Raw genomic sequence first — 55,536 nt, 5'->3', positions numbered from 1 at the left:
GCGAAGGTGGCCAGCGCCGTGGCCACGGGATCGTCGCGGTCGACGTCCCAGGCGAGCGCGCGGACGAAGGCGATGGAGCGGGTCAGCTTGTAGCAGTGCGCCTCGCAGACCACGCCGGCGCGGGGCGCAGCCGGGCGCATGTAGTCGACCCTAAGGTCGAGCGTCGGCGCGCCGCCGCGCTTGATGCTGGAGATGGTCGTGGCGCAGGCGTGGTCGATCAGCGCGGTGACCACGCCGCCGGCGAGGATCTCCAGCTCGGCGTCGCCGACCAGGTCCTCGCGCCAGGGCGCTTCGAGCGTCACCGTCCCCGGCGTGATGCCGACCAGGCGCAGCCCCAGCCCCTGGCTGAGCGGCGCAGCCAGCATGACTTTGGCGACCTTCTCTACGTCGATGTCGCGGTCGATCTCGGCGTCCATGCCGCTGGGGTAGGGGGGCGGTGCGGCGGCGTCAACAGCCCCAAATTGTCATCCCGGTTTCGCGCAGCGAGGACCGGGAGCCAAGAACACGACGCCGCCGGCGCAGGCGCGCGCCTTGCCGCGCCGTGTTCTTGGGTCCCGGACAACCGCTGCGCGGTTTCCGGGACGACAGGGGTTATGGCGGCGGAGCCTCGCACATCCCACATCGCAGTGATGATCCGCCCGCAGGACCTGCTGTGCCCGAAGCCCGAGGGGCTCTACTGCGCGCCGGGGGACTTCTACATCGATCCGGTGCGGCCGGTGGCGCGGGCGGTGATCACCCATGGCCACTCCGACCACGCCCGCGCCGGCCACGGCGCGGTGCTGGCGACCCGGGCGACGCTGGACATCATGGCCGAGCGCTGCGGCCCGGACTTCGCCGGCGCGGCGCAGGCGGCGGCCTATGGCGAGGTCGTGCCGCGCGACACCGTCGAGGTGACGCTGGTCCCGGCCGGCCACGTGCTGGGCTCGGCCCAGGCGGTGGTGCGCTGGCGCGGACTGACGATGGTGGTCTCCGGCGACTACAAGCGCCGCCGGGATCCGACCTGCCAGGCCTTCACCCCGGTCCCCTGCGACGTCTTCATCTCCGAGGCGACCTTCGGCCTGCCGGTGTTCCGTCACCCGGAGCCCGGCGACGAGATCGCCCGGCTGCTGCGCTCGGTGGCGCAGTTTCCGGAGCGCGCGCACCTGGTCGGGGCCTATGCGCTCGGCAAGGCGCAGCGGATCATCCGGCTGCTGCGCGAGGCCGGCTGGGCGCGACCGATCTACGTCCATGGCGCGATGGAGCGGCTGAACGCGCTCTACGAGGCGCACGGCGTCGAGCTCGGCCCGCTGCGGCCGGCGACGACCGCGGCGAAGAAGGACTTCGCCGGCGAGATCGTCATCGCCCCGCCCTCGGCCCTGCAGGACCGCTGGAGCCGCCGCTTCCCCGATCCGGTTTCGGCCTTCGCCTCGGGATGGATGCAGGTCCGCGCCCGCGCCCGCCAGCGCGGCGTCGAGCTGCCGCTGGTGATCTCCGACCACGCCGACTGGGACGAGCTGACCGGCACCGTCGACGAGCTGCGGCCCGGCGAGCTGTGGATCACCCATGGCCGTGAAGAGGCGCTGGCGCGCTGGGCCGAACTGCATGGCGTGCCGGCCCGCGCGTTGGCGCTGGTCGGCTACGAGGAGGAGCTGGAGGACTAGCCGCGCCGGGCTGGCCGGCCGCGCGTCAGTGCTTGGTCGGCGCTTCGTCGCGCTTGACCTGGGCCTTCAGCAGGTCGCGGATCTCGGCCAGCAAGGCCTCCTGCGGCGGCGGCGCGGCCTTCTCGCCGACCGACTTCAAGGCATCGCGACGGCGGATCACGTTCACGCCCTTGACCAGCAGGAACACCACCCAGGCGACGATGGTGAAGCGGATCAGGGTGTTCAGGAACGCCCCGTACTGGATCGCCACCAGCTCGTTGACCTTGGCCGTGGCCGGGTTGTCGTAGCGCAGCACCCACTGCAGGTGCGAGAAGTCGACGCCGGAGAGCAGCAGGCCGACCGGCGGCATGACGATCTGGTCGACCAGGCTTTTGACGATGTCGTTGAACGCCGCGCCGATGATCACGCCGACGGCGAGGTCGATGACGTTGCCGCGGGCGATGAACTCGCGGAACTCGCCGAGAATCGGGGCGCGCCGCTCGAGTTCCTGCGGCAGCTGCAACACGTCCTTGGGAACGCGGACCATGTCCGGGGCGGCCTACTCGTCGGTCGCGTTGAGCCGCTCGCGCAGCTCCTTGCCGCTCTTGAAGAACGGCACGTGCTTGGCTTGCACGTCGACCGGCTCGCCGGTGCGCGGATTGCGTCCGGCGCGGGCGTCGCGCGAGCGCACCGACAGCGCGCCGAAGCCGCGCAGCTCGACGCGGCCGCCGTCTTCCAGCGCCTCGATCATGCGCTCCAGGATCACACCGACCACGCGTTCGATGTCGCGCTGGGTCAGGTGCGGGTTTTCTTCGGCGAGTTTGGCGATCAGTTCGGACTTGATCATGCGGGCCCTTCGGTCCTCAAGCGGCGCGACCATGGGCGACTCCGCGTGCAAATTCAAGGCGAAAGCGGCGGTTTTGATGCATCCCAGCGCGTCGCGAGCGGGCTTCGTGGCGCAACCTTGGGACGCAAGCTGGGCTGAGCCGGGGGCCGGCCACGAAAAAGCCCCGCCCGGCGAACCGGACGGGGCTCTGTCGTTACAGCGTCAGCCGGACGGACCGGCCGCAGCGCTTAGTCCTTCTGGGCCTTCTCGCGGAGAGCCGCGCCCAGGATGTCGCCCAGCGAAGCGCCGGAGTCCGACGAGCCGAACTGCTCGATGGCTTCCTTTTCTTCGGCCATCTCGAGCGCCTTCACCGACAGCGAGACGCGGCGCGCGGCCTTGTCCAGGTTGGTGATCTGCGCGTCGACGCGGTCGCCCACGGCGAAGCGCTCGGGGCGCTGGTCGGCACGGTCGCGCGACAGGTCCGACTTGCGGATGAAGGCGCCCATCGGCGCTTCGTCCTCGCCGAACTTCACCTCGATGCCGCCCGAGGTGATCTCGGTGACGGTGCAGGTGACGGTCTGGCCCTTGCGGTAGCTGTCGCCGGCCATCGGGTCGCCCGACAGCTGCTTGATGCCGAGCGAGATGCGCTCCTTGTCGACGTCGACGTCGAGGACCTTGGCCTTGACCAGCTCGCCCTTGGTGTAGCGGGCGATGGCTTCTTCACCCGGCGCCGACCAGTCGAGGTCGGACAGGTGCACCATGCCGTCGATGTCGCTGTCCAGGCCGATGAACAGGCCGAACTCGGTGGCGTTCTTGACTTCGCCTTCGACGGTCGAGCCGATCGGGTGAGCCTCCAGGAAGGCCTCCCACGGATTGGCCATGGCTTGCTTCAGGCCGAGGCTGACGCGGCGCTTGGACGGATCGACGTCCAGGACGACCACTTCCACTTCTTGGCTGGTGGAGACGATCTTGCCCGGGTGGACGTTCTTCTTGGTCCAGGACATTTCCGACACGTGCACCAGGCCTTCCACGCCCGGCTCCAGCTCCACGAAGGCGCCGTAGTCGGTGATGTTGGTGATGCGACCGGTGAACTTGGCGCCGACCGGGTACTTGGCTTCCACGCCGTCCCACGGGTCCGACTGCAGCTGCTTCATGCCGAGCGAGATGCGCTGGGTGTCCGGGTTGATCTTGACGATCTGCACCTTGACGGTGTCGCCCACCGCCAGCACCTGGCTCGGGTGGTTGACGCGCTTCCAGCTCATGTCGGTGACGTGCAGCAGGCCGTCGATGCCGCCGAGGTCCACGAACGCGCCGTAGTCGGTGATGTTCTTGACCACGCCTTCGCGGACTTCACCCTCGACCAGCTGGCTGACCAGCTCGGTGCGCTGTTCGGCGCGGGCTTCTTCCAGGATGGCGCGACGCGACACGACGATGTTGCCGCGCGGACGGTCCATCTTGAGGATGGCGAACGGCTGCTCGCGACCCATCAGCGGGCCGACGTCGCGCACCGGACGGATGTCGACTTGGCTGCCCGGCAGGAAGGCCGAGGCGCCGCCCAGGTCGACGGTGAAGCCGCCCTTCACGCGGCCGACGATGGCGCCCATCACCGGCTCGTTGCGCGCGTAGACCGCTTCCAGGCGGGTCCAGGCTTCTTCACGACGGGCCTTGTCGCGGCTGATGACCGCTTCGCCCATGGCGTTTTCGACGCGCTCGAGGAAGACCTCGACGGTGTCGCCGGTCTTGATCGTCGACTTGCCGTCTTCGCCGAGGCCGAATTCCTTCAGCTGGACGCGACCTTCGGTCTTCAGACCGACGTCGATGATGGCGAAGTCCTTCTCGATGGCCACGACCTTCCCTTGGACCACTTGGCCTTCCATGAAGTCGCGTCCGCCGAGGGACTCGTCGAGCAGCGCGGAGAAGTCGTCGCGCGTCGGGTTCAGGCTCATATCGTCAGCCATGTTCTCTTTCGTCTTCGAATGACGGAGGGGCCGCGTCCGACAATGCGGCAGCGCGGGAGTCCTCGCGTCGGTTGGAGGTTGAACCGAAGGCGCAGGGGATACCCCGCGCGGTGTGAGATTGCCCGCGGTGGCGAGGGAAAGGCGCGGTTGGATTTGCCCAGCTGGACCGGCTTCTAGGAAGCTTCCCAGCGGGCGCGCGCCGCCTCGACGATACGGCGGGCCGCATCGGCGGCTTCGTCTATAGACATTTGCGAGGTGTCCAGCAAGACGGCGTCCGGGGCGCGGGCCAGCGGAGCCGAGTCGCGGCCGCTGTCGCGGGCGTCGCGGATCCGGATGTCGGCCAGCACGTCCTCGAAAGCGACCGGCTCGCCCTGGCCGGCCAGCTGCTTCCAGCGGCGCTCGGCGCGCACCTCGGCCGCGGCGGTGACGAACAGCTTGGCCGGCGCGGCCGGGGCGATCACCGTGCCGATGTCGCGCCCGTCGAGCACCGCGCCGCCGGGCTGGCCGGCGAAGTCGCGCTGGAAGGCGAGCAACGCCTGGCGCACCTGCGGATGCACCGCCACCCGGCTCGCCGCCTCGCCGGCCGCGCGGGTGCGGAAGGCCGGGTCGTCGAGCAGGCCGGCCGAGAGGCCCGAAGCGGTGGTTGCGGCCGCCGCGGCGTCGTCCAGGTCGCGCCCGGCGCGCTGGGTCAGCACGCCGACCGCCCGGTAGAGCAGGCCGGTGTCGAGCACCGGCAGGCCGTAGGCCTTGCCCAGCCCGGTCGCGACCGTGCCCTTGCCCGAGGCCGCCGGCCCGTCGACGGCGATGATGAAGCCGCTGCTCATCCTTCCCCGCTCTTCCCCGCGAAAGCGGGGATCCAGGTTTTTTTGTCGGTGAGCTCCAGCCAGGCTCCGGCGCTGAGACGGAAAACGCCTGGGTCCCCGCTTTCGCGGGGATGAGCGGAAGTGGAGGGCTTCAGGCTCACGCCGCCGCCGGCTGCTCTTCGGCGATGTCGCCGCCGAGGCCGCGCATCAGCGCCACGAAGCCCGGGAAGCTGGTGGCGATCATGCCGGGCTCGTCGACTGTGACCGGCTGTTCGGCGGCCAGGCCCAGCACCAGGTGCGACATGGCGATCCGATGGTCGCCGTGGGTCGTCACCCGTGCGCCGCCGCGGACCGCCGCCGCGCCGGTGACGATCATGAAGTCCGGGCCGTCCTCGACCTCGACGCCGCAGGACTTGAGCCCCTCGACCATCAGGGCGATGCGGTCGCTTTCCTTGACCCGCAGTTCGCCGATGCCGCGCATCACCGTGCGGCCCTTGGCGAAGGCCGCGGCCACGGCGAGGATCGGATACTCGTCGATCATCGCCGGCGCGCGCTCCGGCGGCACCTCGACGCCTTCCAGCTGCGAGTAGCGGGCGGTGACGTCGGCGACGGTCTCGCCGCCCTCGTCGCGGACGTTGGTCACCGCCAGGTCCGCGCCCATCTCGCCCAGGGTGTCGAGCAGGCCGATGCGCAGGGCGTTCAGCAGCACGCCCTCGACCGTCACCTCCGAACCCGGGGTGATCAGCGCCGCCACCAGCGGGAAGGCGGCGGAGGAGGGGTCGCCCGGCACCCGCACGCGAGTCCCGGTCAGCTTCTGGCCGCCGGCCAGCACGATGCGCCGGCCGCTTCCCTCTTCGGTGACGTCGACCTGCGCCCCGAAGGCGCGGAGCATCCGCTCGGTATGGTCGCGGGTGGGTTCCGGCTCGATCACCTCGGCGCCGCCCGCGGCGCTCAGCCCGGCCAGCAGCACCGCCGACTTCACCTGGGCCGAGGGCTCGGGCAGGCGATAGGCCAGCGGCTTCAAGTTGCCGCCCTTCAGCGTCAGCGGCAGGCGGCCGTTCGAGCGGGCGATCCAGGTCGCGCCCATCTCGCCGAGCGGCTTCAGCACCCGGTTCATCGGCCGGCCGCGCAGCGAGTTGTCGCCAGTAAAGGTGACCGCCAGGTCGAAGCCGGCGGCCGCGCCCATGATCAACCGCACGCCGGTCCCGGCGTTGCCGCAGTCGACCACGTCGACCGGCTCGGCGAAGCCGCCGCGGCCTTCGACGCGCCAGCGACCCCCACCTGTTTCGCTGGGGCCCAGCCGCTCGACGCCGGCGCCGAAGCTGGCCATGGCCGCCGCGGTGCGTTTCACGTCCTCGCCTTCCAGGAGCCCCTCGACCTCGGTCACGCCGGTGGCCAGGGCGCCGAGGATCAGCGCCCGGTGGGAAATGGACTTGTCGCCGGGAGCCCGCACGCGGCCCGAAAGGGAGCCTGCGCGCCTGGCGGTCAAGGCGGCCGCCGTCATCGTCAAAACCAAGCCTCCACGGGCGTCTGGAACTAAGAGGGGGATTGCTTTGACAGCGGTCTTCACGCGTGGCAAGGGAGCGCGCTTCTTAAGAACCACCGCCGTTATGAGGGTCGCCGCCTTTGGCCAATCCTGAACTGGGCACCAAGCAACTTTGCCCGCAATGCCAAGCGAAATTCTACGACCTCAACAAGCGCCCGGCGCATTGCCCGAAGTGCGCCGCCGAATTCGATCCTGACGAGGCGGTCCGCAACCGCCGCGTCCGGGCGCGGGCCATCGTGCCCGACACCGAAGCCGACGACGAACGTCCGGACCAGGTCCGTGGCAAGACCGCGGACGCCGAGGACGAGGAAGAGGAAGTCACTACGCCCGAACTGGACGAAGTGGCCGACGAACCCCTGGTCGCCGACGACGAGGACGAGGATGGCGTCGCCCCGGTTGCGGGCGCCGACGATCTCGGCGAGTTCACCGACGACGAGGAAGTCGAAGAAGCCGACGACGTTCCGTTCCTGGAAGAGGACGAGGACGACTTCGACGACGCCGAAATCGAGGGCCTTCCGGGCGAGGGCGACGAGGACTAATTCCGGCTCCGGCGAGGGGATGAAAAAAAACCTCTCGCCGGGCTTGATCACGCGGAACGGTTTGAATAGGTTCCGCGCCTCGCCCGAAGCGGTCACGCTCCGGCGAGAAACACCGAGAAGAACACCTCGGGGCTATAGCTCAGTTGGTAGAGCGCTTGAATGGCATTCAAGAGGTCAGCGGTTCGACTCCGCTTAGCTCCACCATGAAAGCCCGCCGGTAACCCCGGCGGGCTTTCGCCTTTCTGGAACACCTCCATCACGGCGCGTCGGACCTGGGTTTCGCCGAACGGCGGAAACTCTTCGCGACGCCGGAACGCGACCGCCTCGGCGGCATTCAGCGGCCATCCCGCCCATGATCGCGAGGAGGCCCCGATGCACGTCCAGCAGATGATCTCCAGCCACCCTCAGCGCGGCCACGCCAACGAGGCGCTGATCCGCTGCATCGAGGAGTGCTACGACTGCGCGCAGACCTGCACCGCCTGCGCCGACGCCTGCCTCGGCGAGCCCACGGTGCAGGAGATGACCCAGTGCATCCGCACCTGCCTGGACTGCGCTGACGTCTGCCTCACCACCGGCGCCCTGGCGACCCGGCGCACCGGGTCGAACGTCGAGCTGCTCGGCCGCATGCTGCAGCTGTGCGAGGACGCCTGCCGGGTCTGCGCCCGCGAATGCGGTCGCCACGCCGAGATGATCACCCACTGCCGCATCTGCGCCGACGCCTGCCTGCGCTGCGAGGTCGCCTGCCGCGAGGCGGCCGCCTCGATGAGCCCGACCCTGCAGTAGCCGGCAGCGGCCGCGAAGCCGCTGGGGGCCGGCGCGACGGACGGCCGATGCGGCGCATGCGCCGCCGCATTGCGAAGCCCTGGGCGGCTTCCCACATAGGTTAAGTCCGGTCGAGCCGCGCCGCTACCGGGCGGCCCGGCCGGAGAGTCGCTTCAGTTAAGGACTCTGCGCGCATGACCCGGTCGATCGTTTTCGACAGCCCGTTCCTGCTTGGCTTCGAGCACACCCGCAGCCTCATCGAGCGCGCGGCCAAGGCCGCGGCCGAGAGCTACCCGCCCTACAACGTCGAGGATCGCGGCGACGGCGGCCTTCGGATCACCCTGGCGGTGGCGGGCTTCACGCCCGACCAGCTCAGCGTGACCGTCGAGGACCGCCAGCTGACCGTCCAGGGCAAGCGGGACGGCGACCCGGCCAAGCGCGACGACGCCTTTCTGCACCGCGGCATCGCCGCCCGCGGGTTCATCCGCAGCTTCGTGCTGGCGGACGGGATGGTGGTGGAAGGCGCGACCCTCGGGCACGGCCTGCTGCACATCGATCTCGCCCGGCCGGAACCGGAAAAGCGCGTCACCACCGTGCCGATCCGCACGGTCGGCTGAGCATAGAGGCGACGAACTTCAGGACGTGCGGGGATCTCCCGCCGTCTTCCAGGAACGGTCGGCTGAACCCGGCGTCCGTTCGAAGCGTTGAGTTTTTGGAGGTGGTCTTATGACACCCATCTTGACAACAGAAGCATTTGCCGCTCTCGGCGCGCCGCACCTGGTTTATGTCCGCCCCGTCAAGGCCGCGGAGATCATCGCCAGCGTTCCATCCGCTCAAGTCGAGGGCTTCGATCTGGATCCCGACCAAACGCTGTACGCGGTGCACCGCGCCGACGGCGAGCGGTTGGCGGTGCTGACCGATCGCGATGCTGCGGTCGCCGCCGCCCTCGCGCACGAACTGGCCCCGGTCTCGGTGCACTGACCCACCGCGCCGGCCCCGTTCGGCCAAGACAAGAAAAGAGCCGGTCGCCGCGAGGCGGACCGGCTTTTTCTTTGCGGATCCGTCATCACCCAGCTGGTCCGGGTGATCCATCCCACAGCCGTTCGGCCTCAGTGGCGGCTGGGGTCTTGGGCCGAGTGGCCAGGACAAGCCGGGCCATGACGGTTCGATAAGAGCCTAAGCCGCCGGCCGGGCGACCCCGTCCTGCACCAGCAGGGCGTGGACGGCGTCGGCTGTGCGCGCCTGGCGCAGCTGCTGGCGCAGGTCGGCGTGGCGCAGCAGGCGCGAGACCTTGGCCAGCGCCCGCAGGTGCTCGGCCCCGGCGTCGACCGGCGCGAACAGGGCGAAGATCAGGTCGACCGGCTGGTCATCGACGGATTCGAACTCGACCGGCTGCTCCAGCCGCACGAAGACGCCGCGCATCCGCTGCAGCCCCTCCAGCCGGGCGTGCGGCGCGGCCACGCCGTGGCCGACGCCGGTGGATCCCGCCTGCTCTCGTTCGGCGAGGGCGTCGAGGATGTGCGGCGCGTCGATGCCGAGACTGCGGGCCGCGATTTCGGCGACCAGGGCCAGGGCCTGACGCTTGTTGGCCGCGCTCACGCGCAGGGCGATCGCATTGCGATCGAGAAGCTCGCCGATCTGCATAGGTCCCAAGTACTCGTTTGACGGCGCCGCTCTACTAGCGGTGCACCGTGACGGAACGCCAAGCGCAACTAGGCCTCTGCGATTCCGTCGGTTCCCTCTCCGTTGGAATTCGTCCGTTCCGGATCTATCCAGCCGATGTTGCCATCGCCGCGGCGGTATACCACGGACAAGCCGCCGTGCGCGGCGTTTCGAAACATAATTGCCTGCGCTTCGGTCAGGTCGAGCTGCATCACGGCCATCGACACGGTCATCGTCCGCACCGGGGTCTCGGTCTCGGCGATGATCATCGGCTCCGGGAAGGCGGCGAGCGAGTCGGCGCCGTTGATCAGCTCGGGCTCTTCTTCTTCCTCCTCGAAATCGGTCGGCTGCAGCACGAAATAGGCCGCCACCTCCTGCTGCTTGGCGAGCGCCTGCAGATGGTGGTCCTTGAGCCGGCGCTTGTAGCGTCGAACCCGCCTTTCCATCTTCGACACCGCGGCGCCGACGGCCATGTGGGCGTCGCCGCCCAGGCCGTGCGTCGTCAGCTGTTGGCCGGACGCCAGGGTGACGGAGCAGTCGACCTTGAAGGAGTGCCCTTCACGGCTGACCACCACGTCGGCCCCGCCGCCGCGGTCGAAGTACTTGCCGATGCTGTTGGTAAGTTCGTCAGCGACCCGCGTCCGCAGAGCATCGCCGACATCGACGTGTTTGCCAGTGACTTGGACTTGCATGCCGTGATCAACGCGCCTGCGGCCCGAAGGTGTCAAGTTAGGGAAAGCGCTGAGAGACCCGTCCTGAGCATGGCGCCGATCAAGTTGGCGGCGAGCACCAGCGCGCCGATGCTGGCGGCGGCGAAGGCGTAGCCGGCCATGGCGATCACCCCGTCGCGCTGGATCATCGCCAGCGAGAAGACGCTCACCGTCGCCGCCGGCAGCATGTTGCCGAGCGGGATCGGCAGGATCAGCACCAGGGCGCACAGGGTGCAGATCAGCCCCATCAGCCGCCGCCCCGGGCCGTCGACCACGAAGCCGAGCCGGGGCCGCGAGACCGCCTCCATCCGCTGCAGCCAGGGGATCATGCGGGCGAACGGCCGCCTGAGCGCGGCGGTGGCGATCGGCCGCTCGCGCAGCCGGCGCGGCAACCAGGGGCCGGGGGAGTCCAGCAAGAGCTGCGGCGCCAGCAGCACCAGCGGCAGGCCGAACACGGTGGTCGAGCCGGGCGGCAGCGGCAGGGTGCAGGCCAGGCCGAACACCAGCAGCAGCCCGGCCAGCGCGCTGGCCCCGAGGGACTCGATCAGCTCGCCCAGGGTGATCGTCGGCGCCTGACTCTCGGATAGCTCGCGGACCAGTTCCGAAAGCGGTCGGTCATGCTGATCATGGGGGGCCATCGCCCGTTGAAAATGGGCCGTAGCGAAGCCGCCGCCAAGCCCTAGTTAGACGGCGTCCTTCAGAAGACGCCGGCGCTCCACGGACGACGGGATCCGCATCGCCTCGCGATACTTGGCGACGGTCCGCCGGGCGATGTCGACGCCGGCTTCCTTGAGCAGTTCGACGATCCGGTCGTCGGAGTGGACGTCGCGCTCGTTGCCCTCGGCGTCGATCAGCTGGCGGATGCGGTGGCGCACGCTCTCGGCCGAGTGCGCCGCGCCGCCTTCGCTCGATTGAATCGCCGAGGTGAAGAAGAACTTCATCTCGAACACCCCGCGGGGCGTGCCGATGTACTTGTTCGAGGTCACCCGGCTGACCGTCGACTCGTGCATGCCGATGGCGTCGGCGACGGTTTTCAGGTTCAGCGGCCGCAGGTGCTCGACCCCATAGGCGAGGAAGGCGTCCTGCTGGCGGACGATCTCCGAGGAGACCTTGAGGATGGTCTTCGCCCGCTGGTCGAGGCTCTTCACCAGCCAGCTGGCCTGGGCCATGCAGTCGGAGACGAAGGTCTTCTCCTGGTCGGAGCGGGCCGCGGCGCTGACCCGGGCGTGGTAGCGCTGGTCGACCAGCAGCCGCGGCAGGGTCTCGCTGTTCAATTCCACGTGCCACAGGCCGGCGGCGCCTTCGCGCACGAAGACGTCGGGGGTGACCGGATGGGCCGGCTCGCCGCCGAACGCCGCGCCGGGCCGCGGCGTCAGCGCCTTCAGCTCGGCGATCATCTCGCGCAGATCCTCGTCGTCGACGCCGCAGGCCTTCTTCAGGGCGGCGAAGTCGCGGCGGGCGAGCAGCGGCAGGTTGTCGAGCAGCGCGTCCATCGCCGGGTCGAAGCGGTTGTGCTCCTTCAGCTGCAGCATCAGGCACTCGCGCAGGTCGCGGGCGCCGACGCCGGTGGGCTCGAAGCCCTGCACCGTCTGCAGCACCCGCTCGACGAGCTCGGTGGTGCAGCCGAGCTGTTCGGCGGCCTCGACCAGGTCGAGCCGCAGGTAGCCGCCCTCGTCGATCCCGTCGATCAGCACGCTGGCGACCGCGCTCTCGGCCGGGCCCAGGCCGCAGACTGCGAGCTGGTCGTGCAGGTGCTCGGCGAGCGTCTGCTCGCGGGTCAGCGCGCTTTCCAGGTCTTCCGGCAAGCCGTCGAAGCTGCCGCCGGAGCCGGCGCGGGACCAGTCGATGGAGCCGCCGGCGTCGGCGGCGGGTTGTTCGGAGTCGCCGGTGGCGCGTTCGCCCGGCGAGGCTTCGTCATGGGCGGCGTCGAGATCGGCGCGGGCTTCGGCGTCGGCCGCGGCCTCCGGCGGCGCCTCCTCGGCGGCGCGCGGCTCGGCCTCGGCCTCGGGCTCGTCGCGGGCCAGCAGCGGATTACGCTCCAGCTCGCCCTCGACGAACGCCTCGAGCTCGAGATTCGACAGCTGCAGCAGCTTGATGGCCTGCTGCAGCTGCGGCGTGATGACCAGTCCCTGGCCCTGCCGAAGCTCTAATCGTGCGCCCAGCGCCAAAACCGCCCCCTCTGGCCTGTTTCTTGCTGGGAGGCTAAGCGGGCGTTTCCCACTGTTTGGTTAATGCCGGCGGTAACTCACCGCCAAGCTGTGGGTGAATGGGATTTGTTTCCGACCTCGCCTGTGCCACGGGGGAGGGGGACCGCCCGCCAGAGCGGGTGGTGGAGGGGGCGAGCCGCGCGTACTGCGCCCCTGAGAACATGAATTCAGCGGTTTCGAAGAGGAGGGGCGGCGCTCGCGGCTCCCCCGCGGTGCGGGGGAGGTAGAGCGGGCTAGCTGGCGTTGAAGCGGTCGCCGAGATAGACGCGGCGGACTTCCGGGTCGTCGACGATCTCGTCGGGACGGCCCTCGAACAGCACCTCGCCGGCGTGGATGATCGAGGCGCGGTCGATGATGTCGAGCGTCTCGCGCACGTTGTGGTCGGTGATCAGGATGCCGATGTCGCGGGTCTTCAGATAGGTGATGACCTCGCGGATGTCGGCGATCGCCAGCGGGTCGATGCCGGCGAAGGGTTCGTCGAGCAGCATGAACGAGGGCTCGGACGCCAGCGCCCGGGCGATTTCGACCCGCCGCCGCTCGCCGCCCGACAGCGAGATCGCCGGCGCGTTGCGCAGGTGCTCGATGTGCAGCTCTTCGAGCAGCTGGGTGACGGTCTCGCGGGCCTTCTTGCGGTCCTTCTGGCGCAGCTCGACCACGGCCATCACGTTCTCGCCGACGGTCATGCCGCGGAAGATCGAGGTCTCCTGCGGCAGGTAGCCGACGCCCATGCGGGCGCGCTGGTACATCGGCTGCGAGGTGATGTCCTCGCCGTCGAGAAAGATCGACCCGTAGTCGGCCGGCACCAGGCCGGTGATCATGTAGAAGCAGGTCGTCTTGCCGGCGCCGTTGGGGCCGAGCAGACCCGCCACCTCGCCGCGCGCCAGGCGCAGCGAGACGCCTTTGACCACCGGCCGGGCGCGGAACGACTTGCCGATGTTGTCGACCACGAGGCCTTCGCCAACGAGGCCGGGCAGGGAGGGGAAACGCTCCTGCTTCAAGGGAACTCCTTGCTGGTCGCGCTTAGCGCCGCTGACCGGCGGACGCGGTGTTGGTCTGCTTCGGATAGAAGACGCCTCGCGGCCGTTCGGCCTTGTTGCGGCCCCTGGCGGCGCCTTCCATGTGACCCTGGCCCGTGGAGACGTTGAACACCATCCGCGAACCGCGAAGCACGTTTTGGCCCTGAGTCGCCACCACGTCGCCGGTGACGGTCAGGGTGTCGGTCTTCGCGTCATAGACGGCCGCGTCGCCGCGCACCTTGTTGGTCGGGGTTACATAGTAGACCGAACCGTCCGCGCGAAGCCGCACCAGGTCGCCGCAGCCGCCGGTCTTGCCGCCGTCCTTCAGCGCGAACTCGGCCGTCAGGGTGTCGGCGCGCAGCCGCGCGGTGTCCTGCAGCGCCTCGGCGTGGCCGCGCCAGATCGAGGTGCAGGCGCTGTTGGTGGTCTCCAGTTCGTCGGCGGTGATGTCCACCGGCGCGTTCGAGTTGGTCGCCAGCTGGGCGGCCGCGGGGCTCGCCAGCAGGGCAGCCGCCACCACCGCGCTCAGGGAAAGACTAGTCCGTCGCATCACGTCGCCTGCTCACTTTCCGTCAAGGCGGGTGTGCACGCCGCCCTTGAAGATCATCCGCTCGCCTTTGCCGTATACCGCATAGGACTTCGCGTTGATTTCTCCAAGAGACCCTGAGCCCTGAATAGGACCTGAACCAACAACTTCGCCGGTCTTTGTGTCGAATAGCGTGGTGGCCGTGTCGAAGGCCGCCTTCGAGCTGACGAGCCGCACGCCGCCGTGCAGGTCCAGCTTGAACGTGCCTTCGTGATAGACGCCGGCGTTCGCCACCAGGCGGATCGCGTCGGGGCCCTGCTCGTCGACCATCAGCGCCGGCCGGTCGAGCATCACGCGCTGATAGTCCTTCGGATCGCGGGTCGCGCTCTCGGCGGTGATCACGAAGGCGCGGCCCTTCTCGTCGCGGCCGACGAACCGCGGGTTCACCAGCCGAATCGGTCCGGCGCTCTCGCGCGGCTGGATCGGCTCGGCGGTCAGGGCGTTGTAGGCCACCGCCGCGGCGAGGCCGGCCAGAATCAGGCCGATCATGCCGGGCAGGGCGAGGCGCAGGGCGCGAATCAGCCGCGAGCGCCGCCGCCAGCGCAGCACCTGCTCCCGCCGGTCGGGCGGGGCGGCGATCGCGAAGTCTGCGGCGGACACCGGGTCGATCCTCAAGCGTGGGCGAAAATGTCGACGTCTTCCCAGCCGGCGACGTCGAGGACGGCGCGGTGCGGCAGGAAGTCGAAACAGGCGGTGGCCAGGCCGGCGCGGCCTTCGCGCGCCAGCATTGCGTCGAGCCGGGCGCGCAGCACGTGCAGGTGCAGCACGTCGGAGGCGGCGTAGGCCACCTGGTCGTCCGACAGGCTCGCCGCGCCCCAGTCCGAGCTCTGCTGAGCCTTCGACAGGTCCACCCCGGTCAGCTCCTTGGTCAGGTCCTTCAGGCCATGGCGGTCGGTGTAGGTGCGCGCCAGCTTGGACGCGATCTTCGTGCAGTAGACCGGCGCCGTGATCACCCCAAGATGGAGGTAGAACATGGCGATATCGAAACGGCCGAAGTGAAAGATCTTGGTGACCGCCGGGTCGGTCAGCAATCGCTTCAGGTTGGGCGCGTCGTAGGTCGAGCGGTCGAGCTGCACGACGTGGGCGTCGCCCTGGCCATCCGAGAGCTGGACCACGCAGAGCGGGTCGCGCCCGAGCCGCAGGCCCAGGGTCTCCGAATCGATGGCGACGGCGGCGGCGCCGGTCAGCGCGTCCGCGGGCAGGTCGCCTTTGTGCAGGAAGTTGGTCACGTCGCCTCAGGACTCCGACGGCCGTCCCCGCGCCTCGACGCGCGGGCGGCCTCTCAATTGAAGGGCGCGGGCCGGGCAGGAGACCGGTCTCGGCGAGGCTCGCCCACGTGCCGGCCGGAAGCATCCTGCTGATAGCCAAGCCGAACTCGTAACGCGCTATCTAGGGTGTCGGGGCAATGTGAACAAGCGATCCTTGGGCCAAGCTTGGGCGGCTCAGCTGTCCCGCGCCTGCGACTCCGCCAGCGCCGCCCGGGTCAGGGCGGCGAGCGCCCATTGCTTGATCTTTCGCGTATCGGCGTCGTCGAGCAGCAGCACGTCCTTGGCGACGAACTGGGCCTCGGCGCCGACCAGCAGTGCGGCCGCGCGGCTGAGCAGCGCCAACTGCTCGGGCGCGAGGCGCGGGGCGGCGGGGGCCAGCGCCGCGGCGATCAGGCCGGCGCGGCGGTTCTGCCGGGCCGGCGGGTCTTGAGCGTCGCGGCCGGCGCTCTGCTCCAGCATGCTGGCCAGCATCAGCCGCATCGGCGTCTCGTTGGCCAGCACCATCTCGTGCAGCGCCTGGTCGACGCGCTGCAGGCGGGCCGCCGGATCGTCGCTGGCGAGGCCGTCGAACAGGCCGTCCGGCTCGGGCACGGCGATGTGCACCGCCGCCTCGAGCATCAGCGCCTCGGGGCTCGGGAAGTAGCGGTAGGCGGTGGCGCGCGAGACCATCGCCTCCTGCGCCACCTCCTCGAGCGTCGGCCGGCCGCCGCGCTGCATCAGCCGGGCGGCGGCGTCGAGCAGGTCCTTGCGGGTGCGCAGCCGCTGGTTGGCGCGGCCGGCGGGCTCGGCCCCTGCCGGGCTTCGGGCGCTCATCCCGCGGCGAGCTGCTGCTGGATCGCCGCCAGATCGACCCAGACGTTCTCGCGGCGGATCGCTCCGTCGTCGGCGAATTCGACGACGTGCAGCAGGCGAAAGCTCAGCGGCCGGCCGCCGCCGGCCAGGCCGAACGGCGTGCCCGGAGCGCGGCCGCTCCAGAGGCTGTCGTCGACCATGAAGTTGTCGCCGTAGAGCCGCCGCAGCCGCTCGACCTTGCCGTCGGCGAGGTCGGCGAACAGCTGCTCGTAGAACGGCCGCGCGCCGTCGCGGCCGTGGGTCGGTCCGGTCGGCCAGCCGACGATGTCGTGTTCGACGTCGGCGGCGAGGGTGGCGAGCACGCCGCCGACGTCGTCGCGCGCTTCGAAGCCGAAGTGCGCGTCCATCCTGGCGTCCATTTCGGTGGGGGAAAGCGGCATGGCCTGGCTCCGCAATCGGGCCGCACGCGGCGGCGCATTAGAGATGTTCGTCTATACATGAGACTGAAATCTCATTTCAAGCCGATCAGCGCCCCGGGCGGGTCACAAGGTCGCGCGTCCGGCGCCGGCTTGCCTCGACGGCGCGGGCCGGGCCACTCTGTCCGCGTAAAAGAGAGTTTCGGGGGAATCGTGCGGGTCATTCTCGACGTTGGAGCGAACGACGGCTCCTGGGGCCTGGGCATGGCCCAGAAATACCCCGACGTGCCGGTCTACGCCTTCGAGCCGACGCCGCAGCTCTGCGCCAAGATCCGCGAGAAGGTGAGCCAGCTCGGCCTGCGCAACTACGAACTCGTGCCGGTGGCGGTCTCCGACGAGCCCGGCCGCGCGCGCTTCAACATCGCCGGCCAGTCCGACTGGGGCTGCAGTTCGCTGCTCCCGTTCGCCGGCGAGCTGGAGAAGACTTGGCCGGGCCGCGAGGACCTCAAGGTCACCGAGGTGATCGAGGTCGACTGCATCCGTCTCGACAGCTTCGTCGCCGAGCGCGGGATCACGGGGATCGCCTTCCTGCACACCGACGCCCAGGGCATGGACTTGCGGGTCATCTCGTCGCTGGGCGAGCACGTCGGCAAGGTGGAGCGCGGCCGTCTGGAGACCGCGCGCAACGCCAAGGCCGCGCTCTACGACGGCCAGCACACCCTCGACGAGGTGCTGGGCTTCCTGTGGGTCCGGGGCTTCGACATCGAGGCGCTGACCCCGAACGACAAGTTCATGAACGAAGTGAACGTCACCTACCGGCGCGCGCCGGGCGGCGTGGTGCGGATCCGCTGATCCGCTGACCGCCCGAGCGACGCGGCGCGCCGCGTCGCCGAAGTTCCGATCTCAAATTTTCAGCTTGAGTTTTGTGAGGCTTAGCGCCTCAAGCACCACCGTAAAACGGTGGTGCCCAGGAGAGGACTCGAACCTCCACGACCTTTCGGCCACTGGCACCTGAAGCCAGCGCGTCTACCAATTCCGCCACCTGGGCCCGTTCCGTTCCGAACGGAGGCGGCTACATATGGCGCCCTCCGGCGGTGGTCAACGGCGATGTTGCACTTCCTGCAACTCGCATTGCGACCGGCCGGCGCATCGTCTATCGGCAAGCGGTCAGACACTCCTAGGCAGCCGGCGCAAATCCCTATGCAAAACCTCGTCACGGTCTTCGGCGGCTCGGGCTTCGTCGGCGCTCAGGCGGTTCGGCAGCTCGCCAAGGCCGGCTGGCGCATCCGCGTGGCGGTGCGCAATCCGAACCTCGCCTACCGCATGCGGCTGCAGGGCGACGTCGGCCAGATCGATCTGGTGCAGGCCAACATCCGCAACCCTGATTCGGTGCTGCGCGCGCTCGACGGCGCGTCGGCGGCGGTGAACCTGGTCGGCGTGCTGCACGAGGCCGGCCGCCAGGGCTTCCAGGCGGTCCACGCGATGGGCGCGAAGAACGTCGCCGAAGCCGCCCGCGCCCAGGGCGTCACCCGGCTGGTGCAGATGTCGGCGCTGGGGGCCGATGCGGAGTCCGGCGCGAAGTACGCCCGCACCAAGGCCGCCGGCGAGGCCGCGGCGCGCGAGATCTTCCCCGACGCGGTGATCGTGCGGCCGTCGATCGTGTTCGGCCAGGACGATCACTTCTTCAATCGCTTCGCCGCGATGGCGACGATGAGCCCGGTGCTGCCGCTGATCGGCGGCGGCGGAACCCGCTTCCAGCCGGTGTTCGTCGGCGACGTCGGCAAGGCGCTGGCGCTGGCGACGACCCGCGACGACGCGGCCGGCCACACCTACGAGCTGGGCGGGCCGGCGGTGTTCACCTTCCGCCAGCTGATGGAACTGATGCTGGCCGAGATCGATCGGCGTCGGCTGCTGCTGCCGGTGCCGTTCCCGGTGGCGCGCCTGCTCGGCATGGCCGGCGACCTGGTCGCCGGCGTCGTCCCGCCGCCGGTCACCACCGACCAGGTCGAGCTCTTGAAGACTGACAACGTCGCCAGCGGCGCCTATCCGGGCCTGGCCGAGCTCGGCATCACCCCGACCACCCTCGAAGCGGTGCTGCCGGGCTATCTCTACCGCTACCGTAAGGGCGGGCAGTACGCCGACCAGGAAGACCGCGAGCTGGTGCGGATCTAGGTCCGCCAAAACACCGCTCATCCCCGCGAAAGCGGGGACGTGCGGCTGAGGCGTGCGCTCAGATCAGGCCGCTGGTCAGCGCCGCGATGCCGATGGCGCCGATGACGATGCGGAGCCAACCGAACGGGGCCAGCCCGCGGCGGGTGACGATCGCCAGCATGGCGCGGATCACCACCATCGCGACCACGAACGAGGTCACGAAGCCGATCGCCAGCAGCTCCAGGTTCGCCGCGGCCAACTGGTCGCGGCTCTCCCAGGCGTCGAGCACGAAGGCCCCGACCATGGTCGGGATCGCCAGGAAGAACGAGAACTCGGCCGCGGCGCGCTTGTCGACGCCCATCAGCATCGAGCCGACGATCGTCGAGCCGGAGCGGGAGGTGCCGGGGACGATCGCGAAGCACTGGGCCACGCCGATCCCCAGGGCGGTGAGAATCGGCAGCTTCATCGGATCGTTGCGCCGCGGCGGCGGCGCCACCTTGTCGATGAACAGCAGGACGATCCCGCCGACGATCAGCGAAACGCACTGCACCATCGGCGTGTCGAACAGCACCTGCTTGATGAAGTCGTGCAGCAGCAGGCCGACCAGCGCCGACGGCAGGAAGGCGACGATGATGCTCAGCGCAAAGCGCCGGGCCTGCGGGTCGCTCGGCAGGCGGACTACCGCCCCCCACAGCTTCTGGAAGTAGAGCACCACCACGGCCAGGATCGCGCCGAGCTGGATCAGCACCGCGAAGGTGTTCCAGAACGGGTCGGTCAGCCCGAGCGCCTTCTTGGTCAGCAGCAGCATGCCCGTCGAAGAGACCGGGATGAACTCGGTAAGGCCCTCAACGACGCCGAGGATGACGGCGTGGATCCAATCCGGCACGCGGAACTCCACTCAAGCTTAGGGGTGAGGCCTCTTACAGCGGCCGATCATGGCGAAGAAGTGGTTTCGCTCCGTGACGCGCGAGTGAAGGCGTGGCCGCTCAATTTCCGAGCGTGCGGAAGATGCTCCCCTTCAGGGGCGCAAAGACATTCCGTCATCCCGGCCGAAGCGCAGCGGAGAGCCGGGACCCAGGGGCGGCGCGGCCCTTCAGGCCGTCCGGGATGACGGACTTAGTTCGGTCGGCAGCAGGCCGTGACCGGCCAGGAAGGTCGAGAGGTCGCCGCCGTGGAACCGGAGCGCGCGCACGCCGGCGCGGTCGGCGGCTTCGATGTCCGAGGACTTGTCGCCGACCAGCAGCGAGCGCTCGCGGTCGATCGGCCAGTCGGCCAGCGCCCGCAGGATCATCCCGGGGTTGGGCTTGCGGTCCGGCGGGTCGGGGTGGCGGTAGACGGCCTCGGCGGCGTCCGGATGCTGCGGGCAGAAGTAGAAGGCGTCGATCTTCGCGCCGGCTTCGGCCAACTCCTCGGACATCCGCGCGTGCAGCGAGTGCATGTCGGCCTCGGTGTAGTAGCCGCGGCCGACCCCCGACTGGTTGGTCACCACGATCACCAGCCAGCCGGCGCGGTTGAAGGCGGCGACCACCGCGCGCGCGCCGGGGATCCAGCGGAAGTTCTCCCAACGGTGCACATAGCCCTCGTCCTCGTTGAGGACGCCGTCGCGGTCGAGGAACAGGGCGGGCTTGAGCGCGGGAGAGGGGGCAGGGTCGGGCACGACGGTGACTATAGTGATCGCGCGGCGGAGTGCGATTTCAAAAACGCGCCCAGGCCGTCTAGGCTCGCCGCAGGCTCCATCAACGCGAGCGCCGCGTGACCGACACCCCGCCCGTCCTCGAGCTCGACGACCTCACGGTCGACTTCGACACGCCTGACGGCGCGGTCCGCGCGGTCCGCGGGGTCAGCCTGACGATCGGCCGCGGCGAAACGGTGGGGGTGGTCGGCGAGAGCGGCTCGGGCAAGAGCCAGACCTTCATGGCGGCCATGGGCCTGTTGGCGGCGAACGGCCGGGTCGGCGGCGCGGCCCGTTTCCACGGTAAGCAGCTGCTGGGGCTGAAGCCGGCGGCGCTGAACCGGGTGCGCGGCTCGAAGATCACCATGATCTTTCAGGATCCGCTGACGGCGCTGACCCCGCACGTGCGGATCGGCGAGCAGATCGCCGAGCCGCTGCGGCTGCACCTCGGGCTGTCGCGCCGGGACGCCCAGGCCCGCGCCCGCGACTGGCTGGAGAAGGTCCGCATCCCCGACCCGGGTCGGCGGCTGCGGCAGTATCCGCACGAGCTGTCCGGCGGCATGCGCCAGCGGGTGATGATCGCCGCCGCCCTGGCGGTCGGGCCCGAGCTGCTGATCGCCGACGAGCCGACCACCGCGCTCGACGTCACGGTCCAGGCGGAAATCCTCGACCTGATGGCCGAGCTCACCCGCGAAACCGGCACGGCGCTCGCCCTGATCACCCACGACATGGGGGTGATCGCCCGGCTGGCCGACCGGGTCTGCGTGATGAAGGCCGGGGCCTACGTCGAGGAGGGGCCGGTCGAGCAGGTGTTCCGCGAGCCCCGCACCGACTACACCCGCGCGCTGCTGGCGGCGATCCCGCGCCTCGACCGGGCCGATCGCGGCGGCCGCCCGACCCGGACGGCGCTGGCGCCCGCCGCGCCGGTGGTGGTCGAGGCGCGCGACGTGAAGGTCTGGTTCCCGCTGCGCCCGGCGCTGCTGGAGCCGCCGCGCACCCTGCGCGCGGTGGACGGGGTCAGCCTCGCGGTCCGCCAGGGCGAGACCTTGGGCGTGGTCGGCGAGAGCGGCTCGGGCAAGTCGACCCTGGCGCGGGCGGTGCTGAACCTGATCCCGCCGACCGACGGCGCAGTGCTGGTGATGGGCCGCGACATCAGCCACATCGCGCGCGCACAGATGCGCGCCGCGCGCCGCGACCTGCAGATCGTCTTCCAGGATCCGCTGGCCAGCCTCGATCCGCGGATGACCATCGGCGACTCGATCGCCGAGCCGCTGCGGGTCCATCGGCCCGAGCTCGACCGCGCCTTGCGGGACCGGGAGGTCGCCGCGATGATGGCCCGCGTCGAGCTCGACCCGGGGCTGATCAACCGCTACCCGCACGAGCTGTCCGGCGGCCAGAACCAGCGGGTCGGCATCGCCCGGGCCATGATCCTGAAGCCGAAGCTGGCGATCTGCGACGAGGCGGTCTCGGCGCTCGACGTGTCGATTCGCGCCCAGATCATCGACCTGCTGATCACCCTGCAGCAGGACATCGGCCTGGCGATGATGTTCATCAGCCACGACCTGGCGGTGGTGCGCGAGATCAGCCACCGGGTGCTGGTGCTCTATCTGGGCCGGGTGGTGGAGACCGCCGACGCCGAAGCGCTCTACGGCGCGCCCCGGCACCCCTATACCAAAGCGCTGCTGTCGGCGGCGCCGATCCCCGACCCGGCGGTCGAGCGCCGCCGCGCCCGTCTCAAGCTCGAGGGCGAGCCGCCCAGCCCGTTCGACCCGCGCGCCGCCTTCCGCTTCGCCCCCTCGCGCCTGCCGGCCGACCCGCGCGCCCCCCTGCCGCCGCCGCCGGCGCTGGTGGAGATCGCCCCGGGGCACTGGGTGGCGGAGTTCGACGCATAACCTCCGCTCATCCCGGCGAAGGCTGGGATCCAGACCGGCCGCCGGGCGGGGCGAGGTGAAGCGCGGTGTTCCTGGAGCCCGCCTGAGCGTCCGTCATCTGGGTCCCGGCCTTCGCCGGGATGAGCGGGTGGTCGGCCTCCATTGCGATAACCGGCCCGAGCCCCTAGGTTGCCGGCCTTCTTTACCCCCGGCTTTTCCCACTATGAATCTTACCTTCGACGACATCCTCGCCGCCCAAGCGCGGTTGAAGGGTCATATCGAGCGCACGCCCTGTCGCCCGTCGAGGACGCTGTCGGAGATTACCGGCGCGGAAGTCTGGGTGAAGTTCGAGAATTTGCAGTTCACCGCCGCCTACAAGGAGCGCGGCGCGCTGAACAAGCTGCTGCAGCTGACCGACGCGGAGAAGAAGCGCGGCGTCATCGCCGCCTCGGCCGGCAACCACAGCCAGGGGCTGGCCTATCACGCCGCCCGTCTCGGCATCCCGGTGACCATCGTCATGCCGCGCAGCACCCCGTTCGTGAAGGTGCAGCAGACCCGCAACCACGGCGCCGAGGTGGTGCTGGACGGCGACGGCTACGACGAGGCCTCGGCCTTCGCCCGCAAGCTGTGCGACGAGCGCGACCTGGTGTTCGTCCATCCGTTCAACGACATCGACGTGATGGCCGGCCAGGGCACGGTGGCGCTGGAGATGCTGGAGGACGTGCCGGATCTCGAGGTGTTGCCGGTGCCGATCGGCGGCGGCGGGCTGATCGCCGGCATGGCGACGGCGGCCAAGCACGTGAAGCCGGACATCCGCATCGTCGGCCTGGAGCCGGCGATGTACCCCTCGTTCACCGCCAAGATGCGCGGCGTCAACGCCGGCGTCGGCACCGGCGGGGCGACCATCGCCGAGGGCATCGCGGTCAAGCAGGTCGGCGATTTGACCTACGCCATCGCCCGGCCGCTGATCGACGACGTGCTGCTGGTCGAGGAGCCGTTCTTCGAGCGCGCGATCGCCCTCTACTGCAACGTCGAGAAGACCGTCGCCGAGGGCGCCGGGGCCGGCGCGCTGGCCGCGCTGCTGGCCTATCCGGAGCGGTTCCGCGGCAAGAAGTGCGGCCTGGTGATCACCGGCGGCAACATCGACACCCGGCTGCTGGCCTCGGTGCTGACCCGCGAGCTGGTCCGCGACCAGCGGCTCGTCAGCCTACGGATAATCGGCGACGACCGGCCGGGCCTGCTGGCCACCGTTTCGGCGATCATCGGCGGCCACGGGGCCAATATCGTCGAGGTGGCGCACAACCGCCTCGCGCTCGACGTGCCGGCGAAGGGCGCGGAGTTCGACATCATGATCGAGACCCGCGACGCCCAGCACACCCAGGAAATCATGGATGCGCTGCGTCAGCAGGGCTATCCGCCGCGCGCGGTGTAGGAAATGATCCGTAAGCTGATTATCTGCGCCGTCGCGGCGCTGGCGCTGGCCGGCTGCCACAAGAACTTGCCCGACCAGAGCGGCGCGGCGCAGGTCTTCCTGGCGCAGAACGCCAAGCAGGCCGGGGTCCAGACCCTGCCGAGCGGCCTGCAGTACAAGGTGGTCCGCTCCGGCCCGGCCGACGGCATCAAGCCGCGGCTCGGCGACGAGGTGAAGGTCCACTACGAAGGCAAGCTGATCGACGGCACGGTCTTCGACTCCTCCTACGAGCGCGGCCAGCCGGCGGCGATGCCGCTCAACGGCCTGATCAAGGGCTGGCAGGAGGCGCTGCAGCTGATGCGCCCGGGCGACGAGTGGATCCTCTACGTGCCGCCGAACCTCGGCTACGGCGCGGAAGGCGCCGGCGGCACGATCCCGCCCGGCGCGGCGCTGGTCTTCCGCATCGAACTGATCGGCGTGCTGCCCGGCGAAGGCCGCGTCCAGCAGGGGTAGGACCCCCGTGTCCGCTCGTCCCGGCGAACGCCGGTAGCCGGGACGAGCGGGTGGGCGCCTCGTCAGCGGGCAACCTGCGTCTTTCACGCCCCTTTCCTTTGTCCCTCGGCCCGCAGCGGTTTAATCCTTGGCCATGGCTAAGGATCTGACGCCCGCCGCGCTTTCCATCCTCGAGCGGCTGATCGCCTTCGACACCACCTCGCGGGGGTCGAACCTGGCGCTGATCGAATGGGTCGAGGCCTATCTCGACAGCCATGGCGTGGCGCACCGGCGGGTGCCGAACGCCGACGGAACGAAGTCCAACCTGATCGCCAGCGTCGGCCCCCCGGTCGAGGGCGGCGTGGTGCTGTCGGGCCACACCGACGTGGTGCCGGTCGACGGCCAGGCGTGGAGCTCCGACCCGTTCGCCATGACCCTGCGCGACGGCCGCTACTACGGGCGCGGGACCTGCGACATGAAGGGCTTCCTGGCGCTGTCGCTGGCCGCCATCCCCGAGCTGGCCGCCGGCGCCCCGCACAAGCCGGTGCACCTGGCCTTCTCCTACGACGAGGAGATCGGCTGTCTCGGCGCGCCGTCGATGATCGAGGTGATCGCCCGCGAACTGCCGAAACCGGCCCTGGTGGTGGTCGGCGAGCCGACCGAGATGGTCGCGGTCAACGGCCACAAGGGCATCGCCACCTTCACCGTGACGGTGCACGGCCGCGAGGCCCACTCCAGCCAGACCCAGCAGGGCGTCTCGGCGATCATGGAGGCGGTGCCGCTGATGGCCAGCCTGAAGGCGCTGGGCGACAAGCTGGAGCGCGAGGCTGATCCGGCGTCGCCGTTCACCCCGAAGGGCGCGACCCTGACCATCGGCGTGATCCACGGCGGCACCGCCGGCAATATCCTGGCCCGCGAGTGCCATTTCCTGTTCGACCTGCGCTGCCCGCCGGGCCTCGATCCGATGCCGCTCTTGCAGCCGTTCTACGCCGAGGTCGCGGCGCTCGACGCCCGCCTGAAGACCCGCGCGCCGGAGGCCGGGGCGACGATCCATCGCCGCTCGCTGACCCCGGCGCTGGCGCCGGAGCCGAACGGCGTAGCCGAGGCCTTTGCCCGCCGGCTGGCCGGCGACAACGGACCGCCGCGCGCGGTATCCTTCGCCGCCGAGGGCGGCCAGTTCCAGGAGGCCGGCTTCTCCACCGTGATGTGCGGCCCGGGCTCGATCGCCCAGGCCCACCAGCCCGACGAGTTCGTCGAGGCCGCTCAGATGGAGCGCGGCGCGACCTTCATGCGCCGCCTTATCGAGTGGGCGCAGCCCTAGCCGGCTTCACCACCACCGCCCGGCGCAGCAGCGCGCGGGGATCCCAGGCCAGCTCGCGGGCCAGTCCCCACGAGCCGACCCTGCGCTGACGCTGCGATTCGCGCCGCGCCTGCAGCGCCAGGGGCAGCCCTTTCAGCGCCGCGACGAAGCCGCGCCACGGCGCGGCCAGCTCGCCGCGGGCGTGGTGGCGGCTGAACAGCACCGCCGTGGCCAGCAGGTGCAGCGGCAGGGTCAGCCACAGCAACAGCGGCGGGGTGTTCTTCAGATAGATCCACAGCCGGTTGCGGGTGCCATGGAAGGTGGCGAAGTCCGAGCGCGGCCCGCCGCTGGAGGCCGAGCCGACGTGGCGCACGACCGCCGCCGGCACCAGCAGGGTGCGCCGGCCCTGCAACTGCAGCCGGTAGCCGAGGTCGACGTCCTCGCAGTAGCAGAACAGCCGCTCGTCGAAGCCGCCCATGCCCAGGAACAGCTCGCGGTCGATCATCATCGCCCCGCCGCAGGCCGAGAACACCCAGGCCGGACCGGCGAGACCAGGATCCGGCTGGCCGTAGCCGCCGCGGAAGCCGAAGCCGGCGGCCGACATCACGTCGCCGAGGCCGTCGAGCCGGCCGGGATCCTCGGCCATCAGCTGGCGCGAGGCGAAGCACTGCACCTCGGGATAGGTCGCGGCCGCCGCCAGCAGCGCTTCCAGCCAGTTGGCTTGCGGGAAGGCGTCGGGGTTGAGCAGCGCCAGCCAGCGCCCGCGCGCCAGGCGCGCGCCCTGGTTGACCGCCGCGGCGAACCCCAGGTTCTCGGCGTTGGCGATGAAGGTGACGTCGGGCGCGCCGCGCGCGGCGGCCTCGGCCGCCCCGTCGCGGGAGGCGTTGTCGATCAGGATGATCTCGAGGTCGCGCGTCGTCTGGGCGCGCAGCGCCGAAAGGCAGTCGCCCAGCAGCGGACCGCTCTCGTAGGCCACCACAACGACGCTGACTCGCGGCGATGGAGGCTTGTCATTCGCGCCGTCCCGCGCCATCCGAGGCTCGTCTCTCCGTAAAACGCTTAGCTTGGACGACCATGACGACGATCACGCCGCTGGCCATCCCTGAAGTCCTGCTTATCACGCCGAAGCGCCATGGCGATGCGCGCGGCTGGTTCGCCGAGACCTGGAGCCGCAAGTCCCTGGCCGATGCCGGCGTCGACGCCGACTTCGTGCAGGACAACCAGGCCTTCAACGCCCGCAAGGGCACGGTGCGCGGCCTGCACTTCCAACAGGCCCCGCACCCGCAGGCGAAACTGGTCCGTGTGCTGAGGGGCGCGATCCTCGACGTCGCCGTCGACGTGCGCCCTGGCTCGCCGACCTACGGCCAGTGGGTCTCGGCCGAGCTCACCGCCGAGGGCGGCGAGCAGCTGTTCGTGCCGCGCGGCTTCGCCCACGGCTACTGCACCCTGACCGACGACTGCGAGCTGTTCTACAAGGTCGACGGCCTCTACGCGCCGCAGACCGAGGGCGGGGTGATCTGGAACGACCCCGACCTGGCGATCCCCTGGCCGATCGACGGCGAGGCGGTGCTGTCGGAGAAGGACAAGATCCTGCCGCGGCTGAAGGACCTGGGCGCGGTGGCGTTCTGAACTTTTCCTACCTCCCCCGCGGAGCGGGGGAGGGGGACCGCGGGCCGAGCGCAGCGAAGAGCGCGTGGTGGAGGGGCAGGCCGCAAGCATGGCGGCGCCGCTTCCTAGACTCCGCTGCTTTCGAAGCTCAAGCGCTCTGCCCACCGCTTGCCCCCACCCCCACGCGCTCTTCGCTACGCTCGGCGCGCGGGTCCTCTCCCCCGCCTTGCGGGGGAGCTAGGTAGGTCCATTCGGCTCGCACGCTTTCATCGCCCTCGACGCCCAGCCGCGCATCCCGCAGCGCCGCGAACGCCGCCGCTTCCATCAGCTGTCCCAGCGCCCAGACCGCCGCCCCGCGCACCAGCGGCGCAGGATCCTCCAGCAGCCGCTCCGCCTCGGCCGCCAGCGCCGGGTCGCCGGAATTGCCGATCGCGTAGAGCACGTTGCGGACGAAGCGGTCGCGGCCGAGGCGCTTGACCGGGCTTTTCGAGAACAGCGCGCGGAAACTCGGATCGTCCAGTCGGGCGAGCTCGGCCAGCGAGGGCGCGCGCAGCGCGTCGCGCGCCGCCAGCTTCTGCTCGTGGCCGGCCTGGGCGAACTTGTTCCACGGACAGACCGCCAGGCAGTCGTCGCAGCCGTAGATGCGGTTGCCGAGCAGGCTGCGGAACTCGCGCGGGATCGGCCCCTTCAGCTCGATGGTCAGGTAGGAGATGCAGCGCCGCGCATCGAGCTGGAACGGCGCCGGGAAGGCGTTGGTCGGGCAGACCTCGAGGCAGGCGCGGCAGCTGCCGCAGTTCATCGGCTCGGGGGCGTCGGGGGCCAGCTCGAGCGTGGTCAGGATCGAGCCAAGGAACAGCCAGGAGCCGAACTCGCGGCTGACCAGATTGGTGTGGCGGCCCTGCCAACCGAGGCCGGCGCGCTCGGCCAGCGGCTTCTCCATCAACGGCGCGGTGTCGACGAACACCTTCAGCTGGCCGCCGAAGCGGGCCTGCAGCCACCCGCCCAGCTGCTTCAGCCGGCCCTTGATCAGGTCGTGGTAGTCGTCGCCGCGGGCGTAGACGCTGATCGATCCGCGGGTCCGATCCTCCAGCAGCGCCAGGGGATTTTCGTCCGGGCCATAATTGACGCCCAGGACGATCGCCGAGCGGGCCTCGGCCCACATGCCGCGCGGGTGCGCCCGGCGCTCGGCGGTGTCGGCCATCCAGCCCATCTCGCCGTGCCGGCCAGCATCCAGGAACTCGCCCAGGCGGGCGGCGGCCGGCCACTGGTCATCCAGATCGGTGAAACGGCAGAGGTCGAAGCCGAGCCGGCGGGCCTCGGCGCGGATCAGGTCTTTGGCGGCGTCAGAAGTCGAGGTCGTCATAATGCCGCGCCGGCGTCAGCCCCGGCCAGCGGTCCATAAGCAGAGGCCGGAAGGCCGGCCGGGATTTCAGCTTCATGTACCAGGTCTTCACCGAGGCGAAGTCCTTCCAGGGCACGTCGCCGAAATAGTCGATGACCGACAGATGGGCGGCCGCGGCGAAATCCGCCAGGGAGAGCCGGCGCCCGGCCAGCCATTCGCGGCCCTGCAGCAGGTCTTCCATGTAGTGAAGGTGCAGCTTCAGCCCGTCGCGCCCCTGGCGCAGGTTGGCCAGCTCCGGCGCGCCCATGCCGAGCAGCCGCTTCTCCATCTTCTCGTGCAGGATGAAGCCGCCGGCTTCGAACTCGAACTTGCGGTCGAACCATTGCAGCAGCCGCCGGGTCTCGGCCCGCTCGGCGACGTCGGCGCTGAGCAGGGCGGGATCGGGATAGGCTTCTTCCAGGTGGTCGAGGATCGCCCGGCTTTCGCACAAGACCAGCGTCTGGCCGTCGCTCACCTCGACCAGCACCGGCGTCAGCCCCGAGGGGTTGAGCTGGGTCAGCGACTTCGGCCGCTCCCAGTAGCGCACCGGCGTGTCGGTGAAGGCCAGCCGCTTCTCGCCCAGCGCCAGACGCACCTGGCGCGAGGCGGGATCGAGCGGGAAATGTTGCAGAGTGCGTTCGACGCTCATGATCCGGGACGGGCGGGGGTGGCGGCCGATTCGAGAACCGAATCCCTAAAACCCCAAAAAGCGCCGGACCTCTTAAGGCGTCGTTAGCTTTAGGCGTTGGTCCGCGCGGTTTCGGCGAATGCCCCGCCGTGAGGCTCGGCTTTGCCGCGTGGATCGGCATGCATGATGATGTCGGCCGAGGGGAAGGCCTCCAGCACCCGCTTCTCGGCGGCGACCAGCACCTCGTGCGCCGCCTCGAGGCTGAGCTGCGGGTCGAGGTCGACGTGCATCTGCATGTGCACGTACGGGCCGGAGGCGCGGGTGCGCAACTGGTGGACGCCGATCACCAGCGGGTCGCGGGTTATCAGCTCGATGATCTGCCGGCGCGCCTCGGGGCTGAGCTCGCGGTCGAGCAGTTGCCCGGAGGCCTCGCGGAAGATGCCGATCGCGCCCCACAGCAGCAGGGCGGCGACGATCAGCGCGGCGGCGGCGTCGAAGCCGCTCGCGCCCAGCCAGGCGCTGGCGGCGATGCCGATCAGCGCCACCAGGTTGGAGCCGAGGTCCGAGAGGTAGTGGGCCCGGTCGCCGGACACCGCCACCGACCCGGTGCGGCGCAGCACCCGGGTCTGGGCGGCGACCAGGCCGAGGGTCAGAACCGTCGACGCCAGCATCACGGCGATCGCCCAGCCGCCCTGCTGCAGCGGCCGCGGATCGATCAGGTTGGCGACCGCCTCGCGGCCGATCAGGGCGGCGGAGGCGAACACCAGACCGGCCTGCAGCAGGCTGGCGAAGGCCTCGGCCTTGCCGTGGCCGAAGCGGTGCTCGGCGTCCGGCGGGACGACGGCGTAGCGGACCGCGAAAAAGGTCGCCAGCGAGGCCACCAGGTCGAGCGCCGAGTCGGCCGCCGAGGCCAGGAGCGCGACCGAGCCCGACATCGTCCAGACGACGGCCTTCAGCGTGACCAGCACCGCTGCCGTGGCCACCGACAGCAGGGTGATCCGGCGGGTCAGGGCCGCGGTTTCTTGCACGGTCGGGGCGGGCGGGGTGCTCATAGGTCGCGGAACTTAGCTCCCTCGCGCCGCGGCGCCAGCGCTAACGACTCGCACGGGGAGGGCGAAGGCCCCCTCAGTCAGCTGCGCTGACAGCTCCCCCGCAGGCGGGGGAGCAGCGACCCGCTCCTCCCCTGCGAAGCGGGGGAGGTGGATCGCACCGCAGGCGCGAGACGGAGGGGGCGTTCGGCTACAACCCGAGCGCCTTTTTCACCTCGGCCCAGTCGACCAGCTTGAAATTCTGCCGCTCGCCTTGCGCGCCCTGGTCGATGTCGTCCTGCATCACCACCAGCCCGGCGGCGAAGGCTCCGGCCGGGCCGCCGATCGCGGCGACGCCGTCGGTGCCGGTGACCGCGTCGACGCCGTTCGCGGCGACGACGCTGAAGCGCCCGCGATAGGCGACCTCGTCGGTCTCCACCCGGAAGACGGCGAAGGCCGAATCGTCCTGGCTGGAGGCGATCAGCCAAGTCGCCGGCCCCTCGCGCAGCAGGGTCAGGCCCTCGACGTCCGGCTGCAGCATGGCCGAGGGCGCCTCGGCGATCAGCACGCCCGGCGTCGCGGTCTCGCCGAGGTCGAAGCGCCAGATCCCCCGCCCTTCCTCGCCCAGGTAGAGCCGCCCGCGGACGTCGTCGACGACGCAGCCTTCCGGCTGGGTGGCGACCGCGAAGCGCCGCTCGACCACGGTCTGCGGCTGGCCGTCCGGTCCGACGGTCACCCGCAGCTGGCGCACCTGGCCGTCGGTGCCGTTGACGATCATCAGGAAGGCGTCGCCGCGGCGGCCCAGGCATAGGCCGTAGGGCTCGGCGAGGTCGAGCTTCACCAGGCCCCAGTAGTCGAGCTTCAGGGTCGCCGGATCGAGCAGGTAGAGCGCCGCCCCGCCACGGCCGCGGTCGGAGGCGGCGACCAGCACCCGCTCGCCGGCGGGGGCGGCGAAGCCCGGCCGCAGGTCGACATTGTTCGGCAGGCCCCCGGCCAGGAACTGCAGCTGCTGGCCGGCCAGGTCGTAGACGTAGAGGCCGCCCTTCTTGTCGGTGCCGAGAATGACGCCGCGCGCCGGGTTGGTGGGATCGACCCAGATCTCCGGATCGTCGGCCGCGTCGAGCTTCGAGGAGCCGACCGGCGGGGTCTCCGCCGCCGCCGGCACCGGCGTCCCGGCGCCGAGCGTGGCGCCGCGGGAGTCGGAGTAGGTCTCCGGGTCGAATGCTGCGCAAGACGCGGCAAGTAGTGACGCCGCCGTGACTGACGCAAAACTGTAATAGAACTGCCGCGAAAACATCACTGGCTCCCCAACCGGCCCGATCTTAAGCACCGCCGCGATTAAGCGTGGCCTTAGACCTAGGTCAACTGGCCAATTCCGGGGGTAATCAGATGAACAAGGCGATGCTTTTCGCCGTGACGGCGCTCGCGTCCATGACGGTCGCGACTCAAGTCCTGGCCGCCGACGCGGCCGCCGATGTGGCCGCTATCGAGGCCGCGGCTGCCGAGGGCAAGCCGGTCGAAGAGCTGGTGGTCACCGGGCCGATCGGCTTCCGCAACCGCGTGGACGGGGCCGAGCCGGTGCTCTCTTACGACTTGGAGTATTTCCAGCGCTTCGAACCGCTGACCGTCGGCGACGCGCTGAAACGCGTGCCGAGCGTGACCTTCCTGTCGGACATCCTGGAGGCGGACGGCGCGCGGCTGCGCGGCCTGGCGCCCGGCTACACGCAGATCCTGATCAACGGCGAGCGCGTGCCGGGCTCGGGCCTCGACCGCTCGTTCTTCGTCGACCGCATCCCCGCCGAGCTGATCGAGCGGGTGGAGATCGTCCGCGCCTCCTCCGCCAACCGTTCGGGCGACGCGGTGGCCGGGGCGATCAACATCGTCATGCGTGATGCGCTCAGCATCGACGGCGGCTATGTCCGCGCCGGCGGCATCATGACCGACGACGGCCGGGTCAAAGGCACGCTCGGCGGCGTCTGGGGCGGCCAGGTCGGGCCGGGCCAGCTGCTGCTCGGGGCCAGCGTCCAGGGCCGGCGCAATCCGAAGGAGAAGCTGAGCCAGCGCTTCGACGAGCCGGGCGGCGAGCTCGACAACGTCGAGGTGCAGACCGACGTCCGCGACGGCACCGACTACTCGTTCAACGCCGACTACAGCGTGGACCTGGCCGGCGGCGCGTTCGACCTGAACGGCTATTTCGTCCGCACCGACCGGACGCAGATGGAGAACTCCATCGAGTACGCCGAGGGCGTGCGGACCAACGCGGCGCTGCAGACGACCAACCTCAATCCGCTCGACATCCGCACCGACAACTGGGCGATCAACGGCAGCTTCAAGCGCGAGATGTTTGGCGGCGAGACCAAGCTGAAGCTCGGCTATGCGGCGATCGACGACGACCAGTTCGAGTTCGAGGACGAGACCACCTTCGACGACGACGACCTGCCGTTCCCGGACGACGACGTGTTCGAGAGCACCCGCACCAAGACGCGGATCAAGGACAAGGAGCTGTACGCCGGCCTGTCGCACAGCCTCGATTTCACCGGCGCCAAGCTGGAATTCGGCCTGCAGTACGCCGACAAGAACCGCGACGCCTCGGTGCTGCAGACTGAGACCGAGGTCGAGATCGACGACCCGCCGGCGCCGCGGCCGGCGATCCCCGGCGCCTACCCCGACTTCGAACCGGTCGCCGGCGGCCTCAGCAAGATCGAGGAGCGGCGGATCGACCCTTACGTGATGCTGTCCGGCAAGGGCGAGGCGCTCGCCTGGGAGGCCGGCTTCCGCTACGAGACGACCGAGACCAAGATCACCGACGAGACCGTGGATCCTGACCTGCGGGTGTCGAAGAACGACTATTCGATCCCGTTGCCCTCGGCGAACCTGCGCTACAGCCTGACCGAGGCCGACCGGATCACCGCCTCGGCCGGCCGCACGGTGCGCCGGCCGAACTTCGACTTCCTGACCCCGGCGGTGCTGGAGGGCGAGTTCGGCGACAACGACTTCATCGGCAATCCCGACCTGAAGCCGGAGACCGCCTGGGGCGCGGACCTCGGCTACGAGCGGCGCATCGGTCGCCGCGGCGTGGCCGGCGTGAACTTCTTCTACCGCAAGGTGAAGGACCTGCAGGAGGTGGTGAACACCGGCGCCTATTCCGAGGAGGCGCTCGACAACTACGAGGACGCGCTCGACGACGGGGCGACGCCGGAGGAGGCCGCCGAGGAGCTGAACTCCTTCCTGCTGACCGCCGGCAATGTCGGCTCCGGCGCGGTCTGGGGCGTGGAGGTCGACCTCTCGACGCCGCTCGACTTCGTCGGCCTGCCGAACACCGGGGTGTTCCTCAACTACTCGTTCCTCGACTCCGGCGTCCGCGACCAGTTCGGCTCGCGGCGGTTCAACGACCAGTCGAAGTACGTGTTCAACCTCGGCTTCATCCAGGACCTGCCGGAGTACGGCGCGGCGTTCGGCGCCACCTATCGCAAGCAGGGCAAATCGTTCGGTCGGATCATCGGCGAGGAGGTCACCACCACCTACGGCGGCGACCTGGAGGTCTTCCTCGAGAAGCGCTTCAACGACCGCTTCGTGGTGCGCCTGACCGGCTCCAACCTGCTGGACGCGAAGAAGAAGGAAGCCTTCAGCAAGTTCAACACCATCGAGGACCAGGTGAACCGCGACTACGACGAATACGAGCTGGAGTCCGAGAAGGCCGGCCCGGTGTTCCAGCTGGTCGGACGGATGACCTTCTAAACTCGACAGCCGGGCGCTACTTGGCCGGCGCGGGCGTCACCGCGCCCGGCCGGGAAGCGCCCGGCGGTTCGGTGATCAGGCGGGCGCGTCGGGCGAAGGTGACGTAGTCCCAGGCCCAGCTGAACGCCACGCCGAGCCGGTTTCTCAGCCCGATCAGGAAATAGATGTGGGCTAGGCTCCAGAAGACCCAGGCGACGAAGCCCGTCAGGGTCAGCCTGTCCAGCTTCACGATCGCCGCCTTGCGGCCGAGAGTCGCCAGATCGCCCTGATGCCGGTAGACAAATTCGGGCGCGGGACGGCGGCCGGCCGCGAGCGCTGCGATCCGCAGGCCGACATAGCGGCCCATCTGCTTGGCCGCCGGGGCGATGCCGGGAACGCCGCGCCCGTGCGCCACCTTCATCGCGGCGGTGTCGCCAACGGCGTAGATCTCCGGCCGTCCGGGCACGCTGAGGTCAGGGTTGACGATCAACCGCCCGGCGCGATCTTGCTCCGCGCCCAGCCATTGCGCGGCGGGCGACGCCTGCACCCCCGCGGCCCAGATCACCACGCCGACGCGGATCATTTCCTCGCCGACCCAGACCGCGTCGGTCTCGATGCGGGTGACCGGCGCGCGGGTGCGGACCTCCACGCCCATCCGCGCGAGCTCGCGCGCCGCATAGCCGCTCAGCTTTTCCGGAAAGGTCGGCAGGATCCGGGGGCCCGCCTCGACCAGCAGCACGCGCGCCTTGGCGGGATCGACGCGCCGGAAGTCGCGCGGCAGCGCCTGACGCGCGATGTCGGCGATGGCGCCGGCCATCTCGACGCCGGTGGGGCCGCCGCCCACGACGACGAAGGTGGTCAGGTCGCCGCGATGCGCCGGGTCTTCGGCGATCTCAGCCCGCTCGAAGGCGCAGAGGATCCGTCGGCGGATCTCGGTCGCGTCCTCGATCCGTTTCAGGCCGGGCGCGTACGGCCTCCATTCGTCGTGGCCGAAATAGGCGTGGGTCGCGCCGGTCGCCAGAACCAGGAAATCGTAGGGGTAGTCGCCGGCGGTGGTGCGCAACCGCCGCTGCTCGGCGTCGACGCCGACCGCCTCGGCCATCAGCACCCGCGCGTTGCGCTGCCGGCTCAGGATGCTGCGGATCGGCCAGGCGACATCCGCCGGCGACAGGGCGGCGGTGGCCACCTGGTAGAGCAGCGGCTGGAAGCTGTGGTGGTTCGACCTGTCGATCAGCGTCACGTCCACCGGCGCGTGCGCCAAGGCCTTGGCGGCGTCCAGCCCGCCGAAGCCGCCGCCGACGATCACCACCTGCGGACGCTCTTCGGCTGCGGCTGGCGCCTCGATGGTCACGGCGTCTTCAATGCCTGCCCTGCGCGGCTGGCCGGGTCAGCTCGCCGAGGCGCGGCTGCAGCTTCTTCTCGAAGAACTCGATGAAGTCCGCCTGTTCGGGACCGGCGCCCAGCAGCGTGAGGTGGTCGAACCCGGCGTCGATGTACCTGCGGATCGTCTTCAGATGGCTTTCCGGATCCGGGCCGAGGCCGGCGTTGCCCTTCATGTCCTCTGGCCGGACATAGCGCGAGGCGGCTTCGAAGCCCTCGACGGTCGGCAGTTCGCTCAGCACGCTCCAGCCGAAGGCGCCGAAGCGGAACCGCTCGTGCAGGGTCTTCAGCGCGGCCTCTTCGGAGTCCGCATAGGCCAGCACCACCTCGGCGTAGCGCGGTCCCGGCTCCTCCGCCTGGGACATGTAGCGCTGCACCAGCGTCGGGTCGGCCTCGGTGGCCATGATGCCGTCGGCCTTCTCCGCCGCCAGCTTGACCGAGGACGGACCGCTGACGCCGACGGTGATCGGGATCGCCCGCTCCGGCAGGTCGTAGACCTGGGCGTGATCGATGATGAAATGCTGCAGATTGAGCGTGTGCATCCCGCCGCTCCACAGCGCGCGGAAGATGTCGATCGCCTCGGCCAGCATGGCGTGGCGCTCCGGCGTCGAGGGCCAGCGCACGCCGGTGACGTGCTCGTTCAGCCGCTCGCCGGCGCCGATCGCCAGTCCGAACCGCCCGTCGCTCATCACCGCGATGGTCGCCGCCGCCTGGGCGATGATCACCGGATGGTAGCGCAGGATCGGGCAGGTCAGCCCGGTGGTGATGCCGACGGTCGAGGTGGCGTGTGCGATGGCGCCCAGCACGCTCCAGGCGAACGAGGCGTGCCCGTGGCTCTCCAGCCAGGGATGGAAGTGGTCGGAGATCGAGACGAAGTCGAACCCCGCGTCTTCCGCCCGCATGGCGTTTTCGACCAGCGCCGAGGGGCCGTGCTCCTCGGTCATCAGCTTGTATCCGTACCTGACCATCGCGCCGCTCCGTCTGTTCGAGGCGTCAAACCGGTGAGCGGCGCATTTGATCCGCGCCTCCCTCGCGCGCTCCTACCGCCCCCGCGTCAGCGGGGGAGGGGGACCATGCGCCGAAGAGCGCACGGTGGAGGGGGCGAGCGGCGGGCAGGGGACTTGCAGCTTCGAAAATGGATTGTGGCGGGCGCGGCGCGCGTGGCTTGCCCCCTCCACCACCCGCTCTTTGGCGGGCGGTCCCCTTCCCGCCACTTCGTGGGGGAGGTAGGCTACCGCCCTTCCATCTGCGCCAGCAGCCGCTCCAGCGTCGCCAGCTCGTCCGCCTCGCCCGGCGGCTTGTCCCAGCGCAGGCGGCTGATCCGCGGGAAGCGCATGGCGACGCCGGACTTGTGCCGGGTCGAGCGCTGCAGCCCTTCGAAGGCGACCTCGAACACCAGGCCGGCGTGCGGCTCGGCGCGCACCGAACGGACCGGGCCGAAGCGCTCGATCGTGTGGTCGCGGACGTATTTGTCGATCTGCTTCAGCTCTTCGTCGGTGAAGCCGAAGTAGGCCTTGCCGACCGGGGTCAGCGCCCGCTGGCCGGCGGCGTCCTCGGTCCAGACCCCGAAGGTGTAGTCGGAATAGAAGCTCGAGCGTTTGCCGTGGCCGCGCTGGGCGTACATCAGCACCGCGTCGATCAGGAACGGGTCGCGCTTCCACTTGAACCACGGCCCTTTCGGCCGGCCGGCCTCGTAGAGCGAATCCCAGCGCTTCAGCATCAGCCCCTCGGCGATCTGCGGATCCCCCGGCGGGGGCTGGCTGCGCAGCGCGGCGAGCTGCGGCCAGCCTTCGAACGGCTGCAGCGGCGACAGATCGATCCGGTCGGAGTTCTGCCGGGCGACGAACGCTTCGAGCCGGCGCCGCCGCTCGGCGAACGGCAGGGGGCGCAGGTCCTCGGGGCCCTCGGCCAAGAGGTCGTAGGCGCGGATCGCCGCCGGGTAGGCGGCGGTCAGCTTGGCGTCGACGGTCTTGCGGTTCAGCCGCTGCTGCAGGTCGGCGAAGCTGGCCACCTGGCCGTCGCGGATCACGAGGAGCTCGCCGTCGATCACGCCCTCGTCGTGCAGCGCGCCCAGCACGTCGGGGAAGGTGCGCGAGATCTCGTCGCCGGTGCGGGTGTACAGCCGCCGCTCGCCGCCTTCGTGCGCCGCCTGGACGCGGATGCCGTCCCACTTCCATTCGGCGGCGTAGTCGGCCGGATCGAGCCGGGCGAAATCCACCGCCTCGTCGATCGCCTGGGCCAGCATCGCCGGGCGGAAGCGGGCCGGGTGCTCGGCGCTCGGCTTCTCGGAGCGGCCCTCCAGCCAGGCGAACAGGTCCTCGTAGGGCGGGCGCAGCGCGTGCCACAGCTCCTCGACCTCGGCGACCGCGACGCCGCCGAGATCCGCCGTCGCCTGCTTGGCCAGCCGCGCCGAGAGGCCGACGCGTAAGGCCCCGGTGACCAGCTTCAGCAACGCCCAGCGCTCGCGCGGCTCGCGCATGGCGTCGAGCCAGCTCTCGAGCAGCCCCTGCACCTCGGCGCGGCCGGCGATGCGCAGGCCCTCGACCACCTCGCTCAGTTCCGGCTCGCGGTTGGCGCCGGGTTTGGCCGGCCAGACCAGCGCCACCGTCTCGGCCAGGTCGCCGACGTAGTCGTAGGACCACCAGAACAGCTGCGGGTCCATCCGCGCCTCCACCGCCTTGCGGATGAAGGCCGGCTTGGCGGAGTTGAAGCTCAGCTCGCCGGTCAGGGCCGCCAGCGCCCAGCCGCGGTCCGGGTCGGGGGTGGCGCGCAGGTAGTCGCGCACCAGGGTCAGCTTGGCGTTGCGCGAAGCGGTCAGCGACAACCGGTCGAGCAACTCGGCGAAGGCGCGCATGCCTGAGAAGGTAGGGACGCGACCAAGCGGCGCCAAATCCGGGGAGATAACCGGGAGGGCCGGAGGGGGTTTCCACTCAGATGCTTCCGTATCCGCTCATCCCGGCGAAGGCCGGGACCCAGATGGCGGGCGCGGCGTGCGCCGCAAACGCCCTAGTCCTCCCTGCCGTCTGTTCCTGAATCTGGGTCCCGGCCTTCGCCGGGATGAGCGGGGGAGGGCTGGAAAGGCCTGAGCGGAAACCCCCTCAGTCGCTTCGCGACAGCTTCCCCTGAGGGGGAGCATCTGGCGTCGCGCTTGCGTCAGACGCCCTGAACCCCCTAATCCGCCCTCATGACGCTCAAGGCGAAGATCTGCGGGGTTTCGACTCCCGAGGCGGTGCGTGCGGCGCTGGACGGCAAGGCTGGCTGGCTGGGGTTCGTGTTCTTTCCGAAGAGCCCGCGCAACCTCAGCGTCGAGGCCGCCGTCCGGCTGGCCGAGCCGGCGCGCCAGCGCGCCAAGGTGGTCGCCCTGGTGGTCGATCCGTCGGACGCCCAGGTGGACGAGATCGCCCGGGCCTTCCGTCCCGACCTGATTCAGCTGCATGGCCGGGAGAGCCCGTCGCGGACGCGTGAGATCGCGGTCCGCGCCGGCTGCGGCATCATCAAGGCCCTGCCGGTGGCCGAGGCCTCGGACCTTGCCGCCGCCGCCGCCTATGAAGGGTTGGTCGAGCATCTGATGTTCGACGCCAAGCCGCCGAAGGACGCCGCGTTGCCGGGCGGCGCGGGCCGCGCCTTCGACTGGAGCCTGATGGCCGGCCAGCGCTTCCAGCGGCCGTGGTTCCTGGCCGGCGGGCTCGATCCGTGGAACGTCGCCGAGGCGGCGAGCGTCTCCGGCGCGCCGCTGGTGGACGTTTCCTCTGGCGTGGAGCGCGGTCCCGGCTTAAAGGACCCGGCCTTGATTACGGCGTTCCTGGACGCCGTTCGTCGCGCCTGAAGAGCTGTCCTCTAAGTGAACGCCCCCGCTCGACCCAACGACTACTCAGCCTTCCCCGACGCCCAGGGCCGCTTCGGCGACTACGGCGGCCGCTACGTGCCGGAAACGCTGATGCCGCTGGTCCATGACCTGGACGCGGCCTATCGCGCCGCCAAGGCGGACCCGAGCTTCCAGGCGGAGCTGGACTCCTTCCTGCAGTACTACGTCGGGCGCGAGAGCCCGCTGTACTTCGCCGAGCGGCTGACCGCGCACTTCGGCGGGGCGAAGATCTATCTGAAGCGCGAGGACCTGAACCACACGGGCGCGCACAAGATCAACAACTGCATGGGCCAGATCCTGCTGGCCCGGCGGATGGGCAAGACCCGCATCATCGCCGAGACCGGCGCCGGCCAGCACGGGGTGGCGACCGCCACCGTCTGCGCCCGCTTCGGCCTGCCCGGCGTGGTCTACATGGGCGCCGTCGACGTCGAGCGGCAGAAGCCCAACGTATTCCGCATGAACCTGCTGGGCGCGGAAGTCCGGCCGGTGACCTCGGGCTCGGCGACCCTGAAGGACGCCATGAACGAGGCGCTCCGCGACTGGGTGACCAACGTCCACGACACCTACTACCTGATCGGCACCGCCGCGGGGCCCGCGCCCTATCCGGAGATGGTCCGCGACTTCCAGTCGGTGATCGGCAATGAAGCGCGCCGCCAGATCCTGGAGCAGGAAGGCCGGCTTCCCGATGCGGTTGTGGCCTGCGTCGGCGGCGGCTCGAACGCCACCGGCCTGTTTTATCCGTTCCTCAACGACGAGACGGTGAAGATCATCGGCGTCGAAGCGGCCGGCCACGGCATGGACACCAACCAGCACGCCGCGGCGATCAACGGCGGCCGCCCGGGCGTGCTGCACGGCAACAAGACCTATCTGCTGCAGGACGACGACGGCCAGATCCTCGAGGCCCACTCGATCTCCGCCGGCCTCGACTATCCCGGCATCGGCCCGGAGCTGTCCTGGCTGCACGACGTCGGCCGGGCGAGCTTCCTGACCACCACCGACCAGGAGGCGCTCGACGCCTTCCAGCTCTGCGCCGAACTCGAAGGCATCATTCCGGCCCTGGAATCCGCCCACGCCATCGCCCGCATCGGCGACGTGGCCAAGCAGGTCGGCAAGGGCGGGATCGTGGTGATGAACCTCTCCGGCCGGGGCGACAAGGACGTGGCGACCGTCGCCAAGTCGCTCGGCCGCGAGATCTAGGGGACTTCCAGGTTTGACCACTGCTCGCATCGACGCGCGCTTCGCCGAGCTGAAGGCGGAAGGCCGCGCGGCCTTCGTCACCTACACCATGGGCGGCGACCCGGATCTCGCCACCGCGCTGAAGATCCTGCAGGGGCTGCCTGCGGCCGGCGCCGACGTGATCGAGCTCGGCTTCCCCTTCTCCGACCCGATCGGCGAGGGCCCGACCATCCAGCGCGCCGCCCAGCGGTCGCTGGCGGCCGGCACCAAGCTGGACGACGTGCTGGGCCTGGCCCGCGAGTTCCGCAAGGCCGACCAGACCACGCCGCTGATCCTGATGGGCTACCTCAACGTGGTGACCAACCGCGGCGAGGCGGCCTTCGCCCGCGCCATCGCAGACGTCGGCGTCGACGGGGTGATCATCGTCGACTGCCCGCCCGAGGAGGCCGGCCCGCTGGCCGACGCGCTCGACGCGGTGCAGATCTCGCTGCTCAACCTGTTCACCCCAACCAGCGACGACGCCCGGGCGCGGACCATCGCCCAGCGCACCTCCGGCTTCGCCTACTACGTCTCGGTCGCCGGGGTGACCGGGGTGAAGGAAGCCGACGAGCAGGTGGTCGCGCCCGCCGTCGAGCGGGTGCGCAAGGCCTCGGGCCTGCCGGTCTGCGTCGGTTTCGGCATCAAGACCCCCGAACGGGCCGCGGCGATCGCCCGGGTCGCCGACGGCGTGGTGGTCGGCTCGGCCCTGGTCGAGGAGATCGCCGACGGCGCCGAGCGGAACGAAGACGTGACCGCCCGCGTGCTTTCCAAAGTGGAGGCCCTGGCTAAGGCTGTGCGCGGCGCGCGAATCGCCCAGCCCGCCGCCTAGAGAAATTTACCGGATGGCTGATTCCAAGACCGACAAGACCGCCCGTCATGCGCGCGAGCGCAAGGGCTGGCTGACCCGCCTGCGCCCCGGCGTGCGCCGCGACAACGGCCAGAAGGGCGGCGAGACGCCCGAGAACCTCTGGGTCAAGTGCCCGGAGACCGGCGAGATGATCTACCGCCCGGACCTCGAGGCGGCGCTGTGGGTGACGCCGTCCGGCCACCACATGCGGATCGGCGCGGCCGCGCGCCTGCGGATCACCTTCGACGGCGGCCAGTTCGAGAAGATCGCCTCGCCGGTGGTGGTCGAGGACCCGCTCGGCTTCCCTGACGAGCGCCCCTACAAGGAACGCCTCGCCGCCGCCCGCCGCGCGACCGGCGAGCAGGATTCCATGGCGATCGGCTTCGGCAAGATCGCCGGCCAGCCGACGGTGGTGATCGTCCAGGATTTCGCCTTCATGGGCGGCTCGCTCGGCATGGGCGCCGGCGAGACCTTCGTGAAGGCCGCGCAGGAGGCCGTCGCCCGCCAGGCGCCGCTGGTCATCTTCACCGCCTCGGGCGGCGCGCGGATGCAGGAAGGCACCCTGTCGCTGATGCAGATGGCCCGCTCCACCCTGGCGGTGAACGAGGTCAAGGCCGCCGGCCTGCCCTACGTCGTGGTGCTGACCGACCCGACCACCGGCGGCGTGCTCGCCTCCTACGCCATGCTGGGCGACATCCACCTCGCCGAGCCGAAGGCGACGATCGGCTTCTCCGGCCGTCGGGTGATCGAGCAGACCATCCGCGAGACCCTGCCGGCCGCCTTCCAGAAGTCCGAGTTCCTGGTCGAACGCGGGATGATCGACCGGGTCGCCACCCGCGCCGAAATTCCGGCCGTGCTCGGCAACATCCTCGAGACCCTGATGATGGGGCGCGCGCGCCGCGCGGCGTAAAGCTCCGTCATCCCGGCCGGAGCGTCAGCGGAGAGCCGGGACCCAGGGCCGCCGCACTGCAAAACCCCCTGGGTCCCGGATCCGCCTTGCAGGCGGTCCGGGATGACGGTCTTTAGGGTGGGTTTCAGGAAAGGAGGCGACATCGATGTATGATCCGATCCGCGCCTCCGACCTGGCGATCCAGCGGCTGCGGGCCAACCATCCGAGCCTGATCGACCTGTCGACCGGCCGCGTGCAGCGGTTGCTGGCGGCGCTGGGCCATCCCGAGCGGCGGCTGCCGCCGGTGATCCATGTCGCCGGCACCAACGGCAAGGGCTCGACCGTCGCCTACCTGCGGGCGATCGCCGAGGCGGCCGGGCTGAAGGTGCATGCGCTGACCTCGCCGCATCTGGTGCGGTTTGCCGAGCGCATCCGGGTCGCCGGCGAGCTGATCTCCGACCAACGACTCGCCGAGCTGATCGAGGTGCTGGAGACCGCCAACGCCGGCGAGCCGATCAGCTTCTTCGAGATCACCACGGTGCTGGCCTTCGAGGCCTTCGCCCGCACCCCGGCGGACCTCTGCCTGATCGAGGTGGGCCTGGGCGGCCGGTTCGACGCCACCAACGTCTTCGACGCCCCGGCGGTCAGCGTGATCACCCCGGTCGACTACGACCACCTGGAACTGCTCGGGCCCGAGCTGGCGAAGATCGCCTGGGAGAAGGCCGGGATCATCAAGCGCGGCCGGCCGGTGGTGGTCGCCCGGCAGATGGACGAGGCGCTGGAGGCGATCGAGCGCGAGGCCGAGGCGCTGGCCGCGCCGATGCTGCTGATGGGCCGCGACTTCGACGCCTGGGAGGAGCGCGGCCGGCTGCTGGTGCAGATGCCCGAGCGCCTGCTGGACCTGCCGCCGCCGGCGCTGTTCGGCGGCCACCAGTTCGCCAACGCCGGGTTGGCGGCCGCCGCGGCCCTGACCTTCGATCACGCGCTCAGCGAGGACGCGGTCGGCCGCGGGGTGGCCCAGGCGGCCTGGCCGGCCCGCTTCCAGCGGCTGACCAAAGGACCGCTGGCGGCGCTGGCGCGGGCCCGCGGCTCGGACCTCTGGCTCGACGGCGGCCACAATCCGCATGCCGGCCGGGCGCTGGCGGAATCCGCCTCGCGGCTGGTCGACCGCGATCCGCGGCCGCTGGCGCTGGTGGTCGGCATGTTCGCCCGCAAGGACGCCCGCGGCTTCTTCCTGCCGTTCGCCGAGATGCGGCCGAAGATCTTCACCACCACTTTCGACTCGCCGAACGCGGCGAGCGCCGAGGAGCTGGTCCAGGCCGCCCAGGCGGCCGGGCTGAAGGCCGAGACCCGGCCCGACGTCACCGCCGCGCTCGAGGCGGCGCTTTCGGTGGACGGGCCTGCGCCCCACGTGCTGGTCTGCGGCGGGCTGCATTTCGCCGGCGAGGTGCTGGCGATGAGCCCGGAGACCTGGCCCACCTGACGGGCCGCTTGAGGAGCAAGTGACGGCGTGAAGTGGAAGCTGGTGCTGCCGTGGCGCTACCTGGTGATGCTGCTCGTCGGCCTGGCGGTGCTGTGGGGCCTGATCGCCGCCTTCGGCCGCACCGACACCGTGCTGATCGGCTGGGTGATCGGCTGGCTCGCCGTCAGCCGCGGCATCGACTACCTGATCCGCCGCAACCGCCGCCGCCCGCGCTTCGACGACGAGGAGTAGGCGGACCCCAACCCACCGCTCTTCCCCGCGAAAGCGGGGATCCAGGTGTTTGAGCGCCGCTTCACGCACGCAGTCGGAACGAAAGAAGCCTGGGTCCCCGCTTTCGTGGGGATGACCGGGGGAGTGGGGCGAGGCTGCGCTTCCCCCCCCCAACTGTCATCCCGGTCTTCGCTGCGCGCCTTGCGGGATGACAGCGGTTGGGGCGCAAAAGAAAAGCGCCCGCCGCGGGGGCGAGCGCTTCTCCGGAACTCAGCTCTCGAGGCGGCTTACGCCGGAACGACGCCGGCGTCGCTCAGCCACTCGAGGATCTTCTGCTTGGGCATGGCGCCGACCTTCATCGAGGCCATCTGGCCGCCCTTGAACAGCATCATGGTCGGGATGCCGCGCACGCCGTAGCGCGACGGGGTGGTCGGGCTTTCCTCGATGTTCAGCTTGGCGATGGTCACCTGGCCGACCAGTTCGTCGGAGATCTGCTCCAGGGCGGGTGCGATCTGCTTGCACGGGCCGCACCATTCGGCCCAGAAGTCGACCAGCACGGGACGCTCGGCCTGCAGGACGTCCTTTTCGAAGGATTCGTCGGTGACCTTCACGGTGCTCATTTAAGGCTCCTTACCCCGGACGCTCGGTGGAGCGCCCGGTTCCTTGTCTCTATCCGGCCGATGTAGGCGGGCGGCCGAGCAACATCAACTCCCGCGGCCAAGGTCGGCGAGACTCTGGGCCATCAGCTTTTCTGGGACCGGCATCAGCTTCGGCCCATCCGTCCAGATCAGGGCCGCTTCGATGCGTCGCCCGGGGAAAATCTCGGCCAGCACCGCGGCGTACAGGCTCATTTGTCGCAAGTAGGCGGGATCGGCGGCCTCGATCGCCGCCGGCGAGGGCCGGTTGGTCTTGAAGTCGGCGACCAGCACTCGGTCGGGCAGCACCACCAGCCGGTCGATTCGGCCGGAGATCTTCAGGCCGGCCGGCAGGGTGGCGGCGGTCCCGGCGATCGCCACCTCGGCCCGCGAGCCTTCGCCGAACACCTCGGCGAAGCGGGCGTCGTTCAGCACCGCCAGCGCGGCCTCGGCCATCTCCCCACGCTGCGGGTCGGTCAGGTCGCGCTGGCGGGCCAGCAGCGCCTGGGCGCCGGCCGCGCGGTCGGCCGCCGGCAGGTCCGGCAGGATCTGCAGCAGCCGGTGGATCAGGTCGCCGCGGCGGAAGCGGCCGAGGCCGGCGGTCTCGGCCAGCGGCGAGGGGGCCTGGGCCTTGGCCGCCTCGCCCAGGTCCGACGGCGAGGCGTAGCGGGCGAAGGCCTCGGCCCGGGGCAACTCGGCGACCCAGGCCGGCAGGGCGTGGCGGGTCGCGACCGTCTGTTCGGCGCAGCCCAGCGGCTCCGGATCGGGGCCGTAGCGCTGGATGTCGATCCCGCCGGCGGCGGCCGGCCGCACGTGCGGCGCGATCCCGGCATGGGCGAAGCCGTCGCGGATCGCCGCCCACCAACCCTTGAGGTTCTCTTCCTTGCGGTTGGCCGGACGCTTGCCGCAGATCACCAGCCGCTCGCGGGCGCGGGTCAGGGCGACGTAGAGCAGCCGCTGGGCCTCCTCCTCCTCGCGCTGGGCGCGCAGCTCGCGGGCCGCCGCGGAGGCCGCGCAGTCGCCCTTGGCCGCGGCGCACCACAGGAAGCCGCCGTCGACGGTCTCCATCAGCGGGGAGCCGCGCGGGCTCTGCTGGCTGGTGGTCTCCGGCAGGAAGACGATCGGCGCCTCCAGGCCCTTGGAGCCGTGGGCGGTCATAACCCGCACCTCGTCGCGGCCGCCCTCCAACTCGCGCTTCACGACGATGTCGAGGCGGGCGAAGTCGGCGGCCAGGGATTCCAGGTCGTGGACGCTGCGGCCCTCGGCGGCGATCACCTGGGCCAGGAACTCCTCCAGCGCGTCCTCGGCCTCCGCCCCCAACCGGCGCAGCAGCCGCGCGCGCATCGAGCGGCCGGCCGCGTCGCGACGCGCCAGCGCCTGAGCGTAGAACTCGAACGGCCGTGACGCGGGGCCTTCGGCCAGCGCCCAGCCGAGCAGCTCGGCCGCCGCGGTCCAGGCCGGGTCCTCCGCCGCCCGCGCGGTCAAGGTCGCCCACAGCGTCGTCGCCTTGCGGCCGTGCGCCAGCCGATAGAGGCCATCGTCGTCGAGGTCGCAGAACGGGCTGCGCAGCAGCGCCGCCAGGGTCAGCTCGTCGTCCGGGAACAGGGCGAAGCGGGCGAGCGCCAAGAGGTCGTCGAAGATGATGTGCTGCGACAGCGCCAGCCGGTCGGCGCCGGCGACCGGCACCTCGGCCTGCTTCAGCGCCCGCAGGATCTCCTCGAACAGCGGGCCGCGCTTGCGCACCAGGATCAGCACGTCGCCGTAGGTCGCGGGCCGGCGTCCGGCGGCGGCGGCGCGGTCGAACACCGCGTCGCCCCGGCCGATCGATTCGCGGATCTCGACGGCGATGGCGCGGGCCAACTGCTTGTTGGCGCTGGCCTCGCCCTCCAGGTCGAGCGGCGCGGTCCAGGCGGTGCGTTCCTCGGCCTGCGGCTCCTCGACCAGCGGCCACAGGTCGACGCAGCCGCGCTCGCCGACGCGCATCGCCGGGTGCAACGACGGCTCCGGCAGTGGCGGGACGCCGGCGGCGAACACCGCGTCGACGAAGCTCAGCACCTCGCCGGTCGAGCGCCACGACGCTTGCAGCGGCACCGGCTCGGCGCGGCGGCCGGTGGCGCGGATCTCGTCGACATAGCGGGTGGTCTCGCTGACCAGCCGGGCCGGGTCGGCGCCCTGGAAGGAGTAGATCGACTGCTTCTCGTCGCCGACGACGAACAGGCTGCGGTCGAGGCCGCCCCTGTTGGAGGATTTGGGGCGCGGCCGGCCCTCGCCGGCGAAGAACTCGCCGGTCAGGGCGCGGACGATGTCCCACTGGTCGGGCGCGGTGTCCTGCGCCTCGTCGACCAGGATGTGGTCGATCCCGCCGTCGAGCTTGTAGAGCACCCAGGCGGCGGCCTGCTCGCGGGTCAGCAGCGCCTTGGTCTTCTCGATCAGGTCGGCGAAGTCGAGGCCGCCGAAGGCCTGCTTCTCCATCGCATAGGCGGTCAGATAGGCGTGGGCCAGGCACAGCGCGTCGATGGTGCTGACCGCCACCCGCGCCCCGCGCAGCCGCTCGCGGGCGGTCTCCAGCCGGTCTTGTTCGTCGAGCAGGCCGGCACGCACCCCTTCGTGCGAGGCGAACGCCTTGCTGGTCGCGCACCACTTGGCGGGCGTGCCCTCGCCGCCCTCGGTGAACAGGGCGGCCAGCATGTCGGCCAGGCCGGGCTCGGCGGCGCTGGCCACCGCGGCCAGCAGCCCGGCGTTCTTCTGGTCCTGCTTGCCGCCGGCGTTGAGCGCCTCGGCGGCCGCGCGCCAGAGCCCGCGGTCGAAGCCGACGCGGGCCTCGGCCTCGATCGCGTCGGGGGTCTCGCCGGGGGCGACCCCGGCGGCGGCCCAGGCCCAGGCGATCGCGCCGGCGAGCCCGCCGTCGTCGGCGTTCAGGAAGTCCTGCAGCTTTCCGCGGCGGCCTTCGAAGTCGAAGAACATCTGCTGGAACGAGCCGTAGTCCAGCTCGACCGACATCCGCGCATAGGCCTCGGCGACCGCGCCGGCGGTGTGCAGGGCGTGGTCGGCGACCCGGGCGCGGGCGGCGGCGGCCACCGCGGCGCTGGCGGCGTCGTCCATCACCCGGAATCCCGGCGACACCCCGGCTTCAAGCGGGAAGCGCCGCAGCAGCTTCTCGCAGAAGGCGTGGATGGTCTGGATCTTCAGCCCGCCGGGCGTCTCCAGCGCCTGGGCGAACAGGGCGCGGGCCTCGGACAGACGGATCGCGTCATAGGCGTCGGCGCGGCGGCCCTCGAGCTCGGCCAGCTCTGCGGTCAGCCGTGCGTCGGCCATCACCGACCAATCGCCGAGCCGGCGATAGAGCCTGCGCTGCATCTCGGCGGCCGCGGCCTTGGTGTAGGTGACGCAGAGGATGGTCTCGGGCTTGGCGCCGTCCAGCAGGAGCCGCGCCACGCGGTCGATCAGGGTCTTGGTCTTGCCCGAGCCGGCGTTGGCGCGGACGAAGGCCGAGACCTGCGGGTCGGCGGCGGTGCGCTGCGGGTCGGGGGCCTCGGCGATCAGATGCACGCTCATGGCTCGCCCTCCTCGCCGCTGGTCGACCACTCGAACACCCGCGCCAGGTGGTCGTAGTCGCCGTGGTGCTGGCGGACGAACTGCGGCGCGGTGCGCGAGGCGTAGGCCTGGTCCGGATCGGTGTAGCGGCGCAGCAACTCGACCATGCCGGCCAGCGCATCATTGGCGGCCTGGGCGCTGTCGGGGATCTTGTCGCCGCGGCCGCCGGGGACCGCGCGGGCCTCGACCCGGCCGGCGGGCTTGCGGCCGGTGACCTCCAGGTAGGTCAGCTCGCCGGGCTCGCGTCGGCCGATGGTCGGGAAACCGCCGGCGGCCAAAATGGCGGCGGTCAGCGTCAGCTGCGGCGAGAAGCCGGCGTCGACCATCTTCTGCGACGGGGCGCGGCCGGTCTTGTAGTCGAGGATGTGGCCGAAGCCCTGTGGGTCGGCCTCGATCCGGTCGGCCTTGGCGGTGACGGTGAAGGCGTGGCCGTCGACCTTCAGCTCCAGCCGGCCCTCCTGCTCGACGTGTAGGACGCGACCGTCGGCGCGGCGCTCGGCCTCCAGCTCGGCGACCCAGGCGGCGGCCTCGCGGGCCAGGGCGGCCTCGCGGGCCAGGCCTTCGCGCGGCATGCCGGCGTTTCGCAGCTCCTCCAGATAATACCCGGAGAAAATTTCCGCGGCCTCGGCGGGCAGCTCGCGCGGGAAGGCGAGGGCGAAGCGCTCGAAGGCGGCGTGGATCGCGGTGCCGCGGGCCCGGGCCTCGACCGGCTCGTCCGGCCGCTCCAGCGGGAACAGCTTGAGGATGTCGCGCGCCCAGACCGAATAGGGATCGCGGGTCAGCGCCTCGACCCGGGTGACCGCCAGCCGCTTCGGCCGGTGCTCCAGCGGCGGGCAGGGCGCGGGGCGCTTGGCTGGCGCGTAGACGTCCGGCGCGTCGAGCCCGCGGGCCCAGGCGATCAACTCAGGCCGGCCGGGAATGGCGACGCCGGCGCCCCGCGCCAGAGTCTCCAGCCGCCACAGCCAGCGCGACTTCACCGCCGGCTGCGCCTCGCGGCGCTCGGCGTGCAGCAGCACCACTTCGGGCGCGCAGGCCGCCTGGGCGAAGTCATGGGCCGACAGCCCGATGCGTCGCTCAGGCGAGGGCAGGCCGAGCCGCTCGCGCATCGGCCGCGACAGGAACGGATCGACTGGCGCGCCGCGCGGCCAGACGCCTTCCTCCAACCCGGCCAGCACCAGCCGGTCGGCGCGCACCAGCCGGGCCTCGATGGCGCCGAGGATCCGCAGACGCGGCTGGGTCGCGCCGCCGACCCGGACGGTCTCGCCCTGCATCAGCTGCTGCAGCAGTTCGGCGTAGCCGCGCGCGGTCACCGGCGGCAGGCCGTCGCCCTCGCCGATCAGCCCGGCGAGCAGCCGGCTGGTCGCCTCGCCGCCGTGGCCGCTCCACAGCTCGCCGGCTTGGCCCTCGGCGTCGGCGGCGAGCGCTTCGAGGGTCTGGGCGAGCAGGCGGGTGACCTCAGAGGGTGGGACCGAACGGCGGCCAAGCTGCTCCCCCGCAGGGGGAGCTGTCGCGGAGCGACTGAGGGGGTTGAGGGCCGCGGCGTCGGTGGACTGCAACCCCCTCCGGCCTTCGGCCACCTCCTCCTGAGGGGGAGGATCGAAAGCCCCCGCCAGAGGCGTCAGCGCCTGCCGGACGCGCGCCAGCAGCGCCACGGCGTCGTCGACCTCCGCGGCGCGAGCCGGCGATTTCTTTGCCGCCGTGACGAGCTTGGCGGCCAGCGCCGCCCAGTCGTCGGTGCGGGCGCCGCGCAGGCCGTGGCGCTCCAGCGCCGCGCGCTGGCGGGCGTAGTCCTCGGACGGCAGGCCCAGGCGCACCAGCGGGTTCTTCAGCACCGCCAGCAGCGCCACCGGGTCGGTCGGATCGATCGCCAGCCGGGCGACCGTGGCGGCCAGCGCGCCGGCGCGGCTGCCGGCCAGCAGGTCGCCGGCCGAGGAGTCCGGGACCACGCCCCAGCGCGCCAGCTTGGCGGTCACCCGGCGGGCCAGCGCCTGGTCGGGAGTGACCAGGGCGGCGGTGCGCTCCGGCGTCTCCAGCGCCTCGCGCAGCAAGAGGGCGGCGACGGTGGCAGCCTCCTCCTCGTTGCGCGCGCTGACCAGCGACAGGCCGGACAGGCCGGCTTCGATCGGATCGACGCCGTCGCCGGCCGCCTCGTGGCGCAGTTGCTCGATGGCGTGCAGCCAGTCCGCGGTGGCCTCGGCCGGGCGCAGCGCCTCGTTGACCACCCGCCGGCGCCAGCGGGCCTGGGCGGCGAAGCCCTGGGACGCCGGCCAGGTGGCGACCTCGGCGCGGTCGACCCCGGCGCGGGTCAGCAGCCGGCGCATCGCGCCCTGCGGATGCTGTTCGCCGACCTGCAGCCAGGCGGCCTCGGCCAGGCTGTCGTCGAGCCCGGGCAGCACGACGCAGCCCTGCGGCGCCGCGGCGATCACCCGCAAGAGGTCGGCGGTGGCCGGCGCGGTGCCGGTCGAGCCGGCGGCCACCAGCACGCCCTGCGGCGGCTTCAGCGTCCAGGCCTCGGCCAGCTTGCGCAGCAGCCGCACGCGCCGTTCGGAGACGTCGATCACCCCCAGCGCCGCCAGCCGCTTGGGCCATTCGCGCAGCGCGGTTTCGAGGAAGTCGCGCGACACGCGCCAGTGTTCGGCGAGGTCGGCTTCGACCAGGTCGGCGAGGCGGTCGCCGGCCTCGACCTCCTCGATCTGCAGGCTGTCGAGGAAGCCGCCGAGCGCGTCGGCCAGCTCCAGCGCCGAGGCGGCGGTGAGCGTGCGGCCGGGCAGCAGGGCCTCGTGGTCGGCGACCAGCCGGGTCAGCTCGAACCTGCGACGCAGCGGTTCGATCGCCACCGGCAGGTCGAGCGCCAGGTCGCCCGGCTCGAACGGCGGCTCGCCTTCCTCCAGGTCGCCCAGCGGCCGCATCTGTGGCGGCAGCACGGCGCGGCCGTCGGTGGCGGCGATGAAGGCGTCGGCCAGCGCCCGCGAGCCGCGGCGGGTGGGAGTAAGCACGGTCGCCTGCGACAGCGCCTCGGGCCCGAGCGGGCTCAAGGCCTCGTGCAGGCCGCGCGCGAGATCTTCGGCGAAGGGCCGGTGCGCCGGAATGCTGAACCAGCGCGGCGCCGCCTTGCCGAACAGCTCGCTCATCGCAGGCGCGCCTCGGCCGCCTCCCGCGCTGCGGGATCGCCGACGTGCATCCAGAACGCCTCCATCGGCACGCCGAACAGCCGGCCCTCGGCCTGCAGCCGATGCCAGACCGGCACGATCGAGAAGGCGCCGCTCTTGGGCGACTGGTCGAGGATCTGCGGCTTCATCACGCCGAAGCCGACGTTGGCGAACGGCGTGACGACCTCGGTCGACGACGAGTGGGTCAGCCGGCCGGCGTCGTCGCGCAGGAAGCCCTGGGGCCCCTCGAAGCCGATGCCGCGCCCGCGGGCGACCAGCAGCAGCAGCAGGTCCATCGCCGCGGGGTCCCAGGCGCGGGTCAGCGTCTCCAGCGGCGGGGTGTGGGCGTCGGTCCACAGCGAGTCGATGTTGGCGACGAAGAAGGCATCCTCGCCGAGCAGCGGCCGAGCCTTCTGGATGCCGCCGCCGGAATCCAGCAGCAGTTCGCGCTCGTCGGAGATCAGGATCTCCAGGTCGCGGCGCGCCGCCAGGTGCGCCTCCATCTGGTCGGCGAAGTAGTGGACGTTGACCACGGCGCGCTCGACGCCGGCGGCGACCAGCTCGTCGAGCACCCGGTCGATCAGGCTGCGGCCGGCCACCGGCACCAGCGCCTTGGGCATGGCGTCGGTCAGCGGACGCATGCGGGTGCCGAGCCCGGCGGCCAGCACCATCGCTGTCTTCGGGGCGGTCGAGGCTCCGGTCATGCGCGCGCCTCGGCGGGCACGTGGCGGTCGAACCAGCGCTTCAGGCCGGCGAGCTGCGGATCAGCCAGGTTGCGCTCCAGGTAGCGCCAGGTGCGGGGCATGTAGGCGCGGTACTGCGCCCGGCCGAGCAGCGCCTGGCGGGCGAACACCCGGCCGAGGATGCGCGCGGCGTTGGCCGCCGCCAGCGCCCGGTAGTCGGCGAGGAAGGCCTCGCGCTCCAGCGTCGGGCGTTGGCTGAGGAACCGGTCGAGCATCGCCGTCTCCAGCTCCGGGGCGACGTCGCGGCGCGCGTCCTGCAGCAGGTGGGTCAGGTCCCAGGCCGGGTGGGCGCGCAGGGCGTCCTGGAAGTCGAGCAGGCCGACCCGCGCCGGGCCCGTCCGCTCCGGCAGCCACAGCAGGTTCTGGGCGTGGAAGTCGCGGTGGGTGAAGACGCTCGCGTCGGCCTCGCCGCGCACCCACACCGGGGCCCACAGGGCGTCCCATTCTGCGACCGCGTCGGCGGAGAAGGGGGCCAGCTCGGCGAACTGCGGCCACCATTCGAGGAAGGTGTCCGTGCCGATCTTGAGCGCCAGGGTGTCGTAGCTGAGCAGCGGCCAGCTCGCCTCGCCGGCGCTCAGCACCGCCGGCGGCGGGCTCTGCTGCAGCGCCGCCTGCAGGTCGACGGCGGCTTCGTAGAGCGGCTGCTCCGGCTCGCCGTGCTCGATCAGGCTGGCGAACAGGCCGTCGCCGAGGTCCTCCAGCACCGCCAGGCCGGCGTCCAGGTCATAGGCCAGGATCTGCGGCGCCGAGAGGCCGCGCTCGCGCAGGAAGGCGGCGACCGTGACGAAGGCAGCGACCGAGCCGGCGGCCAGCCGCGAGGCGGCGTTGTAGCCCAGCGCGATGCGCTCCTCCGGAGTGGCCTCGGGCGGGCAGACCGAGCTTTCCAGCGCTGGCGGCTGGTCCATGAAGATCAGCCGCTCGCCGTTTGGCGTGTAGAGGCGCTCGTAAGCGCGCGTCGAGGCGTCGCCGCTCAATGGCTCGCGGCGCGCGCGGCCGAAGCCGTGCTTGGCCAGGAAGTCGGATTTCAGCGCCTCACGATCCGAACTCAAGTCCACGTCCTTCCCACGCCCCATGCGGCGTCAGCCGCGCCGTGCGGCTCTCGCCCTCGCCCATGCCCGAAAGCGCGATCTCTACATCGAGTCGGTCGCGCGGCAGGTCGCCTTCAAGGCGTTCGGGCCATTCGATCACCGCCGCGCCCGTATCGAGCGCCTCGTCCAGACCGATTTCATAAGCCTCCTCGGCCGAGGTGAGGCGATAGAGATCGAAGTGGGCGACGTTCAGCCGCGCCCCCTCGTAGAACTGCACCAGGGTGAAGGTCGGCGAGGGCACTTCCTCGGTGGGCGTGGTCAGCGCCCGTACCAGGGCCCTCGCCAGCGTCGACTTGCCGGCCCCCAGCGGCCCCGCCAGGCACAGCGCCTCGCCCGGCCGCAGCGCCGCGGCCAGCGCGCGGCCCAGCGCCTGGGTGGCCGCCTCGTCGGGGAGGGGAAGCGTGGCGGGAAGGTTCATGGGCAGCGCTTTAGCCCTCTCCCCATGGCGTGGGGAAGCGGCGGAGGGGGCAGCGCCGCGCCGCTCATGCGAACGGCCGGTCGGGATCGGCGGGCAGGGTCTGCTCGACATAGGCCTTCAGCCGCACGGTCACCGCGCCGGCGTCGCCGGCCAGGGCCTCGGGCGGAATCGGCGGGCCGACGATCAGGCGGAACTCGCGGCCGCGCTTGTTGAGCAGCTCGTGGAACAGGGTGATGTCGCGCAGTTCGCTGGAGACCCGGTGGAACAGGTGGAACAGCGTCGACCAGGGGCCGGCGACGTGGATCGGCAGCACCGGGGCGCGATGCCGGCGGGCGACCGCCACCGCCGTCGGCGCCCACGGCGGGTCCTCGAGGCGGCCGTCGGGCTGGCGGCGCGCCAGCCGGCCGGAGGGGAAGACCACCAGGCAACGCTCGGCCTCCATCGCCGCGCGGGTCTGCTCCAGGGTGCGGCGCGCCGACTCCCGGGTGCGCTTGGCCTCGACCCACTCGACCGGGATCAGCACCTCGCTGAACCGCGGCGAGACGCGGTGGGCGTCGGCGTTGGCGTAGAAGCAGAGATCCGGCCGCAGGCGCTTCAGCGCGTCGTACACCGCCAGCCCGTCGGCGATGCCGGTCGGATGGTTGCAGATCGCCACCAGCCGGCCGTCGCTCGGCGTGCGCGCCAGGCCGTGGGCCTCGACTTTCAGCGCCAGCAGGTCGGCGACGTGCTCCAGCGCCGCGCGGCCCGGCAGCGGGGCGATGGCGTCGGCCATCCGCCGCGCCTTGTCGTAGTCGAGCAGCCGGTAGAGCAATGGCCGGGCGAGCGGCCAGAACGGCCCGCCCGCCAGCTTCGGCGCGCGCTCGGCGATCAGCACGTCGACGATGTGCGGCGCGGGCCGGGCGTGCGGCAGGGACTGGGCGGGGGAAGCGAGGCTCATGCGTGCACGGAAGATGCGCCGCGCCGGCGGGCCGGAGCAAGCCGGCGCCCTTGCGCAACGGCCAAGGCCTTCCCAGATGAGGCCCCGCTCGATCCTGGCACGATGTTTTCGCGGTCAACAAGCGGGACGGTTCCCGCCTTGCGGCCACGGAATTCTACGGCTGGGTTCAAACTTTCTTGCATCGCCGGCCGCGGCCGGCGCCGGTACAAACCCACCTGTCCTGTGGAGCCGAGAGGGGCCCATGCTGCGATGTCGATCTTCTGACCGCCGAATGCGGCTCTGACGCAGTTTCGCTGCGCAGGCGTCATCAAGGCGTCGCGCAACGACCCTACACCGCTCCCGCAACACGCGGGGCAGTCTCTCGCTAAAGTACAGGAGCTCAGTATGGCTCTGAAGATATCCGTGATCCCCTTGGGGGAAGGTTGGGCGGTGCGTTCGTCCAGCTTCGAAAATGAAATGCTGTTCGCCGCCGGGGCCAAGGCCGAGGCGGCGGCGCGCGACCTCGCCCTGCGCTACGCCGCGCGCGGCCAAAGCGCTGAGGTCGCCATCTTCCTGCGCGACGGCGCGCTCGCCGGCCGCTTCCTGCATCCGGCGTCCGCCGGCTGGCTGGACCAGATTCCAGCCTGATCCCCCGCAGGCGGCCGCCGCGCGGCCTGTCCCTTGCACCCCAAGCGCCAGCCCCTAACCTCCGCCGGTCTTCGGCGGGGAGGGGGCTGCGCGATGCGTAAATTTCGGCTGTGGGGCGCGGCCCTGCTGGGCGTGACGCTGGTCGTCGCTGGCGGCTGGGCGCTGTGGAACTTCGAGCTGCGCTGGCGGCCGAAGACCATCACCCGCCACCAGGCCGAGATCGCCCAGCTGCTGCAGGCGGCCGGCTGGGCCTCGCCCGGATTGCCAAAGGGGCCGCTCTACATGGTCTCGTTCCGCACCTGCCCGGACTGCCTGCGGTTCGAGGCCGAGGCGTTTCCCGGGCTGCAGGCGGCCGGAGTCGACACCCGGGTGATCATGATCGCCCGGCGCGACGTGAACGGCATGGCGAAGTCGACGGCGGTCGAGCGGGCCACCGTCGCCCAGCTGTGGCTGACCCGCGACTGGCGGCTGATGGAGGCCTGGGGCG

General features: G+C 70.9%; 54 protein-coding genes and 2 tRNA genes (2 of these 56 running past the window's edge). 22 read left to right on the top strand and 34 right to left on the bottom strand.

Features of this window, described 5'->3' with window-relative positions; genetic code table 11:
* Positions 1–416 carry the 5' portion of a PaaI family thioesterase gene (locus ACSQ14_RS17980; RefSeq protein WP_436015255.1) on the bottom strand. It extends 22 nt beyond the left edge of the window, so 416 of the gene's 438 nt are visible here — the first part of the coding sequence; its start codon is at positions 414–416; its stop codon lies off the left edge, out of view.
* A 213-nt stretch (positions 417–629) separates the two neighbouring features.
* Here ACSQ14_RS17980 and ACSQ14_RS17975 point away from each other — a divergent pair, with 213 nt between their 5' ends.
* Positions 630–1,640 carry a ligase-associated DNA damage response exonuclease gene (locus ACSQ14_RS17975; protein WP_436015472.1) on the top strand — a complete coding sequence of 337 codons (1,011 nt, stop codon included), beginning with the start codon at positions 630–632 and terminating at the stop codon, positions 1,638–1,640.
* Between the two features lie 25 nt (positions 1,641–1,665).
* Here the strand turns inward: ACSQ14_RS17975 and mscL are convergent, their stop codons facing one another.
* From mscL to aroA, 5 genes are all read right to left on the bottom strand, one after another.
* The gene (mscL, locus tag ACSQ14_RS17970) at positions 1,666–2,166 is read right to left on the bottom strand and encodes a large-conductance mechanosensitive channel protein MscL (protein ID WP_436015253.1); all 501 of its coding nucleotides are present in this window, start codon (positions 2,164–2,166) and stop codon (positions 1,666–1,668) included.
* Positions 2,167–2,178: 12 nt separating this feature from the next.
* Positions 2,179–2,466, bottom strand: coding sequence for an integration host factor subunit beta (locus ACSQ14_RS17965; protein WP_436015251.1), 288 nt, complete (start codon positions 2,464–2,466; stop codon positions 2,179–2,181).
* A gap of 227 nt (positions 2,467–2,693) precedes the next feature.
* Entirely contained in the window at positions 2,694–4,403 is a 1,710-nt protein-coding gene (rpsA, locus tag ACSQ14_RS17960) for a 30S ribosomal protein S1 (RefSeq protein ID WP_436015249.1), read from the bottom strand.
* 173 nt (positions 4,404–4,576) lie between these two features.
* Positions 4,577–5,227: a (d)CMP kinase gene (cmk, locus tag ACSQ14_RS17955; RefSeq protein ID WP_436015247.1), complete on the bottom strand. Its 651-nt coding sequence runs from the start codon at positions 5,225–5,227 to the stop codon at positions 4,577–4,579.
* Positions 5,228–5,363: 136 nt separating this feature from the next.
* Positions 5,364–6,710, bottom strand: coding sequence for a 3-phosphoshikimate 1-carboxyvinyltransferase (aroA, locus tag ACSQ14_RS17950; RefSeq protein WP_436015470.1), 1,347 nt, complete (start codon positions 6,708–6,710; stop codon positions 5,364–5,366).
* Positions 6,711–6,832: 122 nt separating this feature from the next.
* Here aroA and ACSQ14_RS17945 point away from each other — a divergent pair, with 122 nt between their 5' ends.
* From ACSQ14_RS17945 to ACSQ14_RS17925, 5 genes are all read left to right on the top strand, one after another.
* Positions 6,833–7,291, top strand: coding sequence for a TIGR02300 family protein (locus ACSQ14_RS17945; protein ID WP_436015245.1), 459 nt, complete (start codon positions 6,833–6,835; stop codon positions 7,289–7,291).
* 128 nt (positions 7,292–7,419) lie between these two features.
* Positions 7,420–7,495, top strand: a tRNA-Ala gene (locus tag ACSQ14_RS17940).
* Between the two features lie 168 nt (positions 7,496–7,663).
* Complete coding sequence (locus tag ACSQ14_RS17935) at positions 7,664–8,074, top strand: four-helix bundle copper-binding protein (protein ID WP_436015243.1); 411 nt, start codon at positions 7,664–7,666, stop codon at positions 8,072–8,074.
* A gap of 173 nt (positions 8,075–8,247) precedes the next feature.
* A complete protein-coding gene (locus ACSQ14_RS17930; RefSeq protein ID WP_436015241.1) occupies positions 8,248–8,670 on the top strand; it encodes an Hsp20 family protein in 423 nt (140 codons plus the stop codon).
* 109 nt (positions 8,671–8,779) lie between these two features.
* Positions 8,780–9,034 (top strand): DUF1150 family protein, encoded by a 255-nt coding sequence (locus tag ACSQ14_RS17925; protein WP_436015239.1) that lies wholly within the window; start codon positions 8,780–8,782, stop codon positions 9,032–9,034.
* 195 nt (positions 9,035–9,229) lie between these two features.
* Here the strand turns inward: ACSQ14_RS17925 and ptsN are convergent, their stop codons facing one another.
* From ptsN to ACSQ14_RS17875, 10 genes are all read right to left on the bottom strand, one after another.
* Positions 9,230–9,697: a PTS IIA-like nitrogen regulatory protein PtsN gene (gene ptsN / locus ACSQ14_RS17920; protein ID WP_436015237.1), complete on the bottom strand. Its 468-nt coding sequence runs from the start codon at positions 9,695–9,697 to the stop codon at positions 9,230–9,232.
* Between the two features lie 68 nt (positions 9,698–9,765).
* Positions 9,766–10,407 (bottom strand): ribosome hibernation-promoting factor, HPF/YfiA family, encoded by a 642-nt coding sequence (gene hpf / locus ACSQ14_RS17915; protein ID WP_436015235.1) that lies wholly within the window; start codon positions 10,405–10,407, stop codon positions 9,766–9,768.
* Positions 10,408–10,439: 32 nt separating this feature from the next.
* Positions 10,440–11,063, bottom strand: coding sequence for an exopolysaccharide biosynthesis protein (locus ACSQ14_RS17910; protein ID WP_436015233.1), 624 nt, complete (start codon positions 11,061–11,063; stop codon positions 10,440–10,442).
* Positions 11,064–11,108: 45 nt separating this feature from the next.
* The gene (rpoN, locus tag ACSQ14_RS17905) at positions 11,109–12,593 is read right to left on the bottom strand and encodes an RNA polymerase factor sigma-54 (protein ID WP_436015231.1); all 1,485 of its coding nucleotides are present in this window, start codon (positions 12,591–12,593) and stop codon (positions 11,109–11,111) included.
* A gap of 272 nt (positions 12,594–12,865) precedes the next feature.
* A complete protein-coding gene (gene lptB, locus ACSQ14_RS17900) occupies positions 12,866–13,606 on the bottom strand; it encodes an LPS export ABC transporter ATP-binding protein (protein WP_436015468.1) in 741 nt (246 codons plus the stop codon).
* A 46-nt stretch (positions 13,607–13,652) separates the two neighbouring features.
* On the bottom strand, positions 13,653–14,165 hold the full coding sequence (locus ACSQ14_RS17895; RefSeq protein ID WP_436015229.1) for an LptA/OstA family protein: 513 nt from the start codon (positions 14,163–14,165) through the stop codon (positions 13,653–13,655).
* Positions 14,166–14,210: 45 nt separating this feature from the next.
* Positions 14,211–14,834: an LPS export ABC transporter periplasmic protein LptC gene (gene lptC, locus ACSQ14_RS17890; protein WP_436015227.1), complete on the bottom strand. Its 624-nt coding sequence runs from the start codon at positions 14,832–14,834 to the stop codon at positions 14,211–14,213.
* Between the two features lie 11 nt (positions 14,835–14,845).
* The gene (locus ACSQ14_RS17885) at positions 14,846–15,463 is read right to left on the bottom strand and encodes a ribonuclease D (RefSeq protein ID WP_436015225.1); all 618 of its coding nucleotides are present in this window, start codon (positions 15,461–15,463) and stop codon (positions 14,846–14,848) included.
* Between the two features lie 213 nt (positions 15,464–15,676).
* Positions 15,677–16,315 carry a TetR/AcrR family transcriptional regulator gene (locus ACSQ14_RS17880; RefSeq protein WP_436015223.1) on the bottom strand — a complete coding sequence of 213 codons (639 nt, stop codon included), beginning with the start codon at positions 16,313–16,315 and terminating at the stop codon, positions 15,677–15,679.
* On the bottom strand, positions 16,312–16,734 hold the full coding sequence (locus tag ACSQ14_RS17875) for an ester cyclase (protein WP_436015221.1): 423 nt from the start codon (positions 16,732–16,734) through the stop codon (positions 16,312–16,314). The genes ACSQ14_RS17880 and ACSQ14_RS17875 overlap by 4 nt, the downstream gene beginning before the upstream one ends.
* Before the next feature lie 189 nt (positions 16,735–16,923).
* Here ACSQ14_RS17875 and ACSQ14_RS17870 point away from each other — a divergent pair, with 189 nt between their 5' ends.
* A complete protein-coding gene (locus tag ACSQ14_RS17870) occupies positions 16,924–17,562 on the top strand; it encodes an FkbM family methyltransferase (protein ID WP_436015219.1) in 639 nt (212 codons plus the stop codon).
* A 109-nt stretch (positions 17,563–17,671) separates the two neighbouring features.
* Here ACSQ14_RS17870 and ACSQ14_RS17865 read toward each other — a convergent pair.
* A tRNA-Leu gene (locus ACSQ14_RS17865) sits at positions 17,672–17,758 on the bottom strand.
* A 152-nt stretch (positions 17,759–17,910) separates the two neighbouring features.
* On the opposite strand from ACSQ14_RS17865, the gene ACSQ14_RS17860 reads away from it, so the two are divergent.
* Entirely contained in the window at positions 17,911–18,882 is a 972-nt protein-coding gene (locus ACSQ14_RS17860; protein WP_436015217.1) for a complex I NDUFA9 subunit family protein, read from the top strand.
* Positions 18,883–18,940: 58 nt separating this feature from the next.
* On the opposite strand, the gene ACSQ14_RS17855 is transcribed toward ACSQ14_RS17860, so the two are convergent.
* Positions 18,941–19,747, bottom strand: a complete 807-nt coding sequence (locus ACSQ14_RS17855; protein ID WP_436015215.1) for an undecaprenyl-diphosphate phosphatase — start codon at positions 19,745–19,747, stop codon at positions 18,941–18,943.
* A 207-nt stretch (positions 19,748–19,954) separates the two neighbouring features.
* Positions 19,955–20,518 (bottom strand): D-glycero-alpha-D-manno-heptose-1,7-bisphosphate 7-phosphatase, encoded by a 564-nt coding sequence (locus ACSQ14_RS17850; protein WP_436015213.1) that lies wholly within the window; start codon positions 20,516–20,518, stop codon positions 19,955–19,957.
* Between the two features lie 95 nt (positions 20,519–20,613).
* Here ACSQ14_RS17850 and ACSQ14_RS17845 point away from each other — a divergent pair, with 95 nt between their 5' ends.
* From ACSQ14_RS17845 to argE, 4 genes are all read left to right on the top strand, one after another.
* The gene (locus ACSQ14_RS17845; protein WP_436015210.1) at positions 20,614–22,425 is read left to right on the top strand and encodes an ABC transporter ATP-binding protein; all 1,812 of its coding nucleotides are present in this window, start codon (positions 20,614–20,616) and stop codon (positions 22,423–22,425) included.
* 202 nt (positions 22,426–22,627) lie between these two features.
* Entirely contained in the window at positions 22,628–23,836 is a 1,209-nt protein-coding gene (locus tag ACSQ14_RS17840) for a threonine ammonia-lyase (protein WP_436015208.1), read from the top strand.
* A 3-nt stretch (positions 23,837–23,839) separates the two neighbouring features.
* The gene (locus ACSQ14_RS17835) at positions 23,840–24,328 is read left to right on the top strand and encodes an FKBP-type peptidyl-prolyl cis-trans isomerase (RefSeq protein WP_436015206.1); all 489 of its coding nucleotides are present in this window, start codon (positions 23,840–23,842) and stop codon (positions 24,326–24,328) included.
* A 133-nt stretch (positions 24,329–24,461) separates the two neighbouring features.
* The gene (argE, locus tag ACSQ14_RS17830) at positions 24,462–25,628 is read left to right on the top strand and encodes an acetylornithine deacetylase (protein ID WP_436015204.1); all 1,167 of its coding nucleotides are present in this window, start codon (positions 24,462–24,464) and stop codon (positions 25,626–25,628) included.
* Here the strand turns inward: argE and ACSQ14_RS17825 are convergent.
* Positions 25,606–26,640, bottom strand: a complete 1,035-nt coding sequence (locus ACSQ14_RS17825; protein ID WP_436015202.1) for a glycosyltransferase family 2 protein — start codon at positions 26,638–26,640, stop codon at positions 25,606–25,608. The genes argE and ACSQ14_RS17825 overlap by 23 nt on opposite strands.
* A 41-nt stretch (positions 26,641–26,681) precedes the next feature.
* On the opposite strand from ACSQ14_RS17825, the gene rfbC reads away from it, so the two are divergent.
* Positions 26,682–27,236, top strand: a complete 555-nt coding sequence (gene rfbC, locus ACSQ14_RS17820) for a dTDP-4-dehydrorhamnose 3,5-epimerase (RefSeq protein WP_436015200.1) — start codon at positions 26,682–26,684, stop codon at positions 27,234–27,236.
* Positions 27,237–27,363: 127 nt separating this feature from the next.
* On the opposite strand, the gene queG is transcribed toward rfbC, so the two are convergent.
* From queG to ACSQ14_RS17800, 4 genes are all read right to left on the bottom strand, one after another.
* Positions 27,364–28,578, bottom strand: coding sequence for a tRNA epoxyqueuosine(34) reductase QueG (gene queG / locus ACSQ14_RS17815; RefSeq protein ID WP_436015198.1), 1,215 nt, complete (start codon positions 28,576–28,578; stop codon positions 27,364–27,366).
* Entirely contained in the window at positions 28,559–29,245 is a 687-nt protein-coding gene (gene fzlA / locus ACSQ14_RS17810; RefSeq protein WP_436015196.1) for an FtsZ-binding protein FzlA, read from the bottom strand. The genes queG and fzlA overlap by 20 nt, the downstream gene beginning before the upstream one ends.
* An 89-nt stretch (positions 29,246–29,334) precedes the next feature.
* Complete coding sequence (locus tag ACSQ14_RS17805) at positions 29,335–30,276, bottom strand: cation diffusion facilitator family transporter (RefSeq protein WP_436015194.1); 942 nt, start codon at positions 30,274–30,276, stop codon at positions 29,335–29,337.
* A gap of 187 nt (positions 30,277–30,463) precedes the next feature.
* Positions 30,464–31,549 carry a phytase gene (locus ACSQ14_RS17800; RefSeq protein WP_436015192.1) on the bottom strand — a complete coding sequence of 362 codons (1,086 nt, stop codon included), beginning with the start codon at positions 31,547–31,549 and terminating at the stop codon, positions 30,464–30,466.
* A 134-nt stretch (positions 31,550–31,683) separates the two neighbouring features.
* Here ACSQ14_RS17800 and ACSQ14_RS17795 point away from each other — a divergent pair, with 134 nt between their 5' ends.
* Positions 31,684–33,990 (top strand): TonB-dependent receptor plug domain-containing protein, encoded by a 2,307-nt coding sequence (locus tag ACSQ14_RS17795; RefSeq protein ID WP_436015190.1) that lies wholly within the window; start codon positions 31,684–31,686, stop codon positions 33,988–33,990.
* Between the two features lie 16 nt (positions 33,991–34,006).
* On the opposite strand, the gene ACSQ14_RS17790 is transcribed toward ACSQ14_RS17795, so the two are convergent.
* From ACSQ14_RS17790 to ACSQ14_RS17780, 3 genes are all read right to left on the bottom strand, one after another.
* Positions 34,007–35,320 (bottom strand): NAD(P)/FAD-dependent oxidoreductase, encoded by a 1,314-nt coding sequence (locus tag ACSQ14_RS17790; protein ID WP_436015188.1) that lies wholly within the window; start codon positions 35,318–35,320, stop codon positions 34,007–34,009.
* 7 nt (positions 35,321–35,327) lie between these two features.
* Positions 35,328–36,317 carry a TIGR03557 family F420-dependent LLM class oxidoreductase gene (locus tag ACSQ14_RS17785; RefSeq protein WP_436015186.1) on the bottom strand — a complete coding sequence of 330 codons (990 nt, stop codon included), beginning with the start codon at positions 36,315–36,317 and terminating at the stop codon, positions 35,328–35,330.
* A gap of 263 nt (positions 36,318–36,580) precedes the next feature.
* Positions 36,581–38,203, bottom strand: coding sequence for a cisplatin damage response ATP-dependent DNA ligase (locus ACSQ14_RS17780; RefSeq protein WP_436015184.1), 1,623 nt, complete (start codon positions 38,201–38,203; stop codon positions 36,581–36,583).
* A gap of 330 nt (positions 38,204–38,533) precedes the next feature.
* Here ACSQ14_RS17780 and ACSQ14_RS17775 point away from each other — a divergent pair, with 330 nt between their 5' ends.
* The 6 genes from ACSQ14_RS17775 (at position 38,534) to ACSQ14_RS17750 (ending at position 43,879) form a co-directional block, all read left to right on the top strand.
* Complete coding sequence (locus tag ACSQ14_RS17775) at positions 38,534–39,175, top strand: phosphoribosylanthranilate isomerase (RefSeq protein WP_436015182.1); 642 nt, start codon at positions 38,534–38,536, stop codon at positions 39,173–39,175.
* A gap of 15 nt (positions 39,176–39,190) precedes the next feature.
* Positions 39,191–40,411, top strand: coding sequence for a tryptophan synthase subunit beta (gene trpB, locus ACSQ14_RS17770; RefSeq protein WP_436015180.1), 1,221 nt, complete (start codon positions 39,191–39,193; stop codon positions 40,409–40,411).
* Between the two features lie 13 nt (positions 40,412–40,424).
* Positions 40,425–41,258 carry a tryptophan synthase subunit alpha gene (gene trpA / locus ACSQ14_RS17765; protein ID WP_436015178.1) on the top strand — a complete coding sequence of 278 codons (834 nt, stop codon included), beginning with the start codon at positions 40,425–40,427 and terminating at the stop codon, positions 41,256–41,258.
* A 13-nt stretch (positions 41,259–41,271) separates the two neighbouring features.
* Positions 41,272–42,186, top strand: coding sequence for an acetyl-CoA carboxylase carboxyltransferase subunit beta (locus ACSQ14_RS17760; RefSeq protein WP_436015176.1), 915 nt, complete (start codon positions 41,272–41,274; stop codon positions 42,184–42,186).
* Positions 42,187–42,331: 145 nt separating this feature from the next.
* Entirely contained in the window at positions 42,332–43,648 is a 1,317-nt protein-coding gene (locus ACSQ14_RS17755; protein ID WP_436015174.1) for a bifunctional folylpolyglutamate synthase/dihydrofolate synthase, read from the top strand.
* A gap of 27 nt (positions 43,649–43,675) precedes the next feature.
* Positions 43,676–43,879 (top strand): hypothetical protein, encoded by a 204-nt coding sequence (locus tag ACSQ14_RS17750; protein ID WP_436015172.1) that lies wholly within the window; start codon positions 43,676–43,678, stop codon positions 43,877–43,879.
* A gap of 266 nt (positions 43,880–44,145) precedes the next feature.
* Here the strand turns inward: ACSQ14_RS17750 and trxA are convergent, their stop codons facing one another.
* The 7 genes from trxA to ACSQ14_RS17715 all read right to left on the bottom strand — a co-directional run bounded on the left by trxA (position 44,146) and on the right by ACSQ14_RS17715 (position 54,422).
* A complete protein-coding gene (gene trxA / locus ACSQ14_RS17745) occupies positions 44,146–44,478 on the bottom strand; it encodes a thioredoxin (RefSeq protein WP_436015170.1) in 333 nt (110 codons plus the stop codon).
* An 84-nt stretch (positions 44,479–44,562) separates the two neighbouring features.
* A complete protein-coding gene (gene addA / locus ACSQ14_RS17740) occupies positions 44,563–48,048 on the bottom strand; it encodes a double-strand break repair helicase AddA (RefSeq protein WP_436015168.1) in 3,486 nt (1,161 codons plus the stop codon).
* Positions 48,045–51,218, bottom strand: coding sequence for a double-strand break repair protein AddB (gene addB, locus ACSQ14_RS17735; RefSeq protein ID WP_436015166.1), 3,174 nt, complete (start codon positions 51,216–51,218; stop codon positions 48,045–48,047). Before addB ends, addA begins: the two co-directional genes overlap by 4 nt.
* Complete coding sequence (locus ACSQ14_RS17730) at positions 51,215–51,940, bottom strand: nucleotidyltransferase family protein (protein WP_436015164.1); 726 nt, start codon at positions 51,938–51,940, stop codon at positions 51,215–51,217. Before ACSQ14_RS17730 ends, addB begins: the two co-directional genes overlap by 4 nt.
* Complete coding sequence (gene amgK, locus ACSQ14_RS17725) at positions 51,937–53,028, bottom strand: N-acetylmuramate/N-acetylglucosamine kinase AmgK (protein ID WP_436015162.1); 1,092 nt, start codon at positions 53,026–53,028, stop codon at positions 51,937–51,939. Before amgK ends, ACSQ14_RS17730 begins: the two co-directional genes overlap by 4 nt.
* A complete protein-coding gene (gene tsaE, locus ACSQ14_RS17720) occupies positions 53,012–53,485 on the bottom strand; it encodes a tRNA (adenosine(37)-N6)-threonylcarbamoyltransferase complex ATPase subunit type 1 TsaE (RefSeq protein WP_436015160.1) in 474 nt (157 codons plus the stop codon). The genes amgK and tsaE overlap by 17 nt, the downstream gene beginning before the upstream one ends.
* Before the next feature lie 64 nt (positions 53,486–53,549).
* Positions 53,550–54,422, bottom strand: coding sequence for a GNAT family N-acetyltransferase (locus ACSQ14_RS17715; RefSeq protein ID WP_436015158.1), 873 nt, complete (start codon positions 54,420–54,422; stop codon positions 53,550–53,552).
* Between the two features lie 384 nt (positions 54,423–54,806).
* Here ACSQ14_RS17715 and ACSQ14_RS17710 point away from each other — a divergent pair, with 384 nt between their 5' ends.
* Together ACSQ14_RS17710 and ACSQ14_RS17705 are read left to right on the top strand one after the other, a co-directional pair.
* Entirely contained in the window at positions 54,807–55,049 is a 243-nt protein-coding gene (locus ACSQ14_RS17710) for a hypothetical protein (protein WP_436015156.1), read from the top strand.
* A gap of 93 nt (positions 55,050–55,142) precedes the next feature.
* On the top strand, positions 55,143–55,536 hold the 5' portion of the coding sequence (locus tag ACSQ14_RS17705; RefSeq protein ID WP_436015154.1) for a hypothetical protein. Its footprint extends 242 nt past the window's final position; 394 of the gene's 636 nt are visible here — the first part of the coding sequence; the start codon lies at positions 55,143–55,145; its stop codon lies off the right edge, out of view.

Origin of the sequence: Phenylobacterium sp. LjRoot219, assembly GCF_964252995.1 — a bacterium.
Taxonomy (GTDB): domain Bacteria; phylum Pseudomonadota; class Alphaproteobacteria; order Caulobacterales; family Caulobacteraceae; genus Phenylobacterium.
This window is presented reverse-complemented; position numbering and strand designations above follow the sequence as displayed.

Coding starts and splice junctions, on each gene's coding strand:
- ACSQ14_RS17975 (WP_436015472.1), top strand. CDS start 630: ATGATCCGCCCGCAGGACCTGCTGTGCCCGAAGCCCGAGGGGCTCTAC.
- mscL (WP_436015253.1), bottom strand. CDS start 2,166: ATGGTCCGCGTTCCCAAGGACGTGTTGCAGCTGCCGCAGGAACTCGAG.
- ACSQ14_RS17965 (WP_436015251.1), bottom strand. CDS start 2,466: ATGATCAAGTCCGAACTGATCGCCAAACTCGCCGAAGAAAACCCGCAC.
- rpsA (WP_436015249.1), bottom strand. CDS start 4,403: ATGGCTGACGATATGAGCCTGAACCCGACGCGCGACGACTTCTCCGCG.
- cmk (WP_436015247.1), bottom strand. CDS start 5,227: ATGAGCAGCGGCTTCATCATCGCCGTCGACGGGCCGGCGGCCTCGGGC.
- aroA (WP_436015470.1), bottom strand. CDS start 6,710: ATGACGGCGGCCGCCTTGACCGCCAGGCGCGCAGGCTCCCTTTCGGGC.
- ACSQ14_RS17935 (WP_436015243.1), top strand. CDS start 7,664: ATGCACGTCCAGCAGATGATCTCCAGCCACCCTCAGCGCGGCCACGCC.
- ACSQ14_RS17930 (WP_436015241.1), top strand. CDS start 8,248: ATGACCCGGTCGATCGTTTTCGACAGCCCGTTCCTGCTTGGCTTCGAG.
- ACSQ14_RS17925 (WP_436015239.1), top strand. CDS start 8,780: ATGACACCCATCTTGACAACAGAAGCATTTGCCGCTCTCGGCGCGCCG.
- ptsN (WP_436015237.1), bottom strand. CDS start 9,697: ATGCAGATCGGCGAGCTTCTCGATCGCAATGCGATCGCCCTGCGCGTG.
- hpf (WP_436015235.1), bottom strand. CDS start 10,407: ATGCAAGTCCAAGTCACTGGCAAACACGTCGATGTCGGCGATGCTCTG.
- ACSQ14_RS17910 (WP_436015233.1), bottom strand. CDS start 11,063: ATGGCCCCCCATGATCAGCATGACCGACCGCTTTCGGAACTGGTCCGC.
- ACSQ14_RS17880 (WP_436015223.1), bottom strand. CDS start 16,315: ATGAGCGCCCGAAGCCCGGCAGGGGCCGAGCCCGCCGGCCGCGCCAAC.
- ACSQ14_RS17875 (WP_436015221.1), bottom strand. CDS start 16,734: ATGCCGCTTTCCCCCACCGAAATGGACGCCAGGATGGACGCGCACTTC.
- ACSQ14_RS17860 (WP_436015217.1), top strand. CDS start 17,911: ATGCAAAACCTCGTCACGGTCTTCGGCGGCTCGGGCTTCGTCGGCGCT.
- ACSQ14_RS17840 (WP_436015208.1), top strand. CDS start 22,628: ATGAATCTTACCTTCGACGACATCCTCGCCGCCCAAGCGCGGTTGAAG.
- ACSQ14_RS17835 (WP_436015206.1), top strand. CDS start 23,840: ATGATCCGTAAGCTGATTATCTGCGCCGTCGCGGCGCTGGCGCTGGCC.
- argE (WP_436015204.1), top strand. CDS start 24,462: ATGGCTAAGGATCTGACGCCCGCCGCGCTTTCCATCCTCGAGCGGCTG.
- ACSQ14_RS17825 (WP_436015202.1), bottom strand. CDS start 26,640: ATGGCGCGGGACGGCGCGAATGACAAGCCTCCATCGCCGCGAGTCAGC.
- rfbC (WP_436015200.1), top strand. CDS start 26,682: ATGACGACGATCACGCCGCTGGCCATCCCTGAAGTCCTGCTTATCACG.
- queG (WP_436015198.1), bottom strand. CDS start 28,578: ATGACGACCTCGACTTCTGACGCCGCCAAAGACCTGATCCGCGCCGAG.
- fzlA (WP_436015196.1), bottom strand. CDS start 29,245: ATGAGCGTCGAACGCACTCTGCAACATTTCCCGCTCGATCCCGCCTCG.
- ACSQ14_RS17805 (WP_436015194.1), bottom strand. CDS start 30,276: ATGAGCACCCCGCCCGCCCCGACCGTGCAAGAAACCGCGGCCCTGACC.
- ACSQ14_RS17800 (WP_436015192.1), bottom strand. CDS start 31,549: ATGTTTTCGCGGCAGTTCTATTACAGTTTTGCGTCAGTCACGGCGGCG.
- ACSQ14_RS17795 (WP_436015190.1), top strand. CDS start 31,684: ATGACGGTCGCGACTCAAGTCCTGGCCGCCGACGCGGCCGCCGATGTG.
- ACSQ14_RS17785 (WP_436015186.1), bottom strand. CDS start 36,317: ATGGTCAGGTACGGATACAAGCTGATGACCGAGGAGCACGGCCCCTCG.
- ACSQ14_RS17780 (WP_436015184.1), bottom strand. CDS start 38,203: ATGCGCGCCTTCGCCGAGTTGCTCGACCGGTTGTCGCTGACCGCTTCG.
- ACSQ14_RS17775 (WP_436015182.1), top strand. CDS start 38,534: ATGACGCTCAAGGCGAAGATCTGCGGGGTTTCGACTCCCGAGGCGGTG.
- ACSQ14_RS17760 (WP_436015176.1), top strand. CDS start 41,272: ATGGCTGATTCCAAGACCGACAAGACCGCCCGTCATGCGCGCGAGCGC.
- ACSQ14_RS17755 (WP_436015174.1), top strand. CDS start 42,332: ATGTATGATCCGATCCGCGCCTCCGACCTGGCGATCCAGCGGCTGCGG.
- trxA (WP_436015170.1), bottom strand. CDS start 44,478: ATGAGCACCGTGAAGGTCACCGACGAATCCTTCGAAAAGGACGTCCTG.
- addA (WP_436015168.1), bottom strand. CDS start 48,048: ATGAGCGTGCATCTGATCGCCGAGGCCCCCGACCCGCAGCGCACCGCC.
- addB (WP_436015166.1), bottom strand. CDS start 51,218: ATGAGCGAGCTGTTCGGCAAGGCGGCGCCGCGCTGGTTCAGCATTCCG.
- ACSQ14_RS17730 (WP_436015164.1), bottom strand. CDS start 51,940: ATGACCGGAGCCTCGACCGCCCCGAAGACAGCGATGGTGCTGGCCGCC.
- tsaE (WP_436015160.1), bottom strand. CDS start 53,485: ATGAACCTTCCCGCCACGCTTCCCCTCCCCGACGAGGCGGCCACCCAG.
- ACSQ14_RS17715 (WP_436015158.1), bottom strand. CDS start 54,422: ATGAGCCTCGCTTCCCCCGCCCAGTCCCTGCCGCACGCCCGGCCCGCG.
- ACSQ14_RS17710 (WP_436015156.1), top strand. CDS start 54,807: ATGGCTCTGAAGATATCCGTGATCCCCTTGGGGGAAGGTTGGGCGGTG.